Here is a 57671-nt window from a genome sequence, read left to right on the forward strand (position 1 = left end):
GAGGGCGCCCAGGGGCTTGACTGGCAGATACTCTTGGAAGCCGATTTCCTTGTGAACGCTTTCGAGGACAGCCTTTCCAAAGAGAGCATAAAAAGCTTCCGTGACAAGGTGTTCAAAACGAAAACAGGCATAAAAATGCTTGAAGATATGTACGGCGTATGATACTTGTGCAAAGTTGATACCCGAGTAATATGACCGAAACCATTTTAACAGGAGGTGTGTTCCAATGGGAAAATATTGGAACGAAGAGATCGAGTGCATGGCGCACGAGGACATGAAAAAGCTCCAGAGTGAAAGACTTGTCAAGCAGGTCAAGCACGTCTGGGACAATGTGCCATACTACAAGAAGCTTATGGAAGAAAAGGGCGTAACGCCTGATGATATACACGGCATTGAGGACCTGCACAAGCTGCCGTTCCTTTCAAAGGCTGATCTGCGTGAGGCTTATCCTTACGGTCTGCTTGCAAAGCCGCTTTCAGAGTGCGTGAGAATACATTCAACAAGCGGAACCACAGGCAAGAGAGTTGTGGCTTTCTACACTCAGAATGATATCGACCTTTGGGAAAATTGCTGTGCAAGAGCTATAGTTGCCGCAGGCGGAACAAAAGACGACGTTTGCCACGTTGCATATGGCTATGGACTTTTTACAGGGGGAGCAGGTCTTAACGGCGGCTCTCATAAGGTGGGCTGTCTTACTCTGCCGATGTCATCAGGAAACACAGAAAGACAGATACAGTTCATGCAGGACCTTGGTTCTACTATCCTTTGCTGTACTCCGTCATATGCCGCCTATATAGGTGAAACTGTAAAGGAAATGGGCATAAAGCCAGAGGAGCTTACACTTAAAGCTGGTATCTTCGGTGCTGAGCCTTGGACGGAGGAAATGCGTCACGAGATAGAGAATCTTCTTGGTATCAAGGCTTACGATATCTATGGTCTGACAGAAACAAGCGGTCCTGGCGTAGCTTTTGAGTGCGAAGCACAGTCTGGTATGCACATCAATGAGGACAACTTTATCGCAGAGATAATCGACCCTGACACAGGAGAGGTGCTTCCTGAAGGCTCAAAGGGCGAGCTTGTATTCACAAGTATCACAAAGGAAGCTTTCCCTCTGCTGAGATACAGAACAAGAGATATCTGTATTCTTACAAGAGAGAAATGCTCATGTGGCAGAACTCTCGTCAAAATGTGCAAGCCAATGGGCAGAAGCGACGATATGCTCATCATTAAGGGCGTAAACGTGTTCCCATCGCAGATAGAGTCAGTGCTTCTTAAGATATCAAAGGCAAGCCCTAACTATCAGATAGTCGTTGACAGGGTGAACAATTCTGATACTTTTGAGATAAGAGTCGAGCTTAATGACGATATGTTCTCTGATACTGTCAAGTCTATCGAGGATCTTGAAAAGAAGATATCCAACGATATCCATAATATCCTTGGCATCAAGGCGAAGATAAGACTTGTTGAGCCAAAGAGCATTCCACGTTCTGAGGGCAAGGCAGTAAGAGTTATCGACAAGAGAAAGCTTGTCTAAAAGACAGGGGGTAATTTTATGACAGTAAAACAGCTTTCGGTTTTTATTGAAAATAGACCTGGCAGATTGTCTGCCGTTACAAAAATACTTGGGGATAATGATGTGAATATCCGTGCAATGTCCCTTGCTGACACAAAGGATTTCGGTATTCTCAGACTTATCGTTGACGATTTTGAAAAAGCAGTTTCAGCCTTGAAAACAGAGGGCTTTTCCGTTACCACCACTCAGGTGCTTGCAGTGGAGATAAATGACCGCCCGGGCGGACTTTCAGAAGCAATGAAAGCTCTCTACAATGACAACATCAGCGTTGAGTATATGTATTCTGCATTCATAAACACTAAGGAAAACACGGCTTATCTTATCCTTAGAGTAGAGAACGTTACAGCCGCTCAGGATGCTTTGAATGAAGCAGGATTTGCACTTATCTCACAGCAGGAATTGGCAAGCATCTAGCTGATTAGTAAATACTAACTGAAAAATCACTTAAAATCTATGTGAAATTTTTATGAAATGCCGAAAACCTCTTGATTTTTTCAGAAAATGTGTTATTATATAAGTATAGTATTTGATATGATACTTGTAGAATTTATGCAAGGAGGTCTGTGAAAATGGCTTATAAGATTAGTGATGAGTGCATCGGCTGCGGCGCTTGCATGGACGCATGTCCAGTAGGAGCTATCTCCGAGGCTGATGGTAAGTGTGTTATTAACGCTGACGAGTGCATCGACTGCGGTTCTTGTGCAGGTACTTGCCCTGTAGGAGCACCTCAGGCTGAGTAATTTACTTAAACTAAGAGAAAACGTCTGTCATATGGCAGGCGTTTTTTTGCACTTATTTTTTGTGTATTAGTTTTCAGCACATTATCATAAAACTGTCACATTGGCGGAGTATTATATAAACAAGATAAGAGAAAGACAAAAAGATGAAATTTACACATATACTTTTTTCTCCATATATACTTCATATACTTCAAAAAGGGAACGCTGGCTTGTGTCAGCGTTCTTTTTTTGCGTGGGTGATTTTGTGGATAGATATGTAAAATATCGTGGGAAATATGGGTTTTTGTAACGCAGGTGTCCGTTTTTCGGTATTATTAATAAAAGTTTTGCGAAATTTGTTAAAAGTGATAAAAATAGAACCCTTATTGTCGTTCCTGGGATATAAAATGTACAATGGTTGTAACTTAACGTTCATATAAACTTCATGAACGAGCGAAAAATCGGCTTGAAAATTACAATTTGATTACAACACCCCTTGACTTTTGTAACCTTATTCATTATAATATGGTGTAGTTTATCACATTTGAAAGGAGCGTTCTGAATTGGGTTATTTGAAGTCGGGGATATCCCGCTGTGTGGCTGTGCTTTCTGCCTGCGGAGTTGTGACAGTATCTGCTGTGACTTTTGCGACACTTGATAAAAACGTTATCCAGCCATGTGTGGTCATGCCACCTGAAAATGCAAAGGTCATTTCTGCTGTTTCTGACAAGGAAACATCTGAGCAAATCGGGGATATCACAACTGTTCTTACAACATCAGCCGTCAAGGAAACTGCGAAAAATTCTCAGACCGAGGCTGTAAAGGCTGTAAAAACTGCAAAAAGCGAAACAACAAAGGCAACAAAGCCAGCTTCCGAAACCGCTTTGAGATCAGAGAGCGTAACGACCTCTGTAATATCACAGAAGCCAGCGTCAGTGACCGCAGTGCAGAGCGTGACTTCCGCTGACACAAAGCTTAGCATATCAGTAAGCCTTGTGACAAAGAAAACTCAGCAGGCTTCAAAGTCTGAAACAAAGGTTTCTGCTGTTACTTCCGCCCCTGTCAGCACTACTGACAGCGATACTGTTGCCTCAAAGGCTACAAAAAAGACTACAACAGTGAAAACTACTACTGCAAAAACTACTACCACTGCAAAGACAACAACTGCCCCTGTTACGACCACAACGCCTGCGGTGACTACTACCAAGAAAAAGACCACCACTGCTAAGGTGACAACAACTAAAAAGCCTGTTACAACTACAACCACTGCGCCTGTTGTCGACAACGGCAAGACACCTGCACAGCGACTTAATTCTGCAGTGCTTGATCCAAAGGCGACGCTCAGCGCAAAGGAAGAAAAGATACTTCTGAAATATCTCGATAAGATAATATCAGATGATATGACAAACTACGAAAAGGCTGTGGCTTGCTACGATTATATCATAAAGAACACGGTCTATGATTACGGCGGCTGGGCAAATCCTGTTAAGGCTGTTCTTGAGGACGGTTACGGCACTTGCACAGAATATTCTTACGTTTACGCCGCAATGCTTAGCTACATAGGCTTTGACGCAAAGACTGTTGACGGCAAGACAGCTATGGCGGCAGGCGGTTATGGCTATCATATGTGGGTGGAGGTAACGATAAACGGTCAGGTATATGTTATGGACCCTCAGGTGGACGATAACATGAGCTGGGGAGCGTATATCTCCCATGACCGCTTCTGCAAGACCTACAGCGAGGTCAAGAACAAGTATATAAAAGACTGATATTGTATCGGGCGGAGTTATCTGCCCGATATTTTTTTACTGTGTTTGCGTGTGGTTTGTTTGCAGTACGTTTATTTGTACATTAAATGAGAATATCCGGCACTCTTTTTGTGACAAATTTTTCAGCCTATCCTATAGACAAAAGAAAAAAAGCGTGATATAATTATTCTTGATACATTGTCGGCAAATGCCGAACGTCATTTTGTACAGGAGGATAATTGATGACGGAAAATTCCACAACAATAAAGAAAAAGACTGCGGCAACTGTGAAGAAAAACAGCTCTGCCAAAGGTTCGTCAAAGAATAAGAAAAGAAAGAAAAAACGCAACAATATCGGCATTATCTGCGGCACTGCGGCAGCGGCTATCGTAATAGTTGTGGGCGGAGGATATTTCATTGGAAGAGCTTACTATAGCAACAGATTTCTGAGCGGCACAACAGTGAATGGCGTTGACGTGGGCGGAAGGACATTTGAACAGGCTTGCGACCTGCTCGGGGTGAACGATATGCCTTATGAGCTTACGGTCAAAACTATCGACGGCACGCCTGTTGTTTTCAAGACGGCTGATTTTGATTACAGACTAAGCGGCAAGGACGAGCTTCAGAAGATCTATGACAGCGTGAACAGAAAAACATGGTTCTCGGGATTTATACAGAACTCCACCTATAGCTTTAATGAGGATATCACATTTGATGTTGAGAAGCTTCAGAAGCTTGTGGAGAAAGCAAACTGGGGCGATGTTGAAACTGCCGATGCAAAGCTTGGCCTTAACGAGGATAAGACGGCTTATGTTATCACCCCTGAGGTGCAGGGAAACAAGATAACCGATATGAAAAAGCTTGAAGCTTATGTTACGCAAAGCGTGGCGGCAGGTGAGCTTAGCGTTGAGCTTGACAAGGACACAGGTTGTTATTCTCTTCCAAAGGTGAAGAGCGCAGACCTTGAGGACGATTGCAAGAAACGAAATGATGTTTTCCAGCTTTCTGTCACATACGATTTTGACTACACCACAGAAACTCTCACGGGCGAGGAGCTTATGAAGATTATAAAGCTCAAAGATGACGGAAGCTACACTGTGGACAGAAAGAAAGCCATGGAGTATGTGGAAAAGCTCGCAAAGAAGTATGATACATATAATACTAAGAGAAAATTCCACGCCACTTTGCAGGGCGACATAATCGTGCCGACAAGCTCTGATGCTAAATACGGTTGGTGGATAGATCAGGAAAAGACTTGTGACGATCTTGTGGATATGCTTGAAAAGGGCGAGAGCGTTGACAAGGTAGACCCTATCTATTACAGTACCGGTTATTATGACTTTACAGGCGTTGAGTCTGCAAGAAGCAAGGACGATGATATAGGCGACACTTATATCGAGATAGACCTTACCGACCAGCACCTGTGGTATTATGAAAAGGGCAAGAAAAAGCTCGATACCTATATAGTTTCAGGTCAGACCACATCTAAGGCGAGAACAACTCTCCCCGGTGTTTATAAGCTGTGGTCAAAGGAGACCAACAAGCGTATGAAAGACACCAATGCCGACGGCGACGAGTGGGATACAAAGTGCAACTTCTGGAACAACGTTTCTCTCTGCGGAATAGGTCTTCACGATTCAACGTGGCGAGGCGGATATTTCGGCGGTGAGATATACAAATACAACGGCTCTCATGGCTGTATAAATATGAGCTATGATGACGCCAAATATGTTTATGACAACGTGCCTTACGGTACGCCGGTTGTTATGTACTACAAGTCTGCGGATAAATAATAAGGACGGTCAAGGTATCATGCCTTGACCGCTTTTTGTAAGGAGTGTTTTTTATGGAAAAGATATTATACAGAGAGGGCTTTACGGCTGAGGAGCTTCCAAACGAGGTGATAGAGCGTATCAAAGGCGTTTCCTATAAGGAAAATCCCTATGTGAAGCTGGGCGACCTTGCCTATCTGCGTGTGAGATATTATGACTTTGAGCATAAGGTGCAGTCGGGGGAGCTTATCGTGGCAAGAAAGCTTGCGGAGGAGGTTCTGGATATCTTCTATGAGCTTTTCGAGGGCGGTTATGAGATAGAAAAAATCAGGCTCGTGGACGAGTATGACGCTGATGATGAAAGGTCAATGGCGGATAACAATTCCTCTGCCTTCAACTATAGGGTGGTGGCTAATACCAACACTATTTCGGCTCACAGCTACGGCAGGGCGATAGACATAAACCCTCTTATAAATCCTTATATAGTGGGAAATAAGGTCATGCCTGCCAATGCTGCAGAGTATGCAGACCGTGATAAGACTTTTGATCACAAGATTGACAGAACAGACCTTTGCTATTGCATTTTCAGGCGCCACGGCTGGAAATGGGGCGGTGACTGGAACAATTCTAAGGATTATCAGCATTTTTACAAAGAGTACGATTCTCCGCTGAAAATGGCTGTAAATAAGCTGAAAAGAGCGTTGTTACGTTAGTTTGCAAGGTTTACCCAGGAAAACGATATGAAATCATAAGTTATATATGTATACTGATTAACTAAAAATTAATAGTGATTTTATGCAAGTTTTATCATTCGCTCTTGCATTTTGCCGTAATGTGTGTTATAATGATTAAGCCGTCAAAAAAGACGGCAAAAGGCTATTTTCTTGCATTTGTGCGAAAAACCACACTTTGAGTTTGTTTGCACTTATGCAGGATTGCAGGATTTTAATTTCTTCCTGCATAAAGTTTTGTTAAAAACAGCTAAAAATCGGCTATGAGCCGTGAAATAACATACGTTGCTGAACGATGAGCTATAATTTTTTTACAGTTTGGCAGGAAAGGGTGATAAAAATGGAACGCATGGAGGATATGACTAATGTAAAAAGCCTGTATTCACCGAAATTCGAGCATGATAACTGCGGAATAGGTGCTGTTGTGAACATTAAGGGCAAAAAGAGCCACGATACTGTTGCAAATGCGCTGACTATCGTTGAAACGCTTGAGCATCGTGCTGGTAAGGACGCAGAGGGCAAAACAGGTGACGGAGTAGGTATCCTGCTTCAGATCTCACATAAATTCTTTAAGAAGATCGCCGCCGCTGAGCTTGGGATCATGCTTGGCAAGGAGAGAGATTATGCCGTTGGTATGTTCTTCTTCCCACAGAACGAGCTTGCGAGAAATCAGGCAAAGAAGATGTTTGAGATAATCGCTGAAAAAGAGGGTCTGGAGATCCTTGGCTGGAGAGTCGTTCCTGCAAAGCCTGAGGTGCTTGGCAAGAGAGCTGCCCAGTGTATGCCTGCCATAATGCAGTGCTTCATCAAGCGTCCAAAGGGCGTTAAAAAGGGCCTTGACTTTGACCGCAAGCTATATGTTGCAAGACGTGTGTTCGAGCAGTCAAATGAGGACACCTACGTTGTATCGCTTTCAAGCAGAACTATAGTATATAAAGGAATGTTCCTTGTGCAGGATCTCAGAAAGTTCTTCCCTGACCTTCAGGATAAGGACTACGAGTCTGCTATTGCTATGGTACATTCAAGATTTTCTACCAACACAAACCCAAGCTGGCAGAGAGCTCATCCTAACAGAATGATCGTTCACAACGGTGAGATAAACACTATCAGAGGCAATGCTGATAAAATGCTCGCTCGTGAGGAAACGATGAAGTCTGAGCATTTGAAGGGCGACCTTGATAAGGTCACACCTGTTGTAAACACAGAAGGCTCTGACTCTGCAATGCTCGACAACACACTTGAATTTTTGGTCATGAGTGGAATGGATCTGCCGCTGGCTGTCATGATAACGATCCCTGAGCCATGGGATAACAACGGCACGATGAGTCAGGCTAAGAAAGACTTCTATCAGTATTACGCAACTATGATGGAGCCATGGGACGGACCTGCTTCTATCCTTTTCTCTGACGGAGATATCATGGGTGCAGTGCTTGACAGAAACGGTCTGCGTCCGTCAAGATATTATATCACAAAGGACGGCAATCTTATCCTTTCATCTGAGGTTGGCGCACTTCCTATCCCGTCAGACAATATCGTTGAAAAGGAAAGACTTCGCCCGGGCAAAATGCTTCTTGTTGATACTGTTCAGGGAAGAGTTATCGACGATGACGAGCTTAAGGAATACTATGCTTCAAAGCAGCCTTACGGCGAGTGGCTTGACAGCAACCTTGTCAGACTTAAAGACCTTAAGATACCAAACATCAAGGTAGAGGAACACGGCTACGAGGAAAGACAAAGACTTCAGAAAGCTTTTGGCTATACCTATGAGGACGTTATGACATCTATCCTGCCAATGGCAAAGAACGGCTCTGAGTCTATTGCCGCTATGGGTACAGACAGCCCGCTTGCGGTGCTTTCAAAAGAGCCTCAGCCACTGTTCAACTACTTCAAACAGCTCTTTGCACAGGTAACAAATCCGCCTATAGACGCTATCAGAGAGGAAATAGTTACCTCCACAACTGTCTATATAGGCGAGGATGGCAACATTCTTGAAGAAAAGCCTGAAAATTGCAAGGTAATGAAGATACACGACCCTATCCTTACCTCAACAGATATCCTTAAAATAAAGAATATGCACATTCCTGGCTTTAAGGTAGCTGTTATCCCTATACTTTATTATAAGAACACAAGACTTGAAAAGGCTATAAACAGACTTTATATAGAAGCAGACAAGGCGTTCAGCGAGGGCGCAAATATCCTTATCCTTTCAGACAGGGGAGTTGACGAGAACCACCTTGCTATCCCGTCACTGCTTGCAGTATCAGCGCTTCATCAGCACCTTGTTGTTACAAAGAAGAGAACATCTCTTGCTATTATCCTCGAAAGCGGCGAGCCTAGAGAAGTTCATCACTTTGCAACTCTGTTGGGCTACGGTGCTTCCGCTATCAACCCTTATCTTGCTCAGGAAACTATCCACGAGCTTATTGCTGACGACCTTCTCGACAAGGATTACTATGCCGCTGTTGACGATTATAATGCGGCTGTTCTCCATGGTATCGTAAAGATAGCTTCAAAAATGGGTATCTCTACTATACAGTCATATCAAGGCTCACAGATATTCGAGGCTATCGGTATTGGCGAGGACGTTATAAACAAGTATTTCACAGGCACTGTCAGCAGAATAGGCGGTATCACTATCTCTGATATTGAAAAGAACGTTGACAGACTTCATACATCAGCCTTTGACCCTCTTGGACTTGGCACAGACACAGAGCTTGAATCAAGAGGAAGCCACAAGTTCAGAAGCGGCAAGGAGGAGCATCTCTACAATCCTCAGTCTATCTATCTGCTCCAGCAGGCTGCAAGGACTGGCGACTATGAAACATACAAGAAGTATTCAAAGCTTATCTCTGAGGAAATGGACCCTGTGAACATCAGAGGTCTTATGGATTTCAACTTTGCTGAAAATCCTGTTCCGCTGGAGGAAGTTGAGAGCGTTGACTCTATTGTAAGAAGATTTAAGACGGGCGCTATGTCCTACGGCTCTATCTCGCAGGAAGCTCATGAAGCACTTGCTGTCGCAATGAACAGACTTCACGGCAAGTCAAACTCAGGCGAGGGCGGTGAGAGCCTTGACAGACTTCTCACGAAGGGTACTGCTGAGGACAGATGTTCAGCTATCAAGCAGGTGGCTTCGGGACGTTTTGGTGTAACTTCAAGATACCTCACATCTGCTGATGAGATACAGATAAAAATGGCACAGGGAGCAAAGCCTGGCGAGGGCGGTCATCTCCCGGGCAAAAAGGTTTATCCATGGATAGCTAAAACAAGACACTCAACACCTGGAGTATCGCTTATCTCACCTCCGCCACACCACGATATCTACTCTATCGAGGACTTGGCTCAGCTTATCTATGACCTGAAAAACGCAAACAAGAACGCAAGAATTTCTGTAAAGCTCGTTTCTGAGTGCGGTGTTGGTACAGTTGCGGCAGGCGTTGCAAAGGCAGGCGCAGGCGTTATCCTTATCTCAGGCTATGACGGCGGTACAGGTGCGGCTCCGAGAAACTCTATCTACAATGCAGGACTTCCATGGGAGCTTGGACTTGCAGAAGCACATCAGACCCTTATCAAGAACGGTCTTAGAAACAAGGTCGTTATCGAAACAGACGGAAAGCTCATGACAGGCCGTGATGTTGTTATCGCAGCGATCCTTGGCGCAGAGGAGTTCGGCTTTGCAACAGCTCCGCTGATAACACTCGGCTGTGCAATGATGAGAGTATGTAATCTTGATACTTGCCCGTTCGGTGTTGCAACACAGAACCCAGAGCTTAGAAAGAAGTTCCCCGGCAAGCCTGAATATGTAATGAATTTTATGATATTCGTGGCTTCCGAGCTTAGAGAATATATGTCAAAGCTTGGCGTAAGAACAGTTGACGAGCTTGTGGGAAGAATTGACCTTATCAAGCCAAAGGCTGGTATCACAGGCACTGCGGCACAAGTTGACCTTTCTAATATCATCAACTCTGATTACGTTTCAGAAAAGGTAGAATACAACAAGAAATCCAAGTATGACTTCAAGCTTGAAAACACTCTTGATGAAAAGGTACTCATGAAGGAGTTCGAGAAAAATCTTAAGAGTGGTGAGAAGAAGTCTATCACGGTAAATGTCAAGAACACAGACCGTTCATTCGGTACTATCTTCGGCTCAGAGATAACAAGAAAGTATTATAACACACTTGCTGACGATACATACAAGATAGTCTGCAACGGCTCAGGCGGACAGAGCTTCGGCGCATTTATCCCGAATGGTTTGACCCTCGAGCTTGTGGGTGACTCTAACGATTATTTCGGCAAGGGACTTTCAGGCGGTAAGCTCGTTGTTTATCCTCCGAAGGATTCCACTTTCAAAGCCGAGGACAATATCATTATCGGTAACGTTGCACTTTACGGCGCAACAAGCGGTAAGGCGTTCATCGACGGTGTTGCAGGCGAGCGTTTCTGCGTAAGAAACTCAGGCGCAGTGGCAGTTGTCGAGGGCGTTGGCGACCACGGCTGTGAGTATATGACAGGCGGCTGTGTGGTAGTTATCGGCAAGACGGGCAAAAACTTTGCGGCAGGTATGTCGGGCGGTGTAGCTTACGTTCTTGACGAGGACAGACACCTTTACACAAGACTCAACAAGGAAATGGTACTTTTCTCTGAGGTCAAGGAGAAGTACGATATCATTCAGCTCAAAGACCTTATCCAGCAGCACGTTGACGCAACAGGCTCTGAAAAGGGCAAGCGTATTCTTGATAACTTTGAGGAATATCTGCCTAAGTTCAAGAAGATAATCCCTCACGATTACAAGAAGATGATGTCTGCTATAGCTTCAATGGAAGAAAAGGGTATGAGCAGCGATCAGGCGCAGATAGAAGCATTCTATCAGATCATCAACGGCAAGCAGTAAGCCTGCGCACATGAGATATTGTACTTTTAAAATCGAAAGGAGGATATACTTGCCGTGAAAGCAAGTATAGTTGAGATATGGGAAAGCCAACTGGTTTTATGGACTATAAGCGTGAGGACGCAGCAGCGTTCTCCGTTGAGGAACGTATAAAGAATTTTAATGAATTTCACACTCCTCTTTCAAAGAAGGAGCAGCAAAAGCAGGGAGCAAGATGTATGGACTGCGGTGTGCCGTTCTGTCAGGCAGGAATGAAGATAGGCAACGCATTTTCAGGCTGTCCGCTTAACAATCTTATCCCTGAATGGAACGACCTTATATACAAGGGCAACTGGGAGCAGGCGTATTACAGACTTCATATGACGAACAATTTTCCTGAGTTCACATCAAGAGTTTGTCCTGCACTTTGCGAAAAAGCCTGCACCTGCGGAGCTAATGGCGACGCTGTTACCACAAAGGCTAACGAATACGGTATTATCGAAAATGCCTATGCCTGCGGATATGCTTCGGCAAGAGTTCCAAAGGTAAGAACAGGAAAGACTATCGCTGTTATAGGCTCAGGCCCGTCAGGTCTTGCTGCCGCTGACCAGCTCAATCAGAGAGGTCACAGTGTAACAGTTTTCGAGCGTGAGGACAGAGTGGGCGGTCTGCTTATGTACGGCATACCGAACATGAAGCTTGAAAAGCAGATAATCGAGCGCAAGATAAACATAATGAAAGAAGAGGACATCGAGTTCCGCACAGGCGTTAATGTGGGCAAGGATATCACAGCGGCTGAGCTTCTCAAGGACTTCGACAGAGTGATACTTTGTTGTGGTGCTTCAAATCCTAGAGATATCAAAGCCGAGGGCAGAGATGCAAAGGGTATCTATTTTGCAGTGGATTTTCTGAAATCCACAACTAAGGCGCTGCTGAACGGCGGTCTTACGGATAAAAACCACATTTCCGCAAAGGGCAAGAACGTCATGGTAATAGGTGGCGGAGATACGGGAAATGACTGCGTTGGTACAAGCGTAAGACATGGCGCAAATAGCGTTTTGCAGCTTGAAATGATGCCAAAGCTTCCTGACACGAGAGCCGAGAACAACCCATGGCCGCAGTGGCCAATGGTCTGCAAGACAGATTACGGTCAGGAAGAAGCTATCGGTGTGTTCGGCCATGACCCGAGAGTTTATCAGACAACTGTCAAGGAGTTTCTCAAAGACAAAAAGGGCAATCTTAAGGGCGCAGTGCTTGTAAAGCTCTCCCCAGAGAAAGACCCTAAGTCAGGCAGAACGATAATGAAGCCTGTTGAGGGCAGCGAATACAAGGTAGAAACCGAGCTTGTTCTTATTGCGGCAGGCTTTCTGGGATCTGAAAGCTATCTCACAAAGGCTTTTGGCGTTGAGGTAGACGGCAGAACGAATATCGCAACAGCCGACGGCACACATCAGACCAACGTGAAGAACGTCTTTGCCGCAGGCGACGTGCGCAGAGGACAGTCACTTGTAGTATGGGCTATCAGAGAGGGCAGAGATGTTGCCCGTGAGGTGGATAAGAGCCTTATGGAGTATACAAATCTGTAATACGAGATAAAAATATAACACCGTCCGAGGAGTTCGGGCGGTGTTTTTTGTGTGCAGGGTATCGTACCCATGGGCGGCGACAAAAAATCCGCTACCATAAATGATAGCGGATTTGGGTGCAGGTGCAAGCACCTGCTGGAGCTGCTAACCGGGCTTGAACCGGTGACCTCGTCCTTACCAAGGACGTGCTCTACCTACTGAGCCATAGCAGCAAACCAATTACAGTAATATATTATACACTATCTCTGCCGCTTTGTCAAGCCCTTTTCACAACTTTTTTACTCTATTCCCTCATCATCATCGTCATCTGCCTGAACACTTGGGTCGTAATCATCATATGTGTCCATAAAATTGTACTTCTTACCCTTGTATTCGTATTGTATCACAGTGCGCAGATTGACGTTATAAACGCTCTTGAAAATATTGTTTTCGATGTTGGGATTGGTGGCACGAAACTTTGCTATAAGCTCCTTCATTTCCTGACGCTTTGATACCTCACCCTTTTTCTCTAACCCCTCGTAGCTCTCAGTGAAACGGCAGGCACAGCGGATAAAATGCAGATCGTTCTGCTCCACCCAGCGGATAATGTCCGCCTCTTTCACCATGTACAGGGGTCTGATAAGCTCCATGCCTGCGTAGTTCCTCGAGTGTAGCTTCGGCATCATAGTCTGAATCTGTCCTCCGTATACCATGCTCATGAGTATGGTTTCTATAACATCATCAAAATGATGTCCCAAAGCTATCTTGTTGCAACCAAGATCCTGCGCAAATTTGTAAAGCCAGCCACGTCTCATTCTTGCACAAAGATAGCATGGGTTGCGTTTTGTGTTGTATGCAATATCAAAGACCTTTGTTTCAAACATTTTTATGGGTATTCCCATAAGCGCCGCATTGTCGATTATCCTCTGCCTGTTTGCGTCACTGTAGCCGGGGTTCATCACAATAAATTCTAGTCCTATGTCCATTCCCTGATATTTCTGCAAATGCTGCATACACTTAGCAAGAAGCATTGAGTCCTTGCCGCCTGATATGCACACCGCTATTTTGTCCCCCGGCTTTATCATATCGTAACGCTCATATCCCATTACGAATTTGTTCCATATATCTCTGCGAAAATCAGTAACGATGCTCCGCTCTATCTTCTGCTGTGGCGTCAATATTCTTGACATCTCAAACTCTCCTTAAAATAATCAAATTACTAATTAAATTCTACTATTTTTATGGGAATTTGTCAACCATATTCATGTTGACATTGTATTGTGATATTGTTATAATATAATAAAGTATTAAAGCAGGAGGATATTATGAGCGAAAATATAGAACGTGAGATAAAAATTTCTCTCACAAAAGAACAATATAACACCGCAGAAAAGCTTTTTCAGTGGGGCAAAATAATAGAGCAGACCAATTTTTATTATATCCCGCAAAGAGATTCAGGCATGACAAGTATTCGTGTCAGGCAGATAGGCGAAAAATATTTTTTGCAGCTTAAAGCACCTATCTCCGAAAACGGTGCGCTTCATGTGAAAAAAGAGTATGAACAACAGCTTGACAGCCTGCCAGAAAAGCTCACCGCACAGGAGCTTTCACAGCTTGTGGGGAGCGATTTCCCTGCCGCTGACCTTGCAGGCTCTTTGTATACTCAGCGCAAGCTCTGCACCGATTTCGACCATGTTGAGATATGCCTTGACAAAAGCGAATATCTCGGCTTGACAGACTATGAGTTGGAGCTTGAATACACAGCTGACTATCCCGAAAAGCCTTTGGAAATACTGGAAAATGCAGGCATCACACAGGGAGAAGCGGTAACAGGCAAGTATGCAAGATTTATGGAAAGAGCGAAAAAGCTTGGTAAGTGCTGATTTTCGCCTATCTGCGGTCATTTTCTATGAAAAAGCACCCACAGCCTGCAAAGGTTTGGGCAATAATGATAATTGACAGTGACGTTATAATATGTTATTATATTAAAGTGTTAAAACGTATGAAATGGTATTTTGACGATACCCGAAAGGAAGTTAATAATGAAAAGATCTATTTTTAAGACTATCGCATCACTTTCCGCTGCTGCCATGATGCTTTTGGCTGTAGGCTGCGGAAGCACATCTGATTCTTCATCAGCAGCAGGCACAAACAGCACAGCCGCTGCAACAGGCGAGGATAATTCACTTCAGAAGGTTCTCGATTCAGGCAAGCTTGTGCTTGGTCTTGACCCAACATTCAAGCCAATGGGCTACACAGACGAGAACGACAACATTGTAGGCTTTGATATCGACGTTGCAAAGGAAGTTTGCTCAAGACTTGGTGTAGAGCTTGAAACTTACTCTGTAAACTGGGATACAAAGGAACAGGACCTTAATGCAGGCACAATAGATTGTATCTGGAACGGCCTTTCTGTCAGCGATGAGAGAAAGAAAGTAATGCTCATGAGCGAGCCTTACATGAAGAATGAAATGGTGTTCGTTGTAAACGGCTCAATCGACGTTGCTTCACAGGCTGATCTTGCAGGCAAGAACATTGCCGTACAGAACGGCTCAACAGCACAGGAAACACTTCTTGCATCTGACGTTGTAGCAAATGGTGCGACAACAACAGAGCTTGCAACAAATGTTGAAGCCCTCCAGCAGTTGGAGCTTAACATGGTAGACGCAGCGTTCCTTGACTCAGTAGTTGCAAACTACGAGATATCCACATCAGGCAAGGATTACAAGGTGCTTCCTGACGGCCTTGACCCAGAGGAGTACGCTATCGGATTCAGACTTGGCGATCAGGCACTTTGCGACAAGATTGAGGAGATCCTTCACGAAATGAAGCAGGACGGCAAGCTTGCTGAGATATCAACAACTTGGTTCGGAAGCGACATCACGACCATAGAATAATCACAAAAACATTCAATCGGACAGTCTTCGGGCTGTCCGATTTTTTTGCTTTATTAAGTTTTCTTCGTGTCATATATTTAGAAAATAAAAAGTCTCGCAAACAACGTGTTTACGAGACTTTTTGGCAAAGAACCGTAATTTTGATAGAAACCATCAAAGGGGGTGCAACTTCGGTTCAGAGGGGGGTGCAGTTCTCGATTTGAGGGGGTGCATTGTTTTTGACAACTCCACTGCCACTCCACGTCAAACCAGAATTTATAAATTAAGTTCTTCAATGAAATTTAGAATACGCTGCGTTGCCAACTCATCCCTGGACAGTTTTAGCAATCTATCAGCCGTAATCCATTTATAATTAGATGTTTCTCCTTCTTGCAAAACGATACTATCCTTATCTATATCCGTAATGCAAAGATACTCCACATAAAACGATTTATGGTTGTGGTGGAGCACCCTTCCTATTTCCACTAAATTATCGGAGGTAATTCCCGTTTCTTCATGAAGTTCTCTAGCGGCACAGGTTACAGGGGCTTCACCTTGTAAAGCAGAACCACCCGCTGTAGCCTCCCACATTCCGCCCAAATGCTTTCTTTTATCCCTTTGCATGATGAGATAACTTCCATCTATATGTCTAACGATTATTTCACAGACCAAATGAAAAAAACCTTCCGGAATTGCCTCTCCTCGAACCAGAGTTACACCTTGAATCTTTTTGAAATCTCTATCATAAGCGTCCCACAGTTCCATACTTCATTTTTCTCCATAAATTCCGATTTGTCTAACTCATTATAGCATAAAAATTCACCGCAATTCTATCAAAATTACGGTGGACTTATGGCGGAGAAGGAGGGATTCGAACCCTCGATGAGCTATTAACCCATACACGAGTTCCAGTCGCTCGACAGCAGTTTGAAGATGTTTTATTATTATTTAGATTTATTTTACCTTATTTAATGTTGTCTGTCAATTATTTTTTTGTGTTCTTATGGTGTCTTGATTGTTCTGATTCAGAATTTATTTTATTCCGTCGCCGCAGGTCGCACAGCAGAACTTGACTTTTTGAAATTATTATGGTATAATTAAGCCATAGTAAGATATAAGGAGATGTCATATATGCCAAAAATCATTCCTATCAAAGATTTGAAAAACACAAGCGGAATATCTGAGCTTTGTCATAGTACTGACGAACCTGTTTTTATCACTAAGAATGGTTATAGTGATATGGTAGTTATGTCCAATCAAGCTTATGACAAACTTATTGAGCAAATTCATCTCTATCAGCTCGTTGCAGAAGCCGAACAGGATGTAGAAGAGGACAATGTATTTGACGGTGAGGAAGTCCTTTCTGAAATGAGGGCAAAATATGGCTACTGATATATACAACATTAAGTTCACCGCCCACGCAAGGAAAGACCTTGATAGGATTTTTTCCTATATTGCAAGTGAATTGTACGCTCCACAAGCGGCTGCTCGTATTATGAAGATGATAGACCAATCTATCAGCAATCTTTCTACACAGCCTTTTATTGCACCTCTTATCAATGATGAATTCCTTTCAAAGAAAGGTCTGCGAAAGCTTGTTGCAGAAGATTATATCATTCTTTATAAGGTTCAGACAACTGTGAACAATGTTCTGATTTACAGAATCGTCAATGGTCGAACGAATTACATAAGCCTTTTTAAGAGTTAGAAAAAGGAACAGTTCATTGTGGGCTGTTCCTTTGTTATTAGCCTAGCTTTTTATTTATGTCTGAAAATACGTTCTCTTCAAGTGCGTCAGCAGATTTCTTCTGCATTTTTGAATCAACGTGGGAATATGTGTTCAGTGTTACTTGTGTGTTAGTGTGTCCTGCACTTTTAGACACTATTGTGACTGGAATATTCAGGTCGTTCAAAAGTATTGAGCAGTAGGAATGTCTTAGGTCGTGCAGACGAATATGTCTTAGATTATGTTTCTTTAATAGCTGTGAAAATTTTGCTGAAAGTGTGGCAGGATTCAAATAGTCGCCATTATATTTGCAGACTATCAGATCTCTGTCTATATATTCCTCTTTGCAATACATTCTCTCTTTGATTTGGTATCTTCTGTATTCGCCCAGTAGATTTATTATTGTGGGTGGTACTTGTATTTGCCTTTTTGATGATTCTGTTTTACAGTCTCCGATTATATACTCGCCATTTATGTAGACAAGATTTTTATTCACCGAGATCACATTGTTTTGAAAGTCAATATCGCTCCAAGTCAAAGCACACATTTCAGAACGTCTGAGTGACATTAAGCCTAGATAGACAACTGGTCTTAATCTATCGTTCTGAACAGCCTGCATAAGCGTTTTTATCTCATCTATGGAATAGAAACTGCTTATAGGCTTTTGCCTCTTTTTAGGTACTTTAACAAAATCGCACTCGTTTGTTGACAGCATTTTCTTGAAAGTGAAATATTTCAAACAGCTATGCAGGTTATCGCAAATATACTTCATAGACCTATGAGACAAGTTCTTCTCCTTATCAAGAGCATTCAAAAAGTTCTGTATCTGCATTGCTGTGAGCTTTTGGAGCTGAATATTTCCCAATGCTGGACGAATGTGATTTTTGATATTATATTGATACGATTTTACTGTTGCAGGGGCTAGTGTAGGTTTGACCTGTGTTTCGAGCCACTCGTCAAGTGCCTGTGAGACAGTCATTTTATTAGGCTCTATGTATGTGCCGTTGAGTATGTGGCTCTTTGTCTGATTGATGTAGGCTTCGGCTTCTTTCTTCGTCTTGAATGTTTTGGTGTCTCTTAGTCTTTTGCCTGTGGAACTCTCACCTCTCTCAACTACTGCTTGATAGCCAGTTATTTTTCCTACTTTGTTTCTTCTTGTTCTTATACTCATTGATTGTCACCTCATTATAATTGAAAACGACCCAAGCAAAATGATTTTGCTTAGGTCGGAATAGTCTTTATTTATGTTTGTTATTTATTGATTGTTGCCTGTGACGGTGTTGATGTTTGTAGAAATTTGAGGAAGTTTTCCTTTGTGACTCTGTATCTAGAGCCTAGTTTTAAATAGACCATATTATATTTTATAAGTTTGAGGGCTGAGTTATAGGAAATACCTAAGAACTCTGAGATTTCTTGAGGTGTGAGTATATCACATAGATTTTCAATTTTGTTCGTCATAATAATTTGCTCCTTTTATATAAAGTAGTACGTCTTTCACCACGCAATATTATAATATATATCTGAAAGAGTTTTTACTACGTTTTTAGTAAGTGATTTTTAGGCAAAGGGTAGAACAAAAAATTCTGCCCTTTGAATTCTGAAGTTAGGCTATGAAGTTCACATAAGCAAACTTCTCGTTCGTGTTATCATCAGTTTCCAATTTTGCCGAAAAGCTCCTTGAGGAAACTCCTGAGTAGTCGATCTTGAACTTTTCTGTTATTGTGAGGACTGAATTTGTATTGTATATAATACCTCCGTCACATATTTTTATTCCATTCTCATCTGGAACAAAATAAGCGTTCTTGTCATCTATCAGAATGTTAATGTTCGTTGGACAGTCAAGTGCCTGCCAAAGTGCAGGGGAAAGCTTTATCCTTCTGCCATTAGTCTTTGTGTTCACGATAGATATACTGTATGTACCTTTACCGTGCGAGCTATTGTTTGATGAGTCAATTACTGTAAGATTATCTTTGTTTGGTATAACCATTATTATTCATTTCCTTTCAAATTTTTTGTTTCGTTGATTTCATTCTTTTTTTGTACTCTTATTCCTGTGAACTTAGGTGGTTCTCTTATTTTAGGTTCGGGATTGTCATCAATTTGCAATATCTCGTATACTTTTACGGAGAAACCTGATATTGTTCTTTTCAGATAGTACTTTCCAGACTGCTTTTTAAGATAGCCTTCTTTGTACAGCCACTTTACAGCCATTTTCATATCTGTGAAGTTATTTGCATAGATTATTTTTTGCAAGACAGATTCAATTAAGAGTACTGATGTCTCAGTCGTTATACCCTCGCAAGGACTAGATTTGTCGTATCTTAATTCCTCTGCTTCTGGAAATAGCTTTTTATGTGTGACTATATACTCACATATCGCATTGTGTAGGCTTTCGGCTGTCTTGGTTTCATCACGCAAGTATTCGTGCTGTTTAACAAGAACGTTGATTATTGAATGAGTATCAATATACAAGCCTATCCTCAATGCATATAGAGCCGTTTGTAGAAGAACAGCATAGTGTTTTATTACTCTGTCTGTTATCTGACAAGCTTTGTCTTGAAGTTTCCTCGACAAATATTTTTGACATAGCTTGAAGTCATTGAACACGATACGAGGTTGTTTACTATAAAGATAGCTTACAAAATCTTCTCCTACTATCCCATTTTTATGTGAGATGAGTCTGTCGATTTTCTCTGCGTGTTCAGCACTCTGAGTTATGTGCAGGTTGTCGAACTCCAAACACCTTGCACGGATTCCATTGTTCTTTTTGGTTTTGGTGAGCAGAGACTCCTCTGCTGTTGAGATGATCGTTGTTGACCACGTCTTGGACTCTCTCAGACTTGAGTCTTTGTTGCACCTTGCCTTGTCTCTTCCGTGTGAGAGGTTGTATATCAGCGTGGAATAGTCGAGTGCGGAGCAGCTCGCTTCATCAAAGCCAACTGTTATGCCTTGATTGTTGGACAATGCAGCATATATGGCGTTCGTTGTCGAGTTCCACTCGTTGAAGAGCGGTGGCTCGTTTGGATTGCCCCACATTGAAAGTGCAAGTTTCAAAAAAGTGCTTTTCCCGCTTGAACTGTCTCCATAGATGTGTATCAAGATGTTCTCCATTGAGTATGTGAGCTTTAAGTAGCTCAAGAGAGCTGATGATAGACCTGCGACTACTGCGAACATACTTCCGTCTGTTGTCAGCAAATTATTTAGTGCGTTCAGGTAGATTGATTTTGAGGATATTTTATTGTCAAGTTTCAAATCTCCTGCATATTGAAATTGGATTGCAAGTTCCTTGTTATGAAGAACCCTATTTGTTCTAAAATAGAGGTTATTCTTATATTGAAACCAGCCTATGCTCTTGTAGAGTATTACACGGGGAGCTTGTTCTGAAGCTTGTATCATATATCTTATCAAGATGTTTGAATATGCTTCATCGAAGAACCACTTCTTTTGAAGTTCTGTAATATCTTTTTTATTCAGACAGTCTGCAGATATTACTTTCTCTTCTAAGCCGAATGGTGTTTTAGCTGTTATATTAAGAAACTTTTCATTGGTATCCTCGTCTTTTAAGTATTGTGTTACTTCAAGCTGTATGGATATCCAGATCTTTATATAACGGCTGTTGTCTTTATCAAACCTTTTTACAAGCCACAAGGAGTCATTTTCAATTATGACAGGAAAGAAAGGGTGCTCTTGGTAGGAATTGTATTTCTCTTGAGTTATCCTTTCAATTTTATACGAGTCCATAAAATATCCACCTCCTTTCTTTAGATTAAGGAGAGGATTTCTTATCTTGTCCTCTGTCTCTAATATACATCACATTTTTCAATCTGGCAAGAGGTTTTGGAACGATTTGTATAGTTGCACAATCGCCATTTTTGGTGTTTTTTTGAGTTGGACAGAAAATTTCCGTACGTTTTGTATGGCACTCCCTGTGTTCGAGTGCTAAAAAAATTATTTTTTCAGAAATCGTCGTTTTTGTGTATTTTCACTATAATATTCCAACAAAAGATTGCATATAATATTATGATAGGCTATTTTTCATTCTGCTGAGTCCTCAAAGCTCGTTTTTCCCCACTTGCCGCATAGGAAAGTTCTATCTTGATGATTCAAAAAAATTCTGCTGAGTAGTTGCGGCAAGTTTTGAAAAACTCGCCACGGACTCAGCAGAAAAGAACAACTGTATGTAGTAGATTATTTGAACTCAGCAATATAGAAATCTTTTCTTACTGAAGGTGTCAAAGGGTGTACGTTCATATGTCCTAGATTATCAGTTACGCACAACAATTTTTTACTGGACTTGTGAAATATATCAAGAACATTCTCTTCTCGCTTTTTCAAAGTCTTGTTGGTTAGTGTACCCCAAGCAATAATCACTTCATTGACAGACTTCAAATATTTCTTGATTATTACGTCTGTATCTTTATCATAGAGTTGTTCAGCTTTACTATCTATGGCAGAGCATAGGTTGACAGCATAGAAACCGCCATAGCCAAGCTTATACAAATTTGATGAGATTATATTTGTAGTTAAGTCTAGCAAAACTCCATTAGCTTGTCCTGCTGTTTTAGTTATGAATAACGGAATTTCCTTTGAAGTGTTCCATATTCTTGATAGTAAATATCTATGTGTATTATCATCTGAGAGTATTACAGTATTCTCGATTTTACTGTTTTCTGTTATCATCTGTATACCTCTTTTCGGAACATATAAAGGGACTCACATAAGCAAGCCCCTATGTTTTGAATTTATTTTCTTCTTACTGATTTGCCCTTTTTGGCGGCATAGAATGTAGTTATTGCAAGTGCAGAACCTTCTATGAGCATTGCAACACTTTCAGTTGCAGCAATGGAGCTTATAAGTCCAAGTATCATTATCTCACCTCCAATCACAATGAAAATTTTTTACAGTGCTGTATCGACAACAACAAGAACTGTGAGAGTAGCGAAAAAGCCTGCCACAAAATAGCCCATTAGATAAACCCCCTTTCAAAGAAAAAGACCAGCTCATTATTTATTTGAGTTGGTCTATCAAGCTTGCTTTTATGTATGCAACAATGGCATAGTCGGAACTTATGATGAAAAGCTTTTTTATGTATCCGTCTATTTCCAAGGTCACTTCGCTTATATCGTTGAGTATATCAACGTTCCACCTATCAAGCAGAAATTTTATATCTTCTTCTTTTGAGACTATGCAGCAGAAGCCGCCGAGATCGTTATATACATCTCTGTCAACTCCGTATGCTGTATTCAGAATTGATATTGACTGAGATATATCCGATTTTAGTCTGTCTGTTATAGTGTCGATATTATCTAGTTGATTGATTTTTGTTAATATTGTCATATGTTTGCTCCTAAATAAAAAAATCCCTATCTCACATTGCTGTAAGATAGGGAAATCTTTGTTAATTAATCATCATCACCGTTGTCTACATCATCTGATGACCAGCCATAGTCATCAACTCTTCTGTTGTACTCATAATCAGAAAATGAAACACCTTCATCTCTTGCTTCTGAACTTAGGTAATCTTCTAAGTATTCATTGTCAGCAAAATTCGAATCGTTGTAGTAATCATTATCGTCTTCGTATTCTGGACCATTATATTTCATAACAAGCACCTCTTCTTTATTTACCCTTTGGCTTCTGGGGCTTTGGAAAAGGAGTTCCTTTGCCTTTACTCTTTCCTTTAGGTGTGTCGGAATATGGGTGGTCATTGCCTATTATTGCATTGTCAAATCGTGTCATTGTTATCAACCTCTACTTTCTTTTCTGCTATCCATTGAAAAGTGATAATAAACATTGCATTGTCTATGTTTAAGTAAAACTAGTTCGTTTTTTTATGCAATAGTCGTTCCAATGTTACTCATAGACAGCTTGATTGGTGAATTAGTTGTCGATTTCATTTTCAATTAACAAAATTGCAAATACAGCGGCTTCTGCTAATTCTTCAAGAAAATCCATTTATAGCACCTTCTTTCCTTGTTATTACTGTAAGTATATCACAAACATTACTATTTGTCAAGTACAATATTACTATAAGAAAAGAAATACTTCAAGAAATAATGTTAAAATTATATATAGTAGATAGGTGGTGCATATATGGATAGTATAGGAAGCAGAATACGAAATGCTCGAAAGCAGGCAGGACTTACACAAGCTCAGCTTGCCGAACGTGCTTTTATAAGTGAAAGCTATATGGCACTTATTGAGTTGGACAAAAGAAATCCAAGTACTGACGTTGTTATAAGAATTGCAGAGATATTACAAGTGAGTTCAGACCATTTGCTGTTTGGCGAATTGCCAAAGAATGAGCTTGTTCTTTTTAATGAATGGAAGAAACTTATGCAGGGACGTTCGACTAAGGAGATTGAGTCTGCTCAGAATATTGTGAAGTGCTTTTTTGAAAATTTAGATGAACGTTGTGATGTAGATGATTGAATTCCCAAATTCCTTTTTTCCTCACTTTTTTAATAATCAACTATATAAAGAATTACATTCAGTAGATAGAACATCTCGGTGAGCAGTTCAACGGACACGTTGGACTGCTTGTACGAGTGGAGCAGACTTGCTTGACAAGGCTGCTCCTTTCCATATTCCTCTGCGAGTCCACTTTGGACGAGCAGCATAGAGCAAATGCGGCGATTTGCAAAAATCGCCGCATTTTTGCTATGACAATCGTGTTATGTTCTTGATATTTCAGCCTAAAAACGAAATACGACAGGGAGTATTTTACTTCCTGCCGTATTTTAGTGTATCCTGCCTATATTTTATTTATCCTATTACGTCGCCTTTCCGTCGCCAATTCGATTTTTCCAGAGTATTTTATCCTATCTTCTGCATATAAGAAAAAGTCTCGCAAACAACGTGTTTACGAGACTTTTTGGCGGAGAAGGAGGGATTCGAACCCTCGATGAGCTATTAACCCATACACGAGTTCCAGTCGTGCGCCATAAACCGGGCTAGGCGACTTCTCCAGTTTATCATTTTTTTATATGTGTCACACTATCCAAGCGACTTTAATATTATACCATATGATCTTTTACTTGTCAAGACATTTTTGAAACTTTTTTTGTTCTTTTCTTATTCAGAAGTACTGTGTAAAAAAAGTTTTCTCTGCGATGCTTTATTAACAATATTCCATGTTACCGAAAATTTTCGCAATTCAGAAAACGATTAAGTGAATTATTTAGTTCATTTGTAACAAACTTAATCAAATATATGCATTGGTAATATTGAAAATAGCTTAATAATTTTACCGCAAAAATAAAATAGCCGTTAAAATGTTTACGAAAATTCACAAAATGCCTTTGACAACTCAAGGCAAATGTGATATAATATTCGAATAACTGTAGGGTGCAGTGCGTCTAAATGCGACATTATAGGGAAGGTGAGACATTTTGGGAAGAAAACGCATTGGAGTGATATTGTCTGAAGCAGAAAGCTATTATCAGGAAAGATTGCTGAAAGGCGTAATGACAAAGGCTTTTCAGCTTGACTATGATGTGCTTATCTTCACAAGCTTTGTCAAAGAGTCATTCTTAAAAGCAGTGTCTGTTGGAGAAATGCAGATATATGACGCTATAAATTATGATAAGCTCGATGGCGTTATCGTTCTGGCAGATACATTAAAAATGCCTGGGCTTTTTGACAAAATATGCAGGGATATAGATGAAAAATGTCATGTTCCTGTGGTTTTTATAGATGGACGCTATAAGGACTATGAAAGTATTTATACCCGTGACGAAAAACCCTTTATGCAATTGACAGAACATCTTATCGAGGTCCATGGATGCAGGAAGATACTTTTTTTGAGCGGTCCGCTGGAGACTGCCACCACTCGTGAACGGCTTGCAGGATATAAGCGTGCCCTTGAAAAGCATGGCATAGAGTATGATCCAGACTTTGTCTGTTTTGACGGAGGCTTCTGGTATGATAAAGCGGCAGAGGTGGCAAATAATATCATCTATGGCAGACGTAAAAAGCCTGACGCTATCGTTTGCTGTGGAGATTATATGGCTATAGGCGTTGTACATGAATATCAGAAAAACGGTTTGAGCGTGCCTGAGGATATGATAGTTGCAGGTTATGACGCAATAGACGAGGCTATCCATTGCGTGCCAGCTATAACCTCTTGCTCACCGCCGATCTTTGAAACTGGTGTGAACGCAGTAATGACCATTGAGGCAAGGATCAAAGGTGTTGAACCGCAGGGTCTTATAGAGGACGGCGGCAAGGTAGAGATAGGTGCTTCCTGCGGCTGTCATGAGGACTATAGCTATACAAAGCGTGATCTTTTATCATCTCAGAACAAGATGAATTATCATGACTTTTTGGACAGCAATATGACCGATATAATGGCTTGCTCTAAAGATCCCGATGATCTGATGGCCAGGATACAATATTTTCTCTATCTTATACTCGATCAGAAGAGATATTATCTCTGCCTTAATGAGGATTGCCTTGGAGAGCATGAGATAGTCGGTGAGATATCCGCTGTTCCAAAGGAATATACAGAAAATATGGTGCTTTATATAAGAAACGTTGACGGCAAAAGCAGAACTCTTCATGATCCTTTTGAACTCAAAGAGATATTTCCTGATCTGGAAGAAGAGCGTGAAAGCCCTTGTGCATTCTTTATCACCCCGGTGCATTTTATAGATCGGTGCTATGGTTATGCTGTATTGTCTTACGGTGACGAAATAAAAACGATAGATATCACTTATCGTAATTGGACAAATCATGTAAGCAATGCTCTGGAATCAATGCGGATACAAAACTCCATAGCTAATCTTGCAGTCCGTGACGCTATGACAGGTGTTTATTCGAGAATAGGTGTTGAGAAAAATATCCAGTTTGTTATTGACAGAATGTCAGATCCGAAAAATAAGGCTTTTATCGCTGTCTGCGATCTGGACTGCCTTAAAAAGATAAATGATAATTTTGGCCATAACTGCGGTGATATTGCAATAAAAGCGATCGCAGACGCAGTTTTGGCATCAACAAAAAATCATGAGATATGTGCAAGGGTAGGCGGCGATGAGTTTGTGGTGATAGGCTGTAACGACTATAACGACAACTATCCTGAACGATTTTCTGCAAGGGTCAACGACCGCCTTAAAGTATATAACAGGTTTGCAGGTAACGAGTTTGAGGTCAGCGTTAGTATAGGCGGTATTTGTAAACATATAACAGATATCCACGAGCTTGAAGATATGTTTACACAGGCGGATAAGATAATGTACGCAAGTAAATTGGAAAGACATAAAAACAGGAAATAGCAATAGATAAAATATCAGTGCATTACAACGGACGGTCAGTGATCGTCCGTTTTTGCGTGTGAGAGACACATATCCACTTGACTTATAGGCTCAAATGTAGTATAATGTAAAAGTTAAGGCGGTTTTCTGCCTGTTAGTAAGACGATTTTTTTCGGAAAGGAAATGGATAATAAAATGGCTAAAGCTAAAAAAATAACGGCTGCTCTTACTGCCGCATTGCTTTGTACTGCGAGCCTTACCTCTTGCTCAGACACAAGCTATGTGATGACAGCAGGTGACAGCAAGATAAACGCAGGAATCTACATTTATAATGAGCTTACAGAAATGTCATATCAAATGACGATGATGTATTATCAGAAAGGCATCAAAAAAGACTATTTCGATCAGAAGGTAGACGGAAAGGCATTTGACGAGTATCTTTCAGACTATGCTCTCACTGCAACTAAGGAGTATGCGGCTGTAGTTGACAAGTTCAACGAGCTTGGACTTACTCTTTCAGATGAGGATATAAAGTCCATTAATGACAGCATAAGCAGCACATGGGATTCTCAGGGCGAGTTTTACGAGTCAGAGGGTATCTCAAAGGAATCTGTGAAGCTTGCACTCAAAGGCTCGAAAATGAGGGAAGAGCTTTTTGATCACTACTATGCAGAGGGCGGCGAGGAAGCCGTTTCAGACGATGAAATGGTGAAGTATCTTGATGATAACTACCTGAGATATAAATCCATTTCCTTTGCAAAAACTAAAGCATCAACTGATTCTTCATCATCAGCCACCGATTCTTCTACAGACTCAGCAGACGCTGCAAATGAGGAAGCCAAGGCAAAAAGGGATGAGTTCCTTGAAAAGGCTCAGGGCGTTTCGTTTGACGATTTCGACAGCATTATAGACGAGTACAACGACTATGTTGCTTCAAAGAAAGCCTCAGATTCAAGCTCCGCCACTGACAGCGATTCATCAGCAGCAGACAGCAGCACGACTTCTGACGACACTTCTTCTGTAGCAGAAAGCGACACAAGCTCCACAGCAAGCGATGACACATCTTCAGTTTCTGACAGCACAGCAGATTCAAGCACAGCAGCGTCAGACACAGATTCCTCCACAGACAGTTCTTCTTCTGCACCTGACCCATATGCAAATGAGAAAATGATGAACTACGGTGCTATGGACGATTCACAGAAAGACACTACAAACGGCAAGATACTCAAAGAAGTAAGCGGTATGAGCACAGACGTTGCAACAGCTTATGAGGATGATAACGCATATTACATTCTTATCAAGGGCGATATTAAGGACAGAGATACAGAATATGCCAAGGACAATCATGAAGATCTTCTAAAAGAAATGAAGAGCGATGAATTTCAGAAGAAATTAACAAGCTGGGTAGAAAAGCTTGACATCAAGGTGAACAACAAGGCCATAAAGCGTTACACGCCGAAAGTGGTCTACGATAAGCAGACAGAGTATTACAGCAAGAACAATAATTCATAGCAGATAAAATTACCGCCGCAGCCGAGTTTGGTTGCGGCGGTTTTGTCATGTTGACAAATTTGAGAAATACGATATTGTTGACCCTATCCGGCAATAGTGGTAATTGGTAGGCTTTAAGGAGCATTTAAAGCCCGAAGGATCAAGGATTTTCGTGGTTGAAACGATAAAAAACCTGAAAACTTGGGAAATCCAAAAACGCTGATAGAAATCCTGTTGACAACAAATAAATAGTCTTCATTAGCGGACAGTGTTTCATAAATTTTTGAAGTGCTGTCCACTATTTCCGTGTCTAAAATTGAATACTTAATAAAGTACTTTTTGGTGGCTGTCATCTTACGGTCACCAAAAAGTGCTTTTTCTTTTCTATAAGAATTGTTTTATCATCATAATCATGTTTAAGAACACTTGTGAGTGAATCGGTAAGAAAAGATATACTTGATTCATGGAAAACAAGCCTGACTACTTATTTACCATTTTTAAGAATAATGATCTCGTTACCCTGCTGAACAGCTTGCAGATAATGACCAAAATTGTTCTGAACATCGGTTACTGTTGCAGTGATCATAATAACACCTCCAAACATTTTCGCTAATATTAGTTTGTGACATTTTCGCTAAAATGTTAATGGCGAACTTTAGAGAGAGGAGGAAAAATCAATTTTAATACAAAAAGAAAATATCACCCGAAAAGTGTTGGCACGGCTTGACAAGGGGAGCAAACGTTCAAAGCAATATCAGATAGACTTTCATCGTGGGCAAAACAGCCATGGGTGATTTCACACCCATGCAAATATTATTCGTGGCGAAAAGGCTTTGTGCAGTGTTATCAGCGACAGCGATATTATGCTCGATATTATCACGGCTTTGATGATAGAGGAAAACTAATGTATTATTGGATAAATACGAGTCTTGAATATCAAGGAACAAATGAGCATTTTGACTGTATAGTCGTTTCTCAAAATATATGCATTCGAGAAACAGTCAAAAAATACATTCTTAATGATTAATTCATGACTTTCCGTTATGTTATAATTATTCATATTATACCATAATCGGCGATTTTTTTCAATGTATTTTTGTGCATTTGTTAATTTTGTTAATTCTGTATAGTTTGAACAATAAATATTGTGTGATAACAACAATAGAAAGTGAAGGCGAGTAAGTTGGATATTTGTATTACCAAAAGAAAAGACGGAAGATTCATGGGACGCTTTATCATCGACAGAGATGAATCCGGCAAAGCTGTTTATCAATATGTTTACGGAAACACCTATGATGATGCTTATAAAAAGGTGCAAATTGGAATGGAAGTAGAATTAAGATTTCAGAGCGGAAAGTGTATCAGCGTTTTGGAAGTATATCGGGAATGGATCACTGCAATCGCAAACCGTGTCAAAGAATCCTCATTTGTCAATTACTGCAACAAGTTTGAAAAGCATATTATTCCTGAATTTGGCGACATTCCCTGTGTGGATATAAATGCAGTTAAGCTCAACAATTTCATAAACAAAAAACTTTCAGAGGGGTTCTCCGCAAGTTATATAAAAGATATTATAACCGTTTTTAAGTCGATGCTTATATATGCACAGGAAGAGTATGGTTTCAGCCTTTCTCTGAAAAATGTCATACTTCCTAAAATAGAAAAGAAGAAAATAGAAAAAATCAGTGATAATGACCAGAAAGTCCTTATCTCACACATTAAGGAACATATGACACTTACAGGTCTGGGGATTTTGATCTCACTTTATATGGGTCTGAGAATCGGCGAATTATGCGGTCTGACATGGGCTGATATAGACATAGAGAATCGGGTATTATATGTACACCGTACAGTTCAGCGAATCTGCACCTGCAATTCGGATGGTAAAAAAACGAAAATTATTATCTCCGTCCCTAAAAGCGATACATCATTCAGAGAGATCGCAATACCGGAGTTCCTTGCAGAATATTTCATGGCATTTAAAGGCGATGATAACTACTACGTTCTTTCGGGAAGTGAAAAGATAGTTGAACCTCGTGCCTACCAGTATCGGTATAAAAGGGTTCTGTCGGAATCAAATTCCGGTGATCACACATACCATGGGCTTCGACATACCTTCGCAACAAATTGCATTCAAAACGGGTTTGATGTGAAAACACTTTCTATGATTCTCGGCCATAAAACGGTAAATATCACACTAAACAGGTATGTCCACCCTGATTATGTTCATGAAAGAAAGCTCATGAATAAACTTGCTATGCTTTTTTAGTGTAAAAATGTGTCAAAACTGCATCTTGAAAACTGAATAATGAAGAAAGAACATGTCTATTTGCTGATAATCTCGAATGCATATATTTTGAGAAAAATCTCAGAATCCTAATTGCGATTCAGGCTATATATAGGGAGGAGACAATAAATGCACAAAAACCATTACAGCGGCGGACTCACCCGTGAGCAGTTCCTGTTTTATGAGATAAAAATAGTCGCAGGGCTACTTGGTCGGGGAAGAAGCCGTGATGAGATATATCGTGAGATACAGAGCGAAAATCTGTTCCAGTTTCCTACGGAGCGAATGATAAAAACGATCACCAATACCTGTTTCAAGCGCATAGACGCAGTTGATAATGAAGCTGCCATCAGGCTGCTTGCAGATGCATCTGCCGAAGTTGCAAAGCAGGTGAACCTGTATGCGATCATGTGCGAAAACAGTATCGTCTATGACTTTATGATCGAGGTCATCGGTGAGAAATATCGCTCACAGCAGCTTGATTTTTCGGTGAAAGATGTGAATGTGTTCTTTATGTCCCTTGCCGAAAAAGTGCCTGCTGTCAGTGAATGGAGCGAATCCACAATGAAAAAGCTTAAGCAGGTGTTGGTGCGTTTTCTTGTAGAGTGCGAATATCTTGAAAGCTCGAAGTCGCAGACCTTGCTTCCTGTATATTTGTATCCCGAGCTTGATGAATTGATACGTTCCAAAGGCGACACAGATGCACTTGCGGCTTTTAATTGTTTTAATTGAGGTACGGACTATGAGTAATATTATTTACCAACTTAATGAGATAAAAAAACGCTTTTCAGATGAAGTGTTTCTGAGCAACAAGGGGCTTTCAAATGAAGTCGGGATACACGTTTTCTGCTACGAACCAAAGGACGAAATGCTTGTGCGGAGCTATTTTGCTGACCTGATAAATGCACAGGGACAGCCATTTCGTATCGTGGAGTGTGATCTGTATAAGATTTTCCTGCGGATATGCGAGGAAAAGCGGATCCTGAAAGGCATTCCCAATATGGAGAAGAAAAAAGGCTCGGAGTGTCTGCTTAAACAGTTGCAAAAAGCTGTTTCGCCCGAAGCCTTTGTAGAAAAAATGAAATACGAGCCGCATGAGCATGGGGATATTTTGTTGATTACCGGAGTCGGAAAGGTTTATCCGTTCATGCGGTCTCACAATATCCTTGACAATATCCAACATATCTTCTCTGATATTCCCGTGGTGATGCTTTATCCAGGAGCTTACAATGGTCAGGAACTTTCACTGTTTGCAGAATTTGAGGACGGCAACTACTACCGTGCTTTCAATATGATCTAAGGAGTTTTTTTATGCGTTTACAGAGTATCTATAAATCCGACATCAACCGTGACATTAACGGTGTTATCAAGGTCGCACAGGATGATGAACAGTCTATCGTGCAGGAACTTTCGGAGTATATTATCACGAGAGAGCTGCGCCGTCATTTCAATACATTTCTGAATCATTATGAACGTTCGTTGGAACAGCCCACCGACAAGATAGGTGTGTGGATCTCGGGCTTTTTCGGAAGCGGTAAATCTCACTTTCTGAAAATGCTGTCCTATTTGCTTGCGAATAAGACGGTTGGTGGAAAAAAGGCAGTGCAGTATTTCTCGGATAAGTTCGATGACCCCATGATGTTCGCACAGCTTGAAAACTGTGTAAAAGTTCCTACCGAAACTATTCTTTTCAATATAGACTCCAAAAGCCCTCTGACAAAAGATAAAACGGCTATTTTAAGAGTTTTCGCAAAAGTATTCTATGAACATCAGGGATTTTACGGCAACGATCTGAAAGTCGCAAAACTGGAGCAGTTCATCGCAAAGTCAGGTAAAACGGAGCAGTTCAGAGAATGCTTTGAGCGTATCAACGGTGGTACTTGGGAAGAAAGCCGTGATTCCTTTGCTTTCTTTGAGGACGATATTGTAGAAGCTATGTCCGAAGCCCTCAATATGAGTGAAACTGCAGCACGAAACTGGTTCAACGGCGAGGAAGAAATTGAGCTTAGTATCGAACAGCTCGTGAAGGAAATTCGTGAGTATATCGATAGCAAGGGCAGGGACTACCGCCTTATGTTCATGATAGATGAAGTCGGTCAGTACATCGGCTCGGATTCTGACCTCATGCTGAACTTACAGACTATCGTTGAAGAGATAGGCACGAAATGCGGCGGCAGAGTGTGGGTCATGGTGACTTCGCAGGAGGCTATCGACAGCATTACCAAGATAAGCGGTGATGATTTTTCAAAGATTCAGGGCAGATTCAATACCCGTCTGAGCCTTAGCTCCTCAAGCGTTGATGAAGTCATCAAAAAGCGTATCCTTGCCAAGACCGATACAGCAGAACAGGTGCTTAGCCTGCAATATGAGAAAAATAATCAGGTGCTGAAAAATCTGTTCACGTTCAATAATGCCGTTCTTGACCTGAAAGGCTATGCGGGCGAGGGCGAGTTTATCGAGACTTATCCCTTTGTGCCGTATCAGTTTAGGCTGATGCAAAACGTCCTTGCCGAAATACGCAAGCACGGCAATTCGGGCAAGCACCTTTCCGGTGGTGAGCGTTCCATGCTGTCGGGATTTCAGGAGGCGGCACAGGCAATTCAGGACAGGGACGAGTATGCTCTTGTGCCGTTCTATCTTTTCTATGACACAGTGCATACTTTCCTAGAAAGCTCTATCCGCCGTGTTATCGACCGATGTCAGAATGCTGCCGACAATCGTGATGGTATTGAACAGACAGATGTAAATATATTAAAGCTGCTGTACCTTGTGAGATATGTCGATGATGTCAAGGCGAATATTGACAATATAAGCATTCTTATGGCGGACGATATACGAACCGACAAGGTTTCCACAAGGCTTTCGATACAGCAGTCCCTTGACAGGCTTGTTTCTCAAAACTATGTTTCCCGCGCAGGAGATACATATACATTCCTGACCGATGATGAACAGGATATTGCCCGTGAGATAAAGAACACCCCTGTTGACAGTGCGATAATCACCAAGGCAATTTCAGATATTATCTTTGGAAAGCTGTTTGTCAGCAAGAAATTCAAGTACGGCAAATATGATTTTCCTTACGATCAGCGTATCGACGAAACCGTTATCGGACAGTTGACAGGCTCGGTGGCATTACATTTTATCACAGTAGCATCGGAGATATACACAACAGATGATTCTGTATTTCTCATGAGATCAGCGGCGGACAATGAAGTTATCGTTGTGCTTGCGGAAAGTCAGCCATATTTTAAAGAACTGGAAGACGCCATGAAGATTCGCCGCTATGTCAAAAGCAAGAACGTGGCACAGCTCCCCGAGATGATACAGAGTATTATCAGGGGCAGGCAGAATCAGGCATCGGCACATGAAAAACGTGCGGAGGAGCTTATTTCGGCGGCTATCGCTGAGGGCAGAGTTTACGTTGCAGGCGATAAATTAACACTGAAGGTTTCATCGGTGAAGGAACGTATCGAAAGAGCAATGTCGATTCTCGTGGAGAGCGTTTATACTAAGCTGAGTTACGTCCGAAAGAATTATGACAGCGATGCAGATATTTTGCAGATACTCAGCGGTGATAAGCAGATGATGCTTGATGGTGCGGAGTCACCAAATGCCGAGGCTGTCAAAGAATTATATCAATATCTTGACATTCAGAAAATGAAACAGTTGCCGACCTCTATGGGGGATATTCAGAAACGTTATCAGGCTATTCCCTACGGCTGGCGAGAGATCGACATAGCAGGGGTGACTGCCGAGCTTATCGCAAGTCAAAAGTTGACCCTCAAATACGGCGGTGCTGTCATTCAGCCGAGTGATAAAAAAATGCCCGATTATCTTCGCAAGAGAACGGAAATAGACAAGGCGATCATCGGGTTCAGAATCGCTCCTCCGACTGCACTTATCAAAAAGGCGAGGGAGTTTTTGAGCGAATATTTCAACTGCACTTTGGGCGCGATACCCGATGATGAGGACGGAATTATTGCTTATATCATAGAAAAATTTGAAACTGAGCGTAACAAGCTGAATGACTTGATTATAAAAGAATATAGTGCAAATGCTTATCCCGGCAGGGGTGTTGTGGAGAACGGTATCAAGCTGTGCAATGAGCTTTTGGGGCAGAAAAATGACAATATCGCTCTGCTGAAAAAGGCTGTGGATATGCAGGAAGATTTCCTTGAACTTGCGGAGGATATGTCTGAGGTGGATACGTTTTTCCGTGTTCAGAGAAGCATTTTCGATAATGCAAGGTCGCAGGTGGAGCGTGTGAATGAGGAAAAAGAGTATTTCCAGACAGAGGACAATACACTTGCGGTTGTCGAAAAGATAAAGCAGATAATCGCCATGCAGAAGCCTTACAAGCGTATCAGCGAACTGCCCGAACTTATACAAACGGTGCAGGAGGATTATCAAAAGCTGTTGTCGCAAAAGCGTGAGGAGGTCATCGGCGAGATACAGGCGGCTATGGGCGAGATACACCAGACCGCAGACATAAAGCAGGGTGACATCGTGCAGAGGGCGGACGATGCGCTGACAGAAAAGCGAACCGCAACTGAAAATGCAGACAAACTCATAAATCTCGATGCGATGAAAATTCAGATCGGCAATATCAGACAGCAATATCTGCAAAAACTCGTTGTCGTTGACGAACCTGATATTGATACCGTGACAATGAGCCGCAGTGCAGTTTGCCACACGATGAAACTGCAAAGTGAAGCCGATATTGACGAGTATATTGCGGAGGTCAAAAGGACGCTCATGGACAAGCTGAACGGTCACGATGTTCTGCATATAATCTGAGGAGATATGAAAATATGAACAAAACTGCTATCAAAAATTTCGCTGTTGAAGCGAGAGTAATGCTTATCAATGCTGTAACACAGCTTGCTTATGAATTTGAAGTGACGGAGAACGGCACAAATGACCCTGCGCAGGAGTCTGTCAACGGACGGTCTCTTACGGCTGCGGAGAAAAATCAGCGTTCACAGCTTATCGCAAATATCCGTCAGAACGGCTTTACGCAGACGATGGAGGAAGCCGCCTATACTTGGTTCAATCGTTTCATCGCACTGCGGTTCATGGAGGTCAATAATTATCTGCCGTCCCATACGAGAATATTCTCGGACGAGAGCGGAAATTTCAAGCCCGAGGTGCTTTCCGACGCAGCTAATGTTGAGATCGACGGGCTTGATAAGGAGCTTATTTTAGAGCTGCTCGAAAATCAGGAGAACGAACGGTTATATAAATATATTATCATCACGCAGTGCAATGCTTTGAACAAGGGTTTGCCCGAGATGTTTGAGCAGATAGGCGGCTGGACGGAATTGCTTTTCCCAAGAAATCTGCTGCGTGAGGACAGCGTTATTGCTAAGATGATAACCGAGATACCCGAGGAGGACTGGAGAGATCAGGTGCAGATAATCGGCTGGCTGTATCAGTATTACAACACCGAGCCGAAAGACAAGGTTTTCGCTGATCTAAAGAAGAATATCAAGATCTCTGCACAGGCTATCCCTGCGGCTACCCAGCTTTTTACGCCCGACTGGATAGTGCGTTATATGGTGGAAAATTCCCTTGGACGGCTTTGGGCTGAGGGTCACGGAAAGCCCGATGATGCTGACTGGAAATATTATCTTGATGAAGCCGAACAGGAGGATCCCGTCAAGGCTGAGCTAGAAAAGATCAGGGCGGAATATAAAAATATTCAACCAGAAAATATCAAGATAATCGACCCATGTATGGGTTCGGGACATATACTGGTGTATGCCTTCGATGTGCTTATCGACATTTATCGTTCCTGCGGCTGGGGCGAGCGTGACGCGGCGAAGTCTATCCTGCGAAATAATCTCTACGGGCTGGACATCGACCGCAGAGCCTATCAGCTTGCGTATTTTGCGGTGATGATGAAAGCAAGGCAGTACAACCGCCGCATTTGCAGCCCCGAAAATCAGCCGAATCTTGCGAATTTTGCCGATGTTATGGGTGCTGACACGGATATGCTCTCGGGCAGTATCAGGCGTTTTGCGGAGCAGTTCGCCTTTGCCGATACCTACGGCTCGCTGATGACCGTCACCGCCCCTGCGGATATCGACACCGCTTTTTCCGACTTTATGCCCACCTTCGGGCTGAATATGCGACAGTTTGACATGATGATGAAGATATACAAGATACTTTCACAGAAGTATGATGTAGTCTGCACAAATCCACCATATATGGGCGGTTCGGGAATGAATGCGAAGCTGTCGGAGTTTGTCAAGAGTAAGTTTCCTGACAGTAAATCCGATCTGTTCGCCTGCTTTATTGAGAAGTGCGGACAGCTTGCAAAGCCACACGGTTTCTATGCGATGATTACACAGCACGCTTTCATGTTCCTGTCAAGCTATGAAAATCTACGCCGTAAGCTGATGCTGAAAACAACGGTAAACATGGCGCACCTCGGTGCAAGAGCATTTGATGAGATAGGCGGCGAGGTCGTGCAGACAACAGCGTTTGTTATGACGGGGCATATCAAGGACTACAAGGGTACATACGCAAGGCTTGTTGACACTGTGGGCGAGAATGAAAAGCGTGACCTGTTTTTGAGCGGTGATAAGCGTTTTGCAGCCAAGCAAGAAAACTTCTCCAAAATTCCTGGCTCGCCGGTGGCTTATTGGGTGAGTGAGGCGTTTGTCAAAACTTTTGAAGACGGAATCAAACTTAACGAAATTGCTCCTGCCCGCAAAGGAATGTTCACTGGAAATAATAATTTGTGGCTTAAAATGTGGTATGAGATTTCATACACAAAATTCCTATATCAGTTCAAGCCTTATAATAAAGGGGGGGAATATAGAAAATGGTATGGTAATCATGAATATGTAGTTAATTGGGGTGAGAATGGTTTAGATATTAAATCTTTCAAAGGCTCTGGAAACATTAATGATTCAATGTATTTCCGAAAATGTATTACTTGGAGTTTAGTTACTTCTGCTAAGCAAAGCTTTAGAGCCATTATAGACAATGATCATGTGTTAGGTGATGCTGGACCGGTTTCATTAACCAATGATGAGAATATGTATTATATTTTGGGTGTGCTTAATTCTTGCTATATGGAAATGGTTATTTCGATTCTTGCTCCAACATTGAATTGCAGTAATGGTGTAGTTGGAGGTTTTCCAATTCTTCTTCAGCAGGAGAAAAAAGATCAAGTAGATAATATTGTTAAGAAGAATATAGAAATAAGCAAACAGGATTGGGATTCGTTTGAAACATCATGGGACTTTGAAAAGCACCCGTTGATTTAATAGGAGGTATATTTTATGAATGATTTTGTAAAGATTGTGGAGTATAAGGACAATGATAATACTTCAAAAAGAATAACAGTTGAGTTTACTCAAAGCATGAAAAATGTGAAAGTTAGTTTGAATAATGTTGAGATAACCGAAAAAGGCGAAAAGAAAATAGTTACTCTTCGTAAGACAGATAATCATACAGCTACAGATGTATATTCAGCAGGAAAGCATGATTTTCTGTTTGAATTTGGTAAAACTTTTTTCAATGATGGTGCAGAATTTTCTATTACTTTAAATACAATCAAGAGTAATGTGAGTGAAAAGTATTCATTCATTCTCAAAGATGATAAATGGGAATTGAAAGAGGATAATTAAAATGGGAACACTAATATCCGATAAATACAAAAACTGGGAACAAGAATGCGAAGCCCGTTTCCAGAAGCTAAAAGCCAACGAGGAAGAACTCAACCGCATTTTCATCGACATTTACGGCTTGCAGGACGAGCTGACCCCCGAGGTGGAGGATAAGGACGTGACCGTCAGAAAAGCCGATCTACAGCGTGAGATAAAAAGCCTGATAAGCTATGCCGTGGGCTGTTGGTTTGGCAGATATTCCCTCGATGTCAAGGGGCTTGCCTACGCAGGCGGTGAGTGGGACAGCACGAAATACAAGACGATAATTCCCGTCAAGGACAACGTTCTGCCAATATGCGACGACGATTACCTGCCCACCGACCTCACTGGGCTGATCGTGGATTTCGTGGCGAAAGCTTATGGCGAGGACACGCTTGACGAAAACCTGAAATTCATCGCAGATGCCCTTGGCGGCAAGGGTACGCCCCGTGAGGTGATACGCAGTTATCTGCTGAACGGTTTCTATGCCGACCACTGCAAAATTTATCAGAAAAGGCCGATTTACTGGCTTTTCAGCTCCGGCAAAAAGAACGGTTTCAAGGCGCTTGTGTATATGCACCGCTGGGAGCGCACCACCGTTGCGACCGTTCGCACCGACTACGTTCACGAGTTGCAGGAACGCTACCGCACACAGCTTTCCTTGCTTTCCGAGCAGATAGATTCGGTGGCACAGTCCGACCGTGTGAAGCTAAAAAAGCGTCAGGAAAAGCTGACCGCACAGCTCACTGAGATAAACACCTACGAGGAGAAAGTCCACCACCTCGCTGACATGATGATAGACATTGACCTTGACGACGGTGTGAAGGTCAACTATGCGAAATTTGCGGACATACTGGAGAGGATCAAATGACGATTGATAATATTAACCGCAGTCTGGCGGAGCATTTTGCGAAAGATCTGCCCGACTGCTACGACCGCAGGATCATATTTTGGTTCGATTCCGAGCGTGAGTTTGAATCCATGCTTGATGAACTTGACCTGACCGATGTGAAAATATTAAAGCTGACCGGTGACAATTTTTTTGAAGCGAAAATGCTACTATCTGAGACGGACACGCAGTCGAATTATCTTGTATATGACCCTCTGACCTACAAAAAGCGTGAGGACAACTGGCTTAGGGATATACAGTTATACAGCGAGGAATTTCGTGCCGATCTCGTTTCCATGCAGATGAACGAACTGAAAATTCCCCAGACAACACAGCTCCGCCGTGCCATGAAGCATTACAAGAAATTCTTTGAGAGCAAGGAGCGTGTAGGAAAGCTGGCGGCACTCGCCACAAAATATGAAACCGCAGGACAGTTGCACATCGATATCATGGCGGTGCTTTCGGGTGCAAAACATAATACCGTCAATGGTGTTATACGTGCGATACTCTGCGATTCGCTTGACAATGAAGAAAATGGTGCATTGGAGCGTATCGCAAAATTTGGAAGTGAACAGGCGCTGCAAGAAATGACAGCGAAGTTTTTCGGCTTTTCAAATGAAAAAATACCGCTGTACGATCTTGCAACACATATCCTGCTGACGGCATTTTCGACCCTCGGTGATGACAGCGTGACTTCGGGGCTGGAACAGTATATCTCACCTGAAAAACAGACCGCCTGCTATGCTTTTCTTGACGATTGGAACAATTCTGACGACTGCGAAAAGCTGTTCGACATGGCGGATAATATTTCAAGGCACTATAACCTGACAGACCGCCTTAAAAAAGTCAATACAGATATTCTGCTGAAAGCCGACAGCCTGCCTTGCATTGACGAGGTAATAATCGGCAGATTTATGAGCGAGATCGGTGAGGATATTATCAAGGCTGAGGAGATACTCAAAGCTGTCGAAAGCCGCCGAACATCAAAATGGTATGACAGATATTCCTATTTGTATGACGGGCTGTATTATATCGCCAAAATGCAGGAGTTCCACTACGAGCATATTACGGGATTTCATTATGGCAGATATGACGACCTGTGGAAAGCCTACGGCAAAGACCTGTACATCATGGATACATATTACAGACGTCTGCATATTGCGTTCCGCAAGAGCCTTGTCAGCACATCGGGGACGCTTGATGATCTGTTCAAGGGTGCAATCGTGACTGCGGAAAAAATATACAAGAACTGGTATCTTTCCGAGCTGAATGGGCAGTGGTGTGACCTGATAAAGGACTATATTTGTGATGGCTTTGCCCTTGATGGTATTTCATATCAGAAGGATTTCTATAAATCAAATATTAAGCCGATAGCAAGCGACAGCAGAGTATTCGTGATAATATCTGATGCCCTGCGTTATGAAGTGGCGATGGAGCTTAACGAAAAACTTCTTCGTGAAACAAATGGAACAGCAAAGCTGACAGCGATGCAGTCTGTATTCCCAAGCGTTACGAAATTTGGCATGGCAGCACTTTTGCCACACGATGAACTGACCGTCAACGATGATATGAAGATACTCTGCGATGGTCTGCCGACAGAAAGCACCGAAAACCGTGACAAGATACTGAAACGTTGTTCACCTAAAAACTGTGCCATAACATATGAAAATCTGCTTTCGATGAACCAGACACAGCGCAGAGAGCTTGTCAGCGGTGCGGAGGTCGTGTATATATATCATAACAAGATAGATGCTGTAGGTGATAAGGCGAACACGGAAAAGCAGGTATTTGAAGCCTGTACCGATTCAGTCGAGGAAATGAAAAATCTTGTGCGAATGGTCGTAAACTCCATGAGCGGTTCAAATATCATCATTACCGCAGACCACGGATTTTTGTATTCCAATGAGCCGCTTTCTGAGAGCGATAAGGCTGAAACGAGCCTTGTTTCAGGGAACATATCTGAGACGGGCAGAAGATATATCATAGCTGACAAAAACAGCAGTTCGGATATTCTGATGAAAATACCTATGGACGAGTATTCTGAAAGCATTAAAGGTTTTGCACCTTATGAAAATATTCGCATCAAAAAACAGGGTGGCGGCATGAATTTTGTTCATGGTGGTATTTCCCTGCAAGAATGTTGTGTGCCTGTCATCATGTTCAAGAATATATCAAAGAATTCAAAGAAATTCGTTGATATAAAGAAAGTCACGCTGAGACTTATCAGCATGACAAGAAAGATCAGCAACAATATATTCTCGCTTGACTTCATGCAGCCCGAAGCAGTGGGCGGCAAGATCGTTCCCGCAACGTATGAGATATATCTGTGTGACAAGCAGTCAGTTCCTGTGAGTGATGTCCAGACGGTAACAGCCGACAAGACAGGCGAACCGCAGGACAGAGTTTTCAAGATAAGATTCACGCTGAAAAGTGCGGATTTTGACGGCAATGCGGTATATTATTTGAATGTTGTTGACAAGGAAGCAGGCACTATCATTGAGCGCACAGAATTTTCCGTAAAGATAGCGTTTGCAAATGATTTTGATTTTTGAGTGATAAATTATGAAAACAAGAAAATTTAAGGTAAAGAACGGAATTGGAGGCACATGGGTAACTCTGCAAGGAACTACCAAACATGAAGTCCAAACTACGCGTGACCGTGAAAACAGAGAAACATTAAAATCGATCGTTACAGTTTGTGCTATCGGATCGAAACTGCTCTTATCCCCCGAAAAGAAAAAACGCATTTACCGCTGGCGAGCTGCTCAAAGGCGGAGAGAGCCTAATTATTACGCTGCCAATAAACAGCTTGAAGCAGAGATGAGCATTCCTGTAGGGAGTGTGATTGGAGGAATGATTATGGATGAATTTGATAAAAGGGTGATCGAAGCGTTTCCCGGCAAGGCAGTCCGCAAGGATCTTACCGGACTTATGAAAAAGGGTGCAAATGTGCCTACATATGTACTTGAATATCTTCTTGGAATGTACTGCACCACCGATGACGATGATGAAATGAGGATCGGCTTGGATAAGATCAAGAAGATACTTAGCGAGAATTACGTTCGCCCCGACCAGAGCGATTATGTCAAGTCCAAAATAAAAGAAAATGGTCAGTATACGGTCATCGATAAGGTAACAGTCAGGCTCGATGAAAAAGAGGATAAGTATGTAGCTAGCTTTACAAATCTTGACCTGAAGGATTTTGTGGTCAATTCTGATCTGGTAGTTCATAACGAAAAACTGCTGATAGGCGGTATATGGTGTATTATCAAAATTGAATATGTCGGACTTGAACAGGACGATGAAGAGGATGAATACGAAGAAGATATATTTGAAGGCAACAAAAAGAAACGCAAAAAGCTGAAAAAGAAGAAATCAAGATATGAATCTCCTTTTGCCATAGCCGCATTAAAACCGATACAAATGGCAAATCTTGACCTTGATGAGATCATCGAAGCCAGACAGCAGTTTACCAAAGATGAATGGATAACCATACTTCTCCGCAGTGCAGGCTATGAACCAGATGAACTGGACGAAAAGCAGAAATTCCACTATCTGCTGCGATTTGTGCCGTTTATTCAGAAGAACTATAACCTTGTGGAACTCGGTCCGAGAGGTACGGGAAAATCTCATGCTTACAGTGAGCTTTCGCCTTATTCGATACTTATGAGCAGCGGACACACGACTGTTTCCAATATGTTCTACAATATGGCATCGCACCGTGTGGGACTTGTGGGAAACTGGGACTGCGTGGCGTTCGATGAGGTCGGCGGTATCAAGGGCAGTGATGCCGATATGGTGCAGATCATGAAAAACTATATGGCAAACGGAAGCTTTGCCAGAGGCAGCGACTCCATAAGCTCAGATGCTTCAATCGCCTTTGAGGGAAATACGTTCAGGAGTGTGGAGGATATGCTCCGCACCACAAATCTCTTTGAGCCGTTTCCCGAAGGATTCAATAACGATTCAGCTTTCTTTGATAGGATACACGCATATCTGCCTGGTTGGGAAACTCCGAAGCTGAGAGCAAGCCTTTTTACGGTGAAATACGGTCTTATTTCCGACTGCTTTTCGGAATTTTGCCATGCTATGCGCAAGTATGATTTCACCAATTCTTTCGGTGAATATTTCGCCCTGAATGATAATTTCAATACCCGTGATGATACGGCGGTAAGACGTACTTTTTCTGGGCTTGCAAAGATGATCTATCCAGATGAGCATATTGGCAAGGAAGAAGCCCGTGAGTTGCTTGTGTATGCGATAGAGTGCAGACGCAGGGTCAAGGAACAACTTAGAAAAATGAATCCTGCCGAGTTCAGTGATGTTATGCTCGGATATATCGACCTTGATACTAACGAGGAATTTATCGTTGATCTGCCCGAAATTTCAGGCGGAACGCTTATTCCCGACACCTTCGGTAAGCCGGGATATGTCTATGCTGTCGGTCGGTCTTATGATGACAAAAATATTGGTATTTACCGCTTTGAGAATAAGCTTATTGAGGGCAATGGAAAGCTGAGTTTCCGCAATGTTGAGGGTCTTGCAGGTGCGCCAAGAAGTGTAAAGGATAGTATCACAGCGGCATTTAACTACTTTATCCAGAACAGCCGCAAGCTGATAGACGGCAAGTATGACGATTTCGATTACAGCCTGTATTATAACGACTTGCAAAACAGAAATGTCAGCGAAGAGGTCTCCATAGCTGAAGTGGTGGGTCTTTTCTCGGCTCTGTCGAATCGTCCTGTCATGCCGTCACTTGTGATATGCGGACGTGTGGTAATGTCTGGAGAAACTATGCCCGTCATCACCATGCTTGACGAAATATTTGTGACAGCGGCAAATGCAGGGGCTAAGAAAATACTTCTTCCCGAAAACAGCCGTGCCAATTATGAACAGCTTTCAGACAAAATGAAAAGCGAAATATCTGCTGAATTTTATTCCACTCCGCTTGAAGCGGCAAAAATCGCACTGGGAGTAGAGCTGTAATGAAAGAATACAAGTGTATAGCCTGTGGCGAGGTGAAACAAAGCACAGAGCGCTGTATGTGTCCGATTTGCGGATATATGATGTATGAACTGCCAAATGAGCGAAAATCTGTACTTATCGGCGAGATAACGGATTTTGTTAGAGCGATAATAAATCAGAAGATAGATATAAAGTCGGTTGATTTCGGAAAGCTGGATTCGGACATACACCGCTTTCCGGACTATGATAAAATAAAAAATCATGTGTCAAAGGCTGAAAAGACGGAAGAATTTTATAAAAGATTACAGCGAAGTGCCGAACAAATGAAGCAATATTTTCACGATACGTTCCGCAAAACCTATGACGGGAAAATGCAGTTTCTGAAAGTGCTTTCCGATTCCACTGCGGAATACTTAGACAGTGTTCTTCCCAAACTTGGAATTGAAGCAAGCTATGAAAAGGTCAATTTTCCGTTGGTAAGTGTCGCATATGAGGAGAACGCCAACCATGAACTTCTGCCGTTGTCAGATACTCTCATAGAGAGAATACTTCAACTGGCTGACAAAATGTATAAATTCATCCGTATCAATAATATCTACGGACGGGCGTATGACATAAAAACTAAGGCTTTCAAATTCAAAGGTAAGACGGAAGATTTTGATTGGGGATCAGCTATCAAAGAACGCATTTCCGCCTGTGATAAGGTCATTGCCAAAAAGTATGTGGTCGATATTTTCGAGGACGGCAAATCGGAACTGACCGCAATGCTGAAAGTTACTTGGGATGCTGTTTTTATCCTGATGTCAGCACCATTGAAAAAAAGTTCCTATGCTTACAGTTTTAAAAATGTAAACGGCATTATTACAGATGATTCTATGGATAGCAAAAGCTGTGCATACAAGCTGAACGATATTTTTATCAGCCGTTTTAAGCCTGTCCTTAAAATGATCAATGCCAATGAATTTTTGACTGACAAGACCGAAAGTGAGCTGTTCGAACTTTACAATAAGATGCTCGATCTTGACGTTCATCACTACATGACAGGCACAAAGGGCGATTTTGTAGCAGGGAAAAACGAACAGAAACTTGATGCTCTTGTCGGTCTTGAAAGCATAAAATCAAGTGTCAGAAAAATAAAGGCGTATGCTCTTGCAAACAAGGATAACGCAGGGCTTAATCTGCATATGTGTTTCTTAGGAAACCCCGGTACGGGCAAGACGGAAGTTGCTCGAATTATCGCAGGGATTCTATATGAAAATGGATTTTTGCCCACTGCCAAGGTCATTGAAACAGACCGCAGAGGACTTGTTGCAGGCTACGTTGGTCAGACAGCGATAAAGACCGCAGAGGTCATCAAAAGTGCTATGGGCGGAGTGCTGTTCATTGACGAGGCATATTCTCTTGTTCAGAATGACACTAGCGGTGATTACGGTCATGAAGCGGTTTCTACGCTTATAAAGGCTATGGAGGACTATCGTGGCAAATTTTGTGTAATACTTGCAGGCTATAAAAATCAGATGAATGAAATGATAGCTACAAATCAGGGCTTTCAATCAAGGATAGGCTTTACTCTTGATTTTCCAAATTACGACCGCAAGGAATTGTCGCAGATCTTGGACATCATGTTGAAAGCAAGAGAGTATTCCGTCAGCGATGCTGCTAAGGAGCGTATGCTTGATATTACCGACCACAAGCGGAAAGACTCTAATTTTGCAAATGCTCGTGAGGTCAGAAACATTCTCGATAAGGTCATCATGTGTCAGAATGTACGCTGTGCAGGCACATCTGATAAAGCCCTTGAAATAGTAGATGTGAATACATACATCAGGGACGAGCATATCAATATCCCCACAAGCGGCAACGGTTTTGTGAAGAAGATACTTACCACCGAAGAAGAACTTGACACACTTGTGGGACTGCGTTCCGTGAAACGAATGATAAAGAAGATAAAGGCTTATGCCAAGCGGAACAAGACAGATCCTGATATTAATCTGCATATGAGTTTTTGCGGAAATCCGGGGACGGGCAAGACCGAGGTCGCCCGTATACTTTCACGATTATTGTACGAGGCAGGTGTATTGACCGAAGCCAAGCTGATAGAAACAGATGCAAGCGGACTAATAAGTAAGTATGTCGGTGAAACGGCAAAAAAAACGCTGAACAAAATAAATGATGCTATGGGTGGAGTGCTTTTCATTGATGAAGCATACAGCCTAATGCAGAACACTGACAGCGGAACAGCAGGCTACGGTGACGAGGCTGTTGCAGTTCTTCTGAAACAAATGGAAGATAAAAGAGGGCAGTTCTGCGTTATCCTTGCAGGCTACAGAACAGAAATGGACAAGTTTATCAGCACAAATCCGGGATTTTCGTCAAGAATACAGTTCTCGCTTGATTTTCCTGACTATGACCGAGAGGAGCTTTCGGAAATAGCACTGCATTTCCTGCAAAAGAAAAAATACACTATTGACGATAACGCACTTGTGCTTGTGCTTGATATTACCGATTATTACAGGGCAAGACCAAACTTTGCGAATGCCCGTACTGTCCGAAATATTCTTGAACAGGTGATAATGAACCAGAATCTTCGTGCAGATGAGGAAGAAAGCTCGGATACCAATATCATTCTTTCTGATGTGAAGGATTATATTGACGATGAAAACATCGACCTTAACAGTTCGATGGGGACACATCGAAGAATTGGTTTTTGAATGAATGAAATAAAAAAAGTCCAAAAAATGCTTGTTTTCTTATTTTTGATGTAAAAGTCGGATATATGTAACCGACTTGAAAATGATAGTGACGAAGTGCTTTTTATTGATGATAAGCCTAAAACTAGAAACGAAATAGCATAAAATTACCGCCGCAACCGATTTTGGTTGCGGCGGATTTGTCATGTTGACAAATCCTTCGGTTTCCTCCTTGCCCAATTGTAGCACATAAGGAGAAAATCCCAAAATGTGAGCACATTCACGTTTTATCAACAGAAGCCCCTTTTGTGCATTATTTTTTTGCGAGTACAATGCCCAACATATTATGGCTTTATAAAACAAAGAGCTGCGCTTATTTAATGAAACGCAGCTCTTATGCTTATATTTTTATTATAAAGACGAAATGCACTGTGAATATGCCCCAATATTTAGTCAACAACACATTCCACAACAGCACAAGGCGGAATATTCAGCTTTAACACATTATCCTTGATGACTGCCGTATGCTCGGTAATGCTCACTCTGTCGGGACAGTCGAAGTCGTTATAGCTGTGCGCCTCGTTTGTAAGTATCCTGCACGAAACCGATGATGCTTTAAATCCGAAAATGCTGCATTCAACAGCAGCCTCTTCCGTAAGCGAACAGTTTGCGGCGGTAACGGTCATACTCTTTTCGTTCACCGATGCGGAAACCGAGATCATCGGAGCATTTTTACCTTCCGACATATTTTCATTCTGCGTATAGCAGTAAACTGCCTCGTTGTTTTGGTGTGTTTTAAAAAGGTCGAAAACGTGATATGTAGGCGTTTTTATCATCTTATCGCCCTCTGTAAGAATGACCGATTGGAGAACATTCACCGCCTGCGCAAGGTTTGCCATTACAACACGGTCGCTGTGTCTGTTAAAAACATTCAGCTCTATTGCAGCAACGATAGCATCACGCATTGTATTCTGCTGATATAAAAATCCCGGGTTCGTACCCTCTTCTACCTTATGCCAACAGCCCCACTCTCCTATTACAAGTCCTATTTTCTTTTCGGGATCATAGCGGTTCATTATCTCCGAATGTCTTGTGATAAGCTCATCGGAAAAGTTCGCTGCAGCTATAGTTTTATAATAAAGCTCATCGTCAAAATCGGTGGCAGACTCCATTTCGGGCCATACCGGCATCGTATAATAATGCAGGTCGATAGCATCAACATTATTGCTGTCAAGATTTTTCATCATGACTTCTGTCCAGTTATAGTCGGCAGAGCTTGAACCGCAGGCTATTCTGTAAAGTCTGTTTCCCGAATAATTGCGGCAGAATGTCTGATACCTTTTATAAACGTCGGCGTAATATTCGGGACGCATATTTCCTCCGCAGCCCCAGTTTTCATTGCCGATACCGAGGTATTCGAGTTTCCACGGCTCGGCTCTGCCGTTCTTCTTTCTCTGCTCTGTGAGAGGTGATTCCGCATCTGAGGTCATATATTCTATCCATTCGGATAATTCACGAACACTGCCGCTGCCAACATTGCCGTTTATATAAGGCTTGCAGCCAACAAGCTCACAGAAACGCATAAATTCGTGCGTGCCAAAAGAATTATCCTCCGTAACTCCGCCCCAGTTCGTGTTCACGATCTTTCGGCGCTGAGATTTTTCGCCGATACCGTCCTGCCAGTGATATTCTTCTGCAAAGCAGCCACCTGGCCAGCGGAAAACGGGAGCTTTTATATTTCTGAGCGCCTCGATGATATCATTCCTTATTCCGTCTGTATTCGGAATAGGTGAATTTTCACCCACATATATACCATTGTAGATACATCTTCCGAGATGCTCGGAAAAATGTCCGTATATCTCGGGAGAGATATGTCCGAGCCTGTCGTCTGCATTTATTACCATTGATATTTTTTTCATGTTATACCTCCGCCGTATACTGAATTATTATATTATTAGTTTAAGTCATTTACTTCGGTATTGCAATGACTTATAATATTATCATACTAAGTCAAGGAATCCTCATATTTCAATTACAGATGATTCTATGGACAGCAAAAGCTGTGCGTACAAGCTGAACGATATTTTTATCAGCCGTTTTAAGCTTGTCCTTGAAATTATCAATGCCAATGATTTTTTTGACCAGAAAGACCGAAAGTGAGCTGTTTGAACTTTACAATAAGATGCTCGATCCTGATGTTTATCACTACATGACAGGCACAAAGGGCGGTTCTGTCATATCCGAAATTCACTTATGATACCTAGTATTAGCACTTATCTGAAACGCCCTGTAAACCTGCTCCAAAAGCATTATCCTTGCAAGTTGGTGCGGAAACGTCATCTCCGACATTGATAAGCGCAGGTCAGCTTTCGCTTTTATCTCAGGGGCAATGCCGAATGAAGAGCCTATTATGAAATTCACTGTGCTGAATCCGTTCAGACCGCATTCGCTGAGCTTTTTGGACAGCTTTTCACTTGAAAGCTGCTTGCCCTCAATGCACATTGCAATATTGTATGCGCCCTTGATGTCAGTGTAGCCTTTCATGGCTTTTGCTTCGTTTTCAAGCGCCGCTGCTATCTCCTTTTCGGAGGGGTTGTCAGATAACCTCGACTCGTTGAGCTCAACTATTTCAAGCTTGCAGAACGCCCCAAGCCGCTTTGAGTATTCCGCCGCAGCGTCACGCCAGTATTTTTCTTTCAGCTTTCCAACTGTAATAAGATTTATCCTTATCAAAATGCCACCGCCATTCCGCTGCCCTCAGGCTTTGCTATATGTAAAATATAGTCGCTGTTGCGCTCGTAATCTCCAAGTGCTCCCACAGCCGAGTTTTCAGCCTGCAAAGGCGTGTTGTTTTCCTGACTTAAATGCCCTAAAATAAATTTATATGTACCTGCTGTCATAAGCTTTTTTAGCTGTTCTCCGCAGGCAGAGTTTGAAAGGTGGCCATGGTCTGAAGCGATGCGCCTTTTCAGCTCGTATGGATAAGGTCCATTTTTCAACATTGACTCATCATAATTTGACTCCAGCAAAACAAGGTCAGAACCGCTCAGGTGCATATCGACCTCATTTGTAACAGTGCCAAGGTCGGTGCATACGCACACCTGCTTGCCGTCAGGGGTCTTTATCTGATATCCACAGCTTGCAGGGGTATCATGAAATGTGGCAAAACCTTTTACGGCATAATCTCCTATGCAGACTTCATTGCCGTCCACCTCGTTGACATCACAGGCTGGGTCTATTTTGCCGTCAGATACAAGTATCTCAAGATTGGTCTTTTGGGCAAATACAGGAATATGATATTTCTTCGTGAGAACTTTAAGCCCAGAAACATGGTCGGAATGTGTGTGTGTGATAAAAATTCCCTGTATCACAGCAGGGTCGATCTCGTTAGCTTTCAAGGCCTCACAAAGACGTTTGCAGGATACTCCTGCGTCAACAAGTATCCCGCCGTCACTGTTGCCGATAAAAGAGCTGTTGCCCTTGCTTGATGAAAAAAGTGGATATATCCTTGCCATAACTAATTCCTTTCAAAAGTTTTCAGAAGATACTCTGCAACACCGTCTTCTTCATTTGTGCCTGTCACCTCGTCACAGCCTTCAAGCACCTCTTTGCAGGCGTTTTTTACTGCCACTCTTTTATCGGCCGCCTTGAACATAGGCAGATCGTTGGTGTTGTCGCCAAAAGCCGTGACAAAGTCAAAGCCGTAATTCTCACGAAGATACCTCACGCCCTGCTCCTTAGAAGCCACCGAAGAAAACACTTCAAGATACCAAAGCTTGGGGTCATAGACATCATAATAGTATGTGATGTTAAGCTTTTCATTTTCTTTAAGAGCGTCATACAGCGGTACAAGTTTTTCTTTTTCTGCAATAAAAGTGAAGTATATCACATTGTCGATGTGCTGAGAAAGGTCACTGACCTGCGTGAAAGACTTGTAATATTTCTCTCTGCGTTCCTTGTAAAAGCTCTTCATTGCAGGTGAAATAAGCCTCTCATATCTTGTGGAAAGCTGGTTATCTGAAACCGAGTACATAAAAGGCTCTAAACCAAGCCCTTTTGAAAGACCTATGATAAGACCGCAAAGCTCCCTGGAAAGGCTGTTTATCTTGACGTATTTTTTCTCCGCCATATCATAAATAAGCACGCCGTTCATAAGTATAACAGGAAGCTTCAGGTCAAGCCCTGAAAGTATTTTTCCTGCGGAAGCAAGCGTCCTTGCAGTGGCGGCAGTGAAGTTAAGCCCCTTTGCCATGAGCCTGTTCAAAGTGTCTCTTGTGAACTCCGTCACCTCTGCATTGCCGTTAAGCAACGTTCCGTCAAGGTCGGAAATAAAAAGCTCCATATCATGTCCTCTCAAATGCTGTAAAAAACGGCGGCAAATAATATGCCGCCGCAGTGTTATCAATATTAATCAGCCGCTAAGCTCCATTTCGTTAGCGTCAGGCTTGTAAACACGCTGAATGTCAGCCCCAAGCCCTCTGAGCTTCTCATCTATCTTTTCATATCCTCTTTCGATGTAGAAAATATTGTCTATCTCAGTTGTTCCCTCAGCCGCAAGACCGGCAATGACCATTGCCGCGCCTGCTCTCAGGTCAGTTGCTACAACAGGAGCGCCTTTGAGCTTGCCAACGCCCTGTATAACAGCCACCTTGCCGTCAACAGAAATGTCAGCGCCCATTCTTCTAAGCTCAGCCACATATCTGAATCTGTTGTCAAAAATATCGTCTGTAACGATGCTCGTACCCTCTGCAAGCGTCAGCAGTGTTGAGAACTGCGGCTGCATATCAGTAGGGAAGCCAGGGTGCGGCATAGTTTTTATAGAAGTTTTCACGAGCGGACCATCCACCCAAACATGAACGCTCTCATCGCTTTCCTCAACGTTTACGCCTACCTTGCGGAGCTTTGCCGTGATAGACTCAAGGTGTTTAGGGATAACATTTGCGATAACAACGTCGCCCTTTGTGGCAGCCGCCGCTACCATATAAGTGCCTGCCTCTATCTGGTCAGGGATAGTCGCATAGGTAACGCCTTTGAGGTAATCAACGCCTCTTATCTTGATAACGTCTGTACCTGCGCCTCTGATATCAGCACCCATTGAGTTAAGGAAGTTCGCAAGGTCAACGATATGAGGCTCTTTCGCCGCATTTTCGATTATAGTAAGCCCCTTTGCCTTTACAGAGGCAAATATTGCATTCATAGTTGCGCCAACTGTAACAAAGTCAAAGTATATCTGATTGCCCACAAGCTCGTCTGCTGTGACATGATTAGCTCCGTTCACTATCTCGTCAGACGCACCAAGCGCCTTGAAAGCTTTCAAATGCTGATCTATAGGTCTGTCGCCAAGGTCACAGCCGCCCGGCATCGGAACAAAAGCCTCGTGAAATCTTCCAAGCAGTGTGCCAAGAAAATAGCATGACGCTCTCATGGTTCTTGCAAGTTCATATGGCACTTCAGGCTTTTCAATGCCCTTTGTGTCAAAATATATAGTATTTTTATCTAAAAGTCTGACCTCTGCGCCCATTTCACGCAGGATCTTCATGCACTTAGTTATATCGCTTATCTCAGGCACGTTCTCAAGAACGCACGGCTCGTCGCACAGGATAGTTGCCGCAACCAATGCAACAGCAGCGTTTTTTGCACCGCTTATCTGCACAGTACCATGCAGCGGCTTACCTCCATGTATAACAAACTTCTCCAAGTTTACACACTCCTTAACGAGATTGTCGGCTTCTCTCTCTGCCGACGCTCAGATTATTATACCACAGCCACAGGCAAAATAAAAGCAAAAAGCAAGAATTTCAACGATTTGGTTAAAATCATTTAACATACACCCAAGCAATCGTTAAATCTGCCCATATAATGCAGGCTATGGCGGTCTATATAAAGAACAAATGTTCACACACTCTTAACAATAGAATATCCAACTCTTATATTTTAACACACCCCATTCAAAAAATCAATAGTGAATAAGGATATTTTGATAAATTTTCGACAATTTTTTCGGCTTTTTCGGTGAAAATTACAGCAATGTTACAACTGTACGAAATCTTGTACCTTATTGTAACCTTAGTGTAACATTTGAGTACAAAAAACAAGACACTTGCCGTTTGTCTTGACGAAAAAGAACGGCTGTGGTATACTCATAACAACAGATATACTGTAAAAAGGGGAGTGCGGCAGTGGTAAAAAGAAAGAATCTCATATGGGCGGCAGTTTTTGCGGCTGTTATCGCTGCGTGCCTGATATTTATTTTCCTCACAGGTGGAAAGAGCGGAGAAAATTCTGCCGAGATATATGAAAACGGCAAGCTAATAAAGACAGTTTCCGACCTTTCCCCCGATAAGGAGTATTCCTTTGAGATAAAAACAGAAAACGGCACTAATACAATAACCGTTGGCGAGGGAAGCATTTGGGTGTCTGTCGCAGATTGCTCGAACCAGACCTGTGTTCATGCAGGAAAGATATCCCACGCAGGACAGACCGTCATTTGTGCACCGCACAAGCTTGTGATAAAAATAGTCGGTGAGACCTCTGCCGACGCTGTGATATAGGGGTGGAAGCATGAAGATATCAGTACAAAAAATCACCCTTATAGGAATTTTTACCGCCTTGTCACTTATCATTTTCATGGTGGAGGCACAATTCCCTGTCATGCCCATAGGCGGCATGAAGCTTGGGCTTGCCAATATCGTCACTATGGCAGCGATGCTTTTTATCGGTAGAAAAGAGGCAGGCTTGGTGCTGCTTTTGAGGATAGTCCTTGCGGCAGGGCTTTACGGAACTGTGGTGAGCTTTGCGTTCTCACTCACAGGCGGAATTTTAGCGTATCTCGCCATGTACATTGCGGTTTCGAGAGTTGGTGAAAACCAGCTTTGGGTGACATCAGTTTTTGGTGGCTTTTTCCATAATATAGGTCAGCTTTGTGCGGCGGCAGTGATATCAGGCACATGGGCGGTGTTCAGCTTTTTGCCTTATCTCATAATAAGCGGCATTCTCACAGGCACGCTCAATGGTCTTATCCTCCAAAGATTGTGGAAGTCGCCCCTTAGAAAATACAGCATAAAAAGATAACAGCGGCGTCAGGGGCATACCTGATGACCGCTGTTTTGTTCTATAGTCAGTTTAGCCAAAAACAGACTTTTCACAAAGTGGCATTTCTACATTTTCGCCTTGTGAGAAATAGGTGAAAACTCAGCGTTTTGCTTGCATTTGACCGAAAAATATGATATAATTAGTTGTTATAATAGGGTCATTATAGGATAGCGTTGAAATTGAACGGAGGAGTGGATTTGAGAATACTTGGTATCGACCCGGGCTACGCCATTGTGGGATTCGGAGTGCTTGAATACAACAGCGGAAAATTCACTGTTGTTGACTACGGTGCAATAACCACTTCTTCGGATATGGATTTCAACAGACGGCTGAAAGTCATCTACGATGATATGACCGAGATAATAACCACCTATAAGCCTGATGAAATGGGAATAGAAAAGCTTTTTTTCAATACCAATGAAAAGACCGCCATTGACGTTGCACAGGCAAGGGGAGTGACCCTGCTTCCTGCCATAATAAGAAATATTCCAATCTATGAATATACGCCTTTGCAGGTGAAATGCTCCATAGTCGGCTATGGACGTGCCGAGAAAAAGCAGGTGCAGGAAATGACAAAGACCATGCTTCATCTTAAAGCTATCCCAAAGCCTGACGATACAGCGGACGCAGTGGCTATCGCTATAACTCACGGACTTTCAGTGAACACAAGGCGTGTTATGAAAAATTTTGAGGAGAAATAATATGATATATTCACTTAGCGGAAAGCTCGTTCATACCGAGAGCGACCTTGCCGTAATAGAATGTGCAGGCGTGGGCTATGCCTGCAAAACTACTTTTTCCACCTTGCAGCAGATTGCAGGCAAAAGCGAGGTCAAGCTTTACACTCACCTCTCCGTAAGGGAGGACGCTGTGGAGCTTTTCGGCTTTGCAACTAAGGAGGAGCTTAAAAGCTTCCGTATGCTCATATCTGTCAGCGGAGTAGGTCCGAAGGCAGGTCTTGCCATACTTTCAGCCTGCACTCCGTCACAGTTTGCGCTTGCGGTTGCAACGGGGGATTCAAAGGCTTTCACAAAGATAAAGGGTATCGGTACAAAAATAGCACAAAGGATAGTCCTCGAGCTTAAGGATAAGGTGGCAAAAGAGAATACCATATCCGTCAGAGGAAATGCGGCTCAGGGCTTTGCGGCTGTTCCAAGCGGAGCTGTCGAAGAAGCTGTCACAGCCCTTGTGGTGCTTGGATATACCGAGGGCGAAGCAATGTCAGTTATATCAAAGCTTGACCCGAATTTGAGCGTTGAAGAGCTTATAAAGAAAGCCCTTATCGGACTTGCGAAATTTTGAGAGGAGAACTCCATAAATGATCGAAAAAGGAGATTTTGATATAGACAGGATAGTCACCCCGAAAGAAACTCAGGCGGAAACAACTGATGATTTTGAGGTGAGCCTTAGACCTAAAACACTTGACGAGTATATCGGTCAGGAAAAGGTCAAGGAGAACCTGAAAATATATATACAAGCGGCAAAAAACAGGGGCGACAGCCTTGACCATGTTCTGCTTTACGGCCCGCCTGGTCTGGGCAAGACCACTCTTTCTGCCATAATCGCCCACGAAATGGGAGTGAATATCAGGATAACATCAGGGCCTGCCATTGAAAAGCCGGGCGATCTTGCAGCACTTCTCACAAACCTTGAAAAAGGCGACGTGCTTTTTATAGACGAGATTCACCGTCTTTCAAGACAGGTGGAGGAAGTTCTTTATCCCGCTCTTGAAGATTATGCCTTGGATATAATCATGGGCAAAGGCCCTGCGGCAAGGTCTATAAGGATCGAGCTTAACAAGTTCACTCTTATAGGGGCGACCACCAGAGCAGGCTCGCTTTCTGCACCGCTGAGAGATCGTTTTGGCGTTATCCAGCGTTTGGAGCTTTACAATACAGAACAGCTTTCCGATATCGTAAAGCGTTCTGCAGTTTTGCTTGGCGTGGCTTGTGATGATGACGGTGCAGAGGAGATAGCGAAGCGTTCAAGAGGAACTCCAAGAATAGCAAACCGTTTTCTCAGAAGAGTAAGGGATTTTGCCGAAGTCATGGGCAACGGCAGGATAACCGCAGACATTGCTAAGATAGCACTCAACAGAATGGACGTTGACAAGCTGGGACTTGACTCTCTCGACAAACGTCTGCTGACTATGATAATAAAAGGCTATGACGGTGGCCCTGTGGGACTTGAAACCCTTGCGGCGGCTATCGGCGAGGAGTCAGTCACCATTGAGGACGTTTGCGAGCCGTATCTTATGCAGTTAGGTTTCCTCTCAAAGACCCCAAGGGGACGTGTGGCGACACAGCTTGCTTACGATCATCTGGGATTTCTCAAGGACGGACAAACGCACCTGTGAGCTTAGTGAGGAATGAGGAGTGAGGAGTGAGGAATTAAGGTATCGCCTGCGGCGATGAATTTCTTGTTCTGTAGGGGCGAACACTGTTCGCCTGCCACTGCACTTTCTATCTTTGGAAAAATTTTATTATCGGATAAATTTAATATGTGTGTTAATATAGAGTTTACATAAATAAAAAAAATATAGAGGTATGACCTCGAAAAGGAGCTAATTATTATGGGAAGATTATTTGGAACTGACGGCGCAAGAGGAGTAGCTATCACAGAGCTTACCTGTGAGCTTGCTATGCAGATAGGCAGAGCTGCCGCAATGGTACTTACGAAGGAAACAAACCACAAGGCTAAGATAATCATAGGCAAGGATACCCGTATCTCAGGCGACATTCTGGAGTCCGCACTGGTGGCTGGTATCTGCTCAGTTGGTGCAGACGCTCACATACTCGGTGTTGTTCCTACCCCTGCCGTTGCAATGCTTGTAAAGAAATACAACGCAGACGCAGGCGTTATGATATCAGCTTCACACAATTCTGTTGAGTTTAACGGCATAAAGCTTTTCTCTGGCACAGGCTTCAAGCTTTCTGACGAGATAGAAAACGAGATAGAAGCACTTATCCTGGACACACCTGAAAAGATAGAGCTTAAGGACGGCTGTGATATAGGTCACGTTTATTACGAAAAGGACGCAGCTTGGGATTATATCCGCTACGTTATGAAAACAGTTCAGACAGATTTCAACGGTATCCGTGTGGCTCTTGACTGTGCAAATGGCTCAGCTTCCGTGTGCGCACAGAGAATTTTCGAGGGACTTGGTGCAAAGTGTATAATGCTCAACGATAAGCCGGACGGAACGAATATAAATAAGGACTGTGGCTCAACACATATCGAGGGTCTGCAAAAGGCAGTTGTTGATAATCATTGCGATATCGGTCTTGCCTTTGACGGCGACGCTGACAGATGTCTTGCAGTTGACGAAAAGGGCGAGCTTATCGACGGTGACAAGATACTGGCTATCTTCTCAAAATATATGAAGAACATTGGTATTCTCAAAAACAACACCTGCGTTGTTACAGTTATGACAAACCTCGGCTTCTTCAAGTATGCAAAGGCAAACGGCATCGTTGCCGCTACCACAAAGGTGGGCGACAGATACGTCCTTGAAGAAATGCTCAAGGGCGGTTATAATATAGGCGGTGAGCAGTCAGGTCATATCATTCTTCTTGACTATGCAAACACAGGCGACGGTGAGCTGACAGGTACAAAGCTTCTGACAGTCCTCAAATACACAGGCGAAAAGGCGAGCGAGCTTGCTGCCTGCATGGAGTGCTACCCACAGGTGCTTGTGAACGTTAAGATAACAGCAGACAAAAAGGGTATGTGGGATAAAGTCCCTGAGATAACAGACGCTATAAAGATGTA

At 42.5% G+C, this 57671-nt stretch carries 49 protein-coding genes and 2 tRNA genes (2 of these 51 cut by a window edge); 33 read left to right on the forward strand and 18 right to left on the reverse strand.

The window, feature by feature from the left end; genetic code table 11:
• The 9 genes from KQH97_RS06210 to KQH97_RS06250 all read left to right on the forward strand — a co-directional run.
• Positions 1-162 carry the 3' portion of an HD domain-containing protein gene (locus KQH97_RS06210; RefSeq protein ID WP_215650303.1) on the forward strand. It extends 336 nt beyond the left edge of the window, so the window shows 162 of its 498 coding nt (coding positions 337-498); its start codon lies beyond the left edge, outside the window; its stop codon occupies positions 160-162.
• Between the two features lie 64 nt (positions 163-226).
• Positions 227-1534 (forward strand): phenylacetate--CoA ligase family protein, encoded by a 1308-nt coding sequence (locus KQH97_RS06215; RefSeq protein ID WP_216553497.1) that lies wholly within the window; start codon positions 227-229, stop codon positions 1532-1534.
• 18 nt (positions 1535-1552) lie between these two features.
• Positions 1553-1987: an ACT domain-containing protein gene (locus tag KQH97_RS06220; RefSeq protein WP_216553499.1), complete on the forward strand. Its 435-nt coding sequence runs from the start codon at positions 1553-1555 to the stop codon at positions 1985-1987.
• Positions 1988-2142: 155 nt separating this feature from the next.
• The gene (locus KQH97_RS06225) at positions 2143-2313 is read left to right on the forward strand and encodes a DUF362 domain-containing protein (protein WP_117878416.1); all 171 of its coding nucleotides are present in this window, start codon (positions 2143-2145) and stop codon (positions 2311-2313) included.
• A 542-nt stretch (positions 2314-2855) separates the two neighbouring features.
• Positions 2856-4061, forward strand: coding sequence for a transglutaminase-like domain-containing protein (locus tag KQH97_RS06230; protein ID WP_216553501.1), 1206 nt, complete (start codon positions 2856-2858; stop codon positions 4059-4061).
• 221 nt (positions 4062-4282) lie between these two features.
• Positions 4283-5833: a L,D-transpeptidase family protein gene (locus KQH97_RS06235; protein WP_216553504.1), complete on the forward strand. Its 1551-nt coding sequence runs from the start codon at positions 4283-4285 to the stop codon at positions 5831-5833.
• 53 nt (positions 5834-5886) lie between these two features.
• Positions 5887-6525: a M15 family metallopeptidase gene (locus KQH97_RS06240; RefSeq protein ID WP_216553506.1), complete on the forward strand. Its 639-nt coding sequence runs from the start codon at positions 5887-5889 to the stop codon at positions 6523-6525.
• A 367-nt stretch (positions 6526-6892) separates the two neighbouring features.
• Entirely contained in the window at positions 6893-11434 is a 4542-nt protein-coding gene (gltB, locus tag KQH97_RS06245; RefSeq protein WP_367614662.1) for a glutamate synthase large subunit, read from the forward strand.
• A 77-nt stretch (positions 11435-11511) separates the two neighbouring features.
• Positions 11512-12996 (forward strand): glutamate synthase subunit beta, encoded by a 1485-nt coding sequence (locus tag KQH97_RS06250; RefSeq protein ID WP_216553509.1) that lies wholly within the window; start codon positions 11512-11514, stop codon positions 12994-12996.
• A gap of 136 nt (positions 12997-13132) precedes the next feature.
• On the opposite strand, the gene KQH97_RS06255 is transcribed toward KQH97_RS06250, so the two are convergent.
• Positions 13133-13208 (reverse strand) — tRNA-Thr (locus KQH97_RS06255).
• Between the two features lie 66 nt (positions 13209-13274).
• Entirely contained in the window at positions 13275-14165 is an 891-nt protein-coding gene (locus tag KQH97_RS06260; RefSeq protein WP_041337587.1) for an ATP-binding protein, read from the reverse strand.
• A 135-nt stretch (positions 14166-14300) separates the two neighbouring features.
• On the opposite strand from KQH97_RS06260, the gene KQH97_RS06265 reads away from it, so the two are divergent.
• Positions 14301-14858, forward strand: a complete 558-nt coding sequence (locus KQH97_RS06265; RefSeq protein ID WP_216553511.1) for a CYTH domain-containing protein — start codon at positions 14301-14303, stop codon at positions 14856-14858.
• A gap of 159 nt (positions 14859-15017) precedes the next feature.
• Positions 15018-15872: an amino acid ABC transporter substrate-binding protein gene (locus tag KQH97_RS06270; protein ID WP_216553513.1), complete on the forward strand. Its 855-nt coding sequence runs from the start codon at positions 15018-15020 to the stop codon at positions 15870-15872.
• Positions 15873-16127: 255 nt separating this feature from the next.
• On the opposite strand, the gene KQH97_RS06275 is transcribed toward KQH97_RS06270, so the two are convergent.
• A complete protein-coding gene (locus KQH97_RS06275) occupies positions 16128-16616 on the reverse strand; it encodes an NUDIX domain-containing protein (RefSeq protein WP_117856663.1) in 489 nt (162 codons plus the stop codon).
• A gap of 366 nt (positions 16617-16982) precedes the next feature.
• Here KQH97_RS06275 and KQH97_RS06280 point away from each other — a divergent pair, with 366 nt between their 5' ends.
• Both KQH97_RS06280 and KQH97_RS06285 read left to right on the forward strand, forming a co-directional pair.
• Entirely contained in the window at positions 16983-17243 is a 261-nt protein-coding gene (locus tag KQH97_RS06280; RefSeq protein ID WP_216553515.1) for a type II toxin-antitoxin system Phd/YefM family antitoxin, read from the forward strand.
• Complete coding sequence (locus KQH97_RS06285; RefSeq protein ID WP_216553517.1) at positions 17233-17559, forward strand: type II toxin-antitoxin system RelE/ParE family toxin; 327 nt, start codon at positions 17233-17235, stop codon at positions 17557-17559. Before KQH97_RS06280 ends, KQH97_RS06285 begins: the two co-directional genes overlap by 11 nt.
• Positions 17560-17596: 37 nt before the next feature.
• Here KQH97_RS06285 and KQH97_RS06290 read toward each other — a convergent pair whose 3' ends face one another.
• The 8 genes from KQH97_RS06290 to KQH97_RS06320 form a co-directional block, all read right to left on the reverse strand.
• Complete coding sequence (locus KQH97_RS06290; protein ID WP_216553519.1) at positions 17597-18748, reverse strand: tyrosine-type recombinase/integrase; 1152 nt, start codon at positions 18746-18748, stop codon at positions 17597-17599.
• Between the two features lie 80 nt (positions 18749-18828).
• Positions 18829-19035 carry a helix-turn-helix domain-containing protein gene (locus KQH97_RS08885; RefSeq protein ID WP_216553521.1) on the reverse strand — a complete coding sequence of 69 codons (207 nt, stop codon included), beginning with the start codon at positions 19033-19035 and terminating at the stop codon, positions 18829-18831.
• Between the two features lie 145 nt (positions 19036-19180).
• On the reverse strand, positions 19181-19564 hold the full coding sequence (locus KQH97_RS06300; RefSeq protein WP_178184296.1) for a hypothetical protein: 384 nt from the start codon (positions 19562-19564) through the stop codon (positions 19181-19183).
• Between the two features lie 2 nt (positions 19565-19566).
• On the reverse strand, positions 19567-21318 hold the full coding sequence (locus tag KQH97_RS06305; protein ID WP_216553523.1) for a DUF927 domain-containing protein: 1752 nt from the start codon (positions 21316-21318) through the stop codon (positions 19567-19569).
• 447 nt (positions 21319-21765) lie between these two features.
• Positions 21766-22257, reverse strand: coding sequence for a DUF1643 domain-containing protein (locus KQH97_RS06310; protein ID WP_216553525.1), 492 nt, complete (start codon positions 22255-22257; stop codon positions 21766-21768).
• A gap of 62 nt (positions 22258-22319) precedes the next feature.
• On the reverse strand, positions 22320-22445 hold the full coding sequence (locus KQH97_RS08770; RefSeq protein WP_279310011.1) for a hypothetical protein: 126 nt from the start codon (positions 22443-22445) through the stop codon (positions 22320-22322).
• A gap of 139 nt (positions 22446-22584) precedes the next feature.
• Positions 22585-22914 (reverse strand): hypothetical protein, encoded by a 330-nt coding sequence (locus KQH97_RS06315; RefSeq protein ID WP_216553527.1) that lies wholly within the window; start codon positions 22912-22914, stop codon positions 22585-22587.
• Between the two features lie 65 nt (positions 22915-22979).
• A complete protein-coding gene (locus KQH97_RS06320; RefSeq protein WP_117922978.1) occupies positions 22980-23180 on the reverse strand; it encodes a hypothetical protein in 201 nt (66 codons plus the stop codon).
• A 490-nt stretch (positions 23181-23670) separates the two neighbouring features.
• Between KQH97_RS06320 and KQH97_RS06325 the strand changes: the two genes are divergently transcribed.
• Positions 23671-24009: a helix-turn-helix domain-containing protein gene (locus KQH97_RS06325; RefSeq protein WP_117922981.1), complete on the forward strand. Its 339-nt coding sequence runs from the start codon at positions 23671-23673 to the stop codon at positions 24007-24009.
• A gap of 443 nt (positions 24010-24452) precedes the next feature.
• Here the strand turns inward: KQH97_RS06325 and KQH97_RS06330 are convergent.
• A tRNA-Ser gene (locus tag KQH97_RS06330) sits at positions 24453-24545 on the reverse strand.
• A 423-nt stretch (positions 24546-24968) separates the two neighbouring features.
• Between KQH97_RS06330 and KQH97_RS06335 the strand changes: the two genes are divergently transcribed.
• Positions 24969-26849, forward strand: coding sequence for a GGDEF domain-containing protein (locus KQH97_RS06335; RefSeq protein ID WP_216553529.1), 1881 nt, complete (start codon positions 24969-24971; stop codon positions 26847-26849).
• A gap of 174 nt (positions 26850-27023) precedes the next feature.
• Positions 27024-28340 carry a hypothetical protein gene (locus tag KQH97_RS06340; protein WP_216553531.1) on the forward strand — a complete coding sequence of 439 codons (1317 nt, stop codon included), beginning with the start codon at positions 27024-27026 and terminating at the stop codon, positions 28338-28340.
• Positions 28341-28803: 463 nt separating this feature from the next.
• Here the strand turns inward: KQH97_RS06340 and KQH97_RS08890 are convergent, their stop codons facing one another.
• Positions 28804-28905, reverse strand: coding sequence for a type II toxin-antitoxin system prevent-host-death family antitoxin (locus KQH97_RS08890; RefSeq protein ID WP_337794891.1), 102 nt, complete (start codon positions 28903-28905; stop codon positions 28804-28806).
• Between the two features lie 636 nt (positions 28906-29541).
• On the opposite strand from KQH97_RS08890, the gene KQH97_RS06350 reads away from it, so the two are divergent.
• The 10 genes from KQH97_RS06350 (at position 29542) to KQH97_RS06395 (ending at position 46829) form a co-directional block, all read left to right on the forward strand.
• A complete protein-coding gene (locus KQH97_RS06350) occupies positions 29542-30588 on the forward strand; it encodes a site-specific integrase (RefSeq protein WP_216553533.1) in 1047 nt (348 codons plus the stop codon).
• Between the two features lie 147 nt (positions 30589-30735).
• Positions 30736-31338 (forward strand): DUF1819 family protein, encoded by a 603-nt coding sequence (locus KQH97_RS06355; RefSeq protein WP_117891518.1) that lies wholly within the window; start codon positions 30736-30738, stop codon positions 31336-31338.
• Positions 31339-31348: 10 nt separating this feature from the next.
• Complete coding sequence (locus tag KQH97_RS06360) at positions 31349-31906, forward strand: DUF1788 domain-containing protein (RefSeq protein WP_117891517.1); 558 nt, start codon at positions 31349-31351, stop codon at positions 31904-31906.
• Between the two features lie 11 nt (positions 31907-31917).
• Entirely contained in the window at positions 31918-35403 is a 3486-nt protein-coding gene (brxC, locus tag KQH97_RS06365; protein ID WP_216553535.1) for a BREX system P-loop protein BrxC, read from the forward strand.
• Positions 35404-35417: 14 nt separating this feature from the next.
• Positions 35418-37883: a BREX-1 system adenine-specific DNA-methyltransferase PglX gene (gene pglX, locus KQH97_RS06370; protein ID WP_216553537.1), complete on the forward strand. Its 2466-nt coding sequence runs from the start codon at positions 35418-35420 to the stop codon at positions 37881-37883.
• A 15-nt stretch (positions 37884-37898) separates the two neighbouring features.
• On the forward strand, positions 37899-38246 hold the full coding sequence (locus tag KQH97_RS06375) for a lipocalin/fatty-acid binding family protein (protein WP_216553540.1): 348 nt from the start codon (positions 37899-37901) through the stop codon (positions 38244-38246).
• Between the two features lies 1 nt (position 38247).
• The gene (locus KQH97_RS06380; RefSeq protein WP_216553541.1) at positions 38248-39135 is read left to right on the forward strand and encodes a hypothetical protein; all 888 of its coding nucleotides are present in this window, start codon (positions 38248-38250) and stop codon (positions 39133-39135) included.
• Positions 39132-41705: a BREX-1 system phosphatase PglZ type A gene (pglZ, locus tag KQH97_RS06385; protein WP_216553543.1), complete on the forward strand. Its 2574-nt coding sequence runs from the start codon at positions 39132-39134 to the stop codon at positions 41703-41705. Before KQH97_RS06380 ends, pglZ begins: the two co-directional genes overlap by 4 nt.
• Before the next feature lie 10 nt (positions 41706-41715).
• Positions 41716-44139, forward strand: a complete 2424-nt coding sequence (gene brxL, locus KQH97_RS06390; protein WP_253286392.1) for a BREX system Lon protease-like protein BrxL — start codon at positions 41716-41718, stop codon at positions 44137-44139.
• Positions 44139-46829: an AAA family ATPase gene (locus KQH97_RS06395; RefSeq protein WP_216553545.1), complete on the forward strand. Its 2691-nt coding sequence runs from the start codon at positions 44139-44141 to the stop codon at positions 46827-46829. The genes brxL and KQH97_RS06395 overlap by 1 nt, the downstream gene beginning before the upstream one ends.
• Before the next feature lie 428 nt (positions 46830-47257).
• Here the strand turns inward: KQH97_RS06395 and KQH97_RS06400 are convergent, their stop codons facing one another.
• Positions 47258-48727, reverse strand: coding sequence for an alpha-N-arabinofuranosidase (locus KQH97_RS06400; RefSeq protein ID WP_216553547.1), 1470 nt, complete (start codon positions 48725-48727; stop codon positions 47258-47260).
• 203 nt (positions 48728-48930) lie between these two features.
• On the opposite strand from KQH97_RS06400, the gene KQH97_RS08775 reads away from it, so the two are divergent.
• A complete protein-coding gene (locus KQH97_RS08775) occupies positions 48931-49065 on the forward strand; it encodes a hypothetical protein (RefSeq protein ID WP_301282707.1) in 135 nt (44 codons plus the stop codon).
• Here KQH97_RS08775 and rlmH read toward each other — a convergent pair.
• From rlmH to KQH97_RS06420, 4 genes are all read right to left on the reverse strand, one after another.
• Complete coding sequence (gene rlmH / locus KQH97_RS06405; protein ID WP_022287465.1) at positions 49056-49541, reverse strand: 23S rRNA (pseudouridine(1915)-N(3))-methyltransferase RlmH; 486 nt, start codon at positions 49539-49541, stop codon at positions 49056-49058. The two genes, KQH97_RS08775 and rlmH, sit on opposite strands and share 10 nt — an antisense overlap.
• Positions 49538-50323 (reverse strand): MBL fold metallo-hydrolase, encoded by a 786-nt coding sequence (locus KQH97_RS06410; protein ID WP_117926926.1) that lies wholly within the window; start codon positions 50321-50323, stop codon positions 49538-49540. The genes rlmH and KQH97_RS06410 overlap by 4 nt, the downstream gene beginning before the upstream one ends.
• Before the next feature lie 2 nt (positions 50324-50325).
• The gene (locus KQH97_RS06415; protein WP_216553549.1) at positions 50326-51150 is read right to left on the reverse strand and encodes an HAD family hydrolase; all 825 of its coding nucleotides are present in this window, start codon (positions 51148-51150) and stop codon (positions 50326-50328) included.
• Between the two features lie 69 nt (positions 51151-51219).
• Positions 51220-52506: a UDP-N-acetylglucosamine 1-carboxyvinyltransferase gene (locus KQH97_RS06420; RefSeq protein ID WP_046441649.1), complete on the reverse strand. Its 1287-nt coding sequence runs from the start codon at positions 52504-52506 to the stop codon at positions 51220-51222.
• A 481-nt stretch (positions 52507-52987) separates the two neighbouring features.
• On the opposite strand from KQH97_RS06420, the gene KQH97_RS06425 reads away from it, so the two are divergent.
• The 6 genes from KQH97_RS06425 to glmM form a co-directional block, all read left to right on the forward strand.
• Positions 52988-53359, forward strand: a complete 372-nt coding sequence (locus tag KQH97_RS06425; protein ID WP_181982652.1) for a NusG domain II-containing protein — start codon at positions 52988-52990, stop codon at positions 53357-53359.
• A gap of 10 nt (positions 53360-53369) precedes the next feature.
• Complete coding sequence (locus KQH97_RS06430; protein ID WP_216553551.1) at positions 53370-53879, forward strand: Gx transporter family protein; 510 nt, start codon at positions 53370-53372, stop codon at positions 53877-53879.
• 218 nt (positions 53880-54097) lie between these two features.
• Positions 54098-54601: a crossover junction endodeoxyribonuclease RuvC gene (gene ruvC / locus KQH97_RS06435; RefSeq protein WP_022287459.1), complete on the forward strand. Its 504-nt coding sequence runs from the start codon at positions 54098-54100 to the stop codon at positions 54599-54601.
• A gap of 1 nt (position 54602) precedes the next feature.
• On the forward strand, positions 54603-55202 hold the full coding sequence (ruvA, locus tag KQH97_RS06440) for a Holliday junction branch migration protein RuvA (protein ID WP_117903806.1): 600 nt from the start codon (positions 54603-54605) through the stop codon (positions 55200-55202).
• A gap of 16 nt (positions 55203-55218) precedes the next feature.
• Positions 55219-56256, forward strand: coding sequence for a Holliday junction branch migration DNA helicase RuvB (gene ruvB / locus KQH97_RS06445; protein ID WP_022287457.1), 1038 nt, complete (start codon positions 55219-55221; stop codon positions 56254-56256).
• 216 nt (positions 56257-56472) lie between these two features.
• A protein-coding gene (gene glmM / locus KQH97_RS06450) for a phosphoglucosamine mutase (RefSeq protein WP_216553553.1) crosses the window boundary here: on the forward strand, positions 56473-57671 show its 5' portion. It continues 145 nt past the right edge of the window; 1199 of the gene's 1344 nt are visible here — the first part of the coding sequence; it begins with the start codon at positions 56473-56475; its stop codon lies beyond the right edge, outside the window.

The sequence above is a fragment of the Ruminococcus sp. MSJ-25 genome, from assembly GCF_018917825.1.
In the GTDB taxonomy this organism is placed as follows: Bacteria; Bacillota; Clostridia; order Oscillospirales; family Ruminococcaceae; genus Hominimerdicola; species Hominimerdicola aceti.

Bases quoted from the DNA above. Each gene is read 5' to 3' on its own strand.
- brxL (WP_253286392.1), top strand. From the start codon at position 41,716: ATGAAAACAAGAAAATTTAAGGTAAAGAACGGAATTGGAGGCACATGG.
- KQH97_RS06340 (WP_216553531.1), top strand. From the start codon at position 27,024: ATGGCTAAAGCTAAAAAAATAACGGCTGCTCTTACTGCCGCATTGCTT.
- KQH97_RS06265 (WP_216553511.1), top strand. From the start codon at position 14,301: ATGAGCGAAAATATAGAACGTGAGATAAAAATTTCTCTCACAAAAGAA.
- KQH97_RS06375 (WP_216553540.1), top strand. From the start codon at position 37,899: ATGAATGATTTTGTAAAGATTGTGGAGTATAAGGACAATGATAATACT.
- KQH97_RS06430 (WP_216553551.1), top strand. From the start codon at position 53,370: ATGAAGATATCAGTACAAAAAATCACCCTTATAGGAATTTTTACCGCC.
- KQH97_RS06380 (WP_216553541.1), top strand. From the start codon at position 38,248: ATGGGAACACTAATATCCGATAAATACAAAAACTGGGAACAAGAATGC.
- KQH97_RS06235 (WP_216553504.1), top strand. From the start codon at position 4,283: ATGACGGAAAATTCCACAACAATAAAGAAAAAGACTGCGGCAACTGTG.
- KQH97_RS06360 (WP_117891517.1), top strand. From the start codon at position 31,349: ATGAGTAATATTATTTACCAACTTAATGAGATAAAAAAACGCTTTTCA.
- KQH97_RS08775 (WP_301282707.1), top strand. From the start codon at position 48,931: ATGCCAATGATTTTTTTGACCAGAAAGACCGAAAGTGAGCTGTTTGAA.
- KQH97_RS06260 (WP_041337587.1), bottom strand. From the start codon at position 14,165: ATGTCAAGAATATTGACGCCACAGCAGAAGATAGAGCGGAGCATCGTT.
- KQH97_RS06400 (WP_216553547.1), bottom strand. From the start codon at position 48,727: ATGAAAAAAATATCAATGGTAATAAATGCAGACGACAGGCTCGGACAT.
- KQH97_RS06350 (WP_216553533.1), top strand. From the start codon at position 29,542: ATGGGACGCTTTATCATCGACAGAGATGAATCCGGCAAAGCTGTTTAT.
- pglZ (WP_216553543.1), top strand. From the start codon at position 39,132: ATGACGATTGATAATATTAACCGCAGTCTGGCGGAGCATTTTGCGAAA.
- KQH97_RS06220 (WP_216553499.1), top strand. From the start codon at position 1,553: ATGACAGTAAAACAGCTTTCGGTTTTTATTGAAAATAGACCTGGCAGA.
- KQH97_RS06305 (WP_216553523.1), bottom strand. From the start codon at position 21,318: ATGGACTCGTATAAAATTGAAAGGATAACTCAAGAGAAATACAATTCC.
- KQH97_RS06355 (WP_117891518.1), top strand. From the start codon at position 30,736: ATGCACAAAAACCATTACAGCGGCGGACTCACCCGTGAGCAGTTCCTG.
- KQH97_RS06315 (WP_216553527.1), bottom strand. From the start codon at position 22,914: ATGACAATATTAACAAAAATCAATCAACTAGATAATATCGACACTATA.
- pglX (WP_216553537.1), top strand. From the start codon at position 35,418: ATGAACAAAACTGCTATCAAAAATTTCGCTGTTGAAGCGAGAGTAATG.
- KQH97_RS06320 (WP_117922978.1), bottom strand. From the start codon at position 23,180: ATGAAATATAATGGTCCAGAATACGAAGACGATAATGATTACTACAAC.
- KQH97_RS08890 (WP_337794891.1), bottom strand. From the start codon at position 28,905: ATGATCACTGCAACAGTAACCGATGTTCAGAACAATTTTGGTCATTAT.
- ruvA (WP_117903806.1), top strand. From the start codon at position 54,603: ATGATATATTCACTTAGCGGAAAGCTCGTTCATACCGAGAGCGACCTT.
- ruvB (WP_022287457.1), top strand. From the start codon at position 55,219: ATGATCGAAAAAGGAGATTTTGATATAGACAGGATAGTCACCCCGAAA.
- KQH97_RS06270 (WP_216553513.1), top strand. From the start codon at position 15,018: ATGAAAAGATCTATTTTTAAGACTATCGCATCACTTTCCGCTGCTGCC.
- KQH97_RS06215 (WP_216553497.1), top strand. From the start codon at position 227: ATGGGAAAATATTGGAACGAAGAGATCGAGTGCATGGCGCACGAGGAC.
- KQH97_RS06275 (WP_117856663.1), bottom strand. From the start codon at position 16,616: ATGGAACTGTGGGACGCTTATGATAGAGATTTCAAAAAGATTCAAGGT.
- KQH97_RS06285 (WP_216553517.1), top strand. From the start codon at position 17,233: ATGGCTACTGATATATACAACATTAAGTTCACCGCCCACGCAAGGAAA.
- KQH97_RS06415 (WP_216553549.1), bottom strand. From the start codon at position 51,150: ATGGAGCTTTTTATTTCCGACCTTGACGGAACGTTGCTTAACGGCAAT.
- KQH97_RS08770 (WP_279310011.1), bottom strand. From the start codon at position 22,445: ATGATACTTGGACTTATAAGCTCCATTGCTGCAACTGAAAGTGTTGCA.
- KQH97_RS06310 (WP_216553525.1), bottom strand. From the start codon at position 22,257: ATGATAACAGAAAACAGTAAAATCGAGAATACTGTAATACTCTCAGAT.
- gltB (WP_367614662.1), top strand. From the start codon at position 6,893: ATGGAGGATATGACTAATGTAAAAAGCCTGTATTCACCGAAATTCGAG.
- KQH97_RS06240 (WP_216553506.1), top strand. From the start codon at position 5,887: ATGGAAAAGATATTATACAGAGAGGGCTTTACGGCTGAGGAGCTTCCA.
- KQH97_RS06280 (WP_216553515.1), top strand. From the start codon at position 16,983: ATGCCAAAAATCATTCCTATCAAAGATTTGAAAAACACAAGCGGAATA.
- KQH97_RS08885 (WP_216553521.1), bottom strand. From the start codon at position 19,035: ATGACGAACAAAATTGAAAATCTATGTGATATACTCACACCTCAAGAA.
- KQH97_RS06410 (WP_117926926.1), bottom strand. From the start codon at position 50,323: ATGGCAAGGATATATCCACTTTTTTCATCAAGCAAGGGCAACAGCTCT.
- KQH97_RS06250 (WP_216553509.1), top strand. From the start codon at position 11,512: ATGGGAAAGCCAACTGGTTTTATGGACTATAAGCGTGAGGACGCAGCA.
- KQH97_RS06290 (WP_216553519.1), bottom strand. From the start codon at position 18,748: ATGAGTATAAGAACAAGAAGAAACAAAGTAGGAAAAATAACTGGCTAT.
- KQH97_RS06325 (WP_117922981.1), top strand. From the start codon at position 23,671: ATGGATAGTATAGGAAGCAGAATACGAAATGCTCGAAAGCAGGCAGGA.
- brxC (WP_216553535.1), top strand. From the start codon at position 31,918: ATGCGTTTACAGAGTATCTATAAATCCGACATCAACCGTGACATTAAC.
- KQH97_RS06300 (WP_178184296.1), bottom strand. From the start codon at position 19,564: ATGGTTATACCAAACAAAGATAATCTTACAGTAATTGACTCATCAAAC.
- KQH97_RS06225 (WP_117878416.1), top strand. From the start codon at position 2,143: ATGGCTTATAAGATTAGTGATGAGTGCATCGGCTGCGGCGCTTGCATG.
- KQH97_RS06395 (WP_216553545.1), top strand. From the start codon at position 44,139: ATGAAAGAATACAAGTGTATAGCCTGTGGCGAGGTGAAACAAAGCACA.